General features: G+C 39.6%; 60 protein-coding genes and 3 pseudogenes (1 of these 63 only partly in view). 40 read left to right on the forward strand and 23 right to left on the reverse strand.

Annotation, left to right across the window (positions count from 1 at the left end):
• Nucleotides 1–755 (reverse strand): ParA family protein (locus LEP1GSC052_RS01995; protein WP_040912736.1); only part of this gene is annotated, 755 nt, incomplete at its 3' end.
• A 349-nt stretch (nucleotides 756–1,104) separates the two neighbouring features.
• A complete protein-coding gene (locus LEP1GSC052_RS02000; protein ID WP_156892087.1) occupies nucleotides 1,105–1,530 on the reverse strand; it encodes a hypothetical protein in 426 nt (141 codons plus the stop codon).
• Between the two features lie 758 nt (nucleotides 1,531–2,288).
• Here LEP1GSC052_RS02000 and LEP1GSC052_RS02005 point away from each other — a divergent pair.
• The 17 genes and pseudogenes from LEP1GSC052_RS02005 to LEP1GSC052_RS02080 all read left to right on the forward strand — a co-directional run bounded on the left by LEP1GSC052_RS02005 (nucleotide 2,289) and on the right by LEP1GSC052_RS02080 (nucleotide 15,953).
• On the forward strand, nucleotides 2,289–2,624 hold the full coding sequence (locus LEP1GSC052_RS02005; RefSeq protein WP_010572173.1) for a hypothetical protein: 336 nt from the start codon (nucleotides 2,289–2,291) through the stop codon (nucleotides 2,622–2,624).
• A 4-nt stretch (nucleotides 2,625–2,628) separates the two neighbouring features.
• Nucleotides 2,629–3,813 (forward strand): hypothetical protein, encoded by a 1,185-nt coding sequence (locus LEP1GSC052_RS02010; protein WP_010572174.1) that lies wholly within the window; start codon nucleotides 2,629–2,631, stop codon nucleotides 3,811–3,813.
• Entirely contained in the window at nucleotides 3,810–4,052 is a 243-nt protein-coding gene (locus LEP1GSC052_RS02015; RefSeq protein ID WP_010572175.1) for a hypothetical protein, read from the forward strand. Before LEP1GSC052_RS02010 ends, LEP1GSC052_RS02015 begins: the two co-directional genes overlap by 4 nt.
• Before the next feature lie 21 nt (nucleotides 4,053–4,073).
• Complete coding sequence (locus LEP1GSC052_RS02020; RefSeq protein WP_010572176.1) at nucleotides 4,074–4,340, forward strand: hypothetical protein; 267 nt, start codon at nucleotides 4,074–4,076, stop codon at nucleotides 4,338–4,340.
• Nucleotides 4,341–4,429: 89 nt separating this feature from the next.
• Nucleotides 4,430–5,371, forward strand: coding sequence for a DNA-methyltransferase (locus LEP1GSC052_RS02025; protein WP_010572177.1), 942 nt, complete (start codon nucleotides 4,430–4,432; stop codon nucleotides 5,369–5,371).
• A gap of 179 nt (nucleotides 5,372–5,550) precedes the next feature.
• A complete protein-coding gene (locus LEP1GSC052_RS02030; protein WP_010572178.1) occupies nucleotides 5,551–6,408 on the forward strand; it encodes a ParB N-terminal domain-containing protein in 858 nt (285 codons plus the stop codon).
• Entirely contained in the window at nucleotides 6,405–7,361 is a 957-nt protein-coding gene (locus tag LEP1GSC052_RS02035; RefSeq protein ID WP_010572179.1) for a DNA-methyltransferase, read from the forward strand. Before LEP1GSC052_RS02030 ends, LEP1GSC052_RS02035 begins: the two co-directional genes overlap by 4 nt.
• A 56-nt stretch (nucleotides 7,362–7,417) precedes the next feature.
• Nucleotides 7,418–8,023, forward strand: coding sequence for a hypothetical protein (locus LEP1GSC052_RS02040; protein ID WP_010572180.1), 606 nt, complete (start codon nucleotides 7,418–7,420; stop codon nucleotides 8,021–8,023).
• Nucleotides 7,980–9,416, forward strand: a complete 1,437-nt coding sequence (locus LEP1GSC052_RS02045) for a PBSX family phage terminase large subunit (protein ID WP_010572181.1) — start codon at nucleotides 7,980–7,982, stop codon at nucleotides 9,414–9,416. Before LEP1GSC052_RS02040 ends, LEP1GSC052_RS02045 begins: the two co-directional genes overlap by 44 nt.
• A 62-nt stretch (nucleotides 9,417–9,478) precedes the next feature.
• Nucleotides 9,479–9,946, forward strand: coding sequence for a hypothetical protein (locus LEP1GSC052_RS02050; RefSeq protein ID WP_010572182.1), 468 nt, complete (start codon nucleotides 9,479–9,481; stop codon nucleotides 9,944–9,946).
• Between the two features lie 19 nt (nucleotides 9,947–9,965).
• Nucleotides 9,966–10,937 (forward strand): annotated as a pseudogene (locus LEP1GSC052_RS21580) (hypothetical protein); the annotation flags it as partial.
• On the forward strand, nucleotides 10,920–11,489 hold the full coding sequence (locus LEP1GSC052_RS21585; RefSeq protein WP_244265268.1) for a hypothetical protein: 570 nt from the start codon (nucleotides 10,920–10,922) through the stop codon (nucleotides 11,487–11,489). The pseudogene LEP1GSC052_RS21580 and the gene LEP1GSC052_RS21585, both read left to right, overlap by 18 nt.
• Entirely contained in the window at nucleotides 11,465–11,716 is a 252-nt protein-coding gene (locus tag LEP1GSC052_RS02060; protein WP_020985515.1) for a cold-shock protein, read from the forward strand. The genes LEP1GSC052_RS21585 and LEP1GSC052_RS02060 overlap by 25 nt, the downstream gene beginning before the upstream one ends.
• On the forward strand, nucleotides 11,713–12,834 hold the full coding sequence (locus LEP1GSC052_RS02065; protein ID WP_040912739.1) for a hypothetical protein: 1,122 nt from the start codon (nucleotides 11,713–11,715) through the stop codon (nucleotides 12,832–12,834). The genes LEP1GSC052_RS02060 and LEP1GSC052_RS02065 overlap by 4 nt, the downstream gene beginning before the upstream one ends.
• A gap of 15 nt (nucleotides 12,835–12,849) precedes the next feature.
• On the forward strand, nucleotides 12,850–13,362 hold the full coding sequence (locus LEP1GSC052_RS02070) for a hypothetical protein (RefSeq protein WP_010572185.1): 513 nt from the start codon (nucleotides 12,850–12,852) through the stop codon (nucleotides 13,360–13,362).
• 7 nt (nucleotides 13,363–13,369) lie between these two features.
• Entirely contained in the window at nucleotides 13,370–15,685 is a 2,316-nt protein-coding gene (locus tag LEP1GSC052_RS02075) for a ParB N-terminal domain-containing protein (protein WP_020985513.1), read from the forward strand.
• Nucleotides 15,686–15,701: 16 nt separating this feature from the next.
• Nucleotides 15,702–15,953 (forward strand): hypothetical protein, encoded by a 252-nt coding sequence (locus LEP1GSC052_RS02080; protein WP_040912754.1) that lies wholly within the window; start codon nucleotides 15,702–15,704, stop codon nucleotides 15,951–15,953.
• Between the two features lie 567 nt (nucleotides 15,954–16,520).
• Here LEP1GSC052_RS02080 and LEP1GSC052_RS21590 read toward each other — a convergent pair.
• From LEP1GSC052_RS21590 to LEP1GSC052_RS02105, 4 genes are all read right to left on the reverse strand, one after another.
• A complete protein-coding gene (locus tag LEP1GSC052_RS21590) occupies nucleotides 16,521–16,694 on the reverse strand; it encodes a DUF6171 family protein (protein WP_244265265.1) in 174 nt (57 codons plus the stop codon).
• Between the two features lie 444 nt (nucleotides 16,695–17,138).
• Nucleotides 17,139–17,921 carry a hypothetical protein gene (locus LEP1GSC052_RS02095; RefSeq protein ID WP_010572191.1) on the reverse strand — a complete coding sequence of 261 codons (783 nt, stop codon included), beginning with the start codon at nucleotides 17,919–17,921 and terminating at the stop codon, nucleotides 17,139–17,141.
• Nucleotides 17,914–18,510 (reverse strand): hypothetical protein, encoded by a 597-nt coding sequence (locus LEP1GSC052_RS02100; RefSeq protein ID WP_010572192.1) that lies wholly within the window; start codon nucleotides 18,508–18,510, stop codon nucleotides 17,914–17,916. The genes LEP1GSC052_RS02095 and LEP1GSC052_RS02100 overlap by 8 nt, the downstream gene beginning before the upstream one ends.
• Before the next feature lies 1 nt (nucleotide 18,511).
• Complete coding sequence (locus LEP1GSC052_RS02105; protein WP_040912756.1) at nucleotides 18,512–19,702, reverse strand: baseplate J/gp47 family protein; 1,191 nt, start codon at nucleotides 19,700–19,702, stop codon at nucleotides 18,512–18,514.
• Nucleotides 19,703–19,771: 69 nt separating this feature from the next.
• On the opposite strand from LEP1GSC052_RS02105, the gene LEP1GSC052_RS02110 reads away from it, so the two are divergent.
• From LEP1GSC052_RS02110 to LEP1GSC052_RS21595, 3 genes are read left to right on the forward strand one after another with little or no spacing between them, the layout of a single operon-like run.
• Nucleotides 19,772–21,682, forward strand: a complete 1,911-nt coding sequence (locus LEP1GSC052_RS02110; RefSeq protein ID WP_020985517.1) for a hypothetical protein — start codon at nucleotides 19,772–19,774, stop codon at nucleotides 21,680–21,682.
• Entirely contained in the window at nucleotides 21,679–22,380 is a 702-nt protein-coding gene (locus tag LEP1GSC052_RS02115) for a bactofilin family protein (RefSeq protein ID WP_010572195.1), read from the forward strand. The genes LEP1GSC052_RS02110 and LEP1GSC052_RS02115 overlap by 4 nt, the downstream gene beginning before the upstream one ends.
• 22 nt (nucleotides 22,381–22,402) lie before the next feature.
• On the forward strand, nucleotides 22,403–23,971 hold the full coding sequence (locus LEP1GSC052_RS21595; protein ID WP_010572196.1) for a hypothetical protein: 1,569 nt from the start codon (nucleotides 22,403–22,405) through the stop codon (nucleotides 23,969–23,971).
• Here LEP1GSC052_RS21595 and LEP1GSC052_RS02125 read toward each other — a convergent pair.
• Nucleotides 23,953–24,243: a hypothetical protein gene (locus LEP1GSC052_RS02125; protein ID WP_010572197.1), complete on the reverse strand. Its 291-nt coding sequence runs from the start codon at nucleotides 24,241–24,243 to the stop codon at nucleotides 23,953–23,955. The two genes, LEP1GSC052_RS21595 and LEP1GSC052_RS02125, sit on opposite strands and share 19 nt — an antisense overlap.
• Before the next feature lie 150 nt (nucleotides 24,244–24,393).
• Here LEP1GSC052_RS02125 and LEP1GSC052_RS21165 point away from each other — a divergent pair, with 150 nt between their 5' ends.
• Both LEP1GSC052_RS21165 and LEP1GSC052_RS02140 read left to right on the forward strand, forming a co-directional pair.
• Entirely contained in the window at nucleotides 24,394–28,917 is a 4,524-nt protein-coding gene (locus tag LEP1GSC052_RS21165) for an LPD1 domain-containing protein (protein ID WP_020985502.1), read from the forward strand.
• Nucleotides 28,918–29,101: 184 nt separating this feature from the next.
• Nucleotides 29,102–29,491, forward strand: a complete 390-nt coding sequence (locus LEP1GSC052_RS02140) for a hypothetical protein (protein ID WP_010572117.1) — start codon at nucleotides 29,102–29,104, stop codon at nucleotides 29,489–29,491.
• Nucleotides 29,492–29,822: 331 nt separating this feature from the next.
• Here LEP1GSC052_RS02140 and LEP1GSC052_RS02150 read toward each other — a convergent pair whose 3' ends face one another.
• Complete coding sequence (locus LEP1GSC052_RS02150) at nucleotides 29,823–30,008, reverse strand: hypothetical protein (protein ID WP_156892089.1); 186 nt, start codon at nucleotides 30,006–30,008, stop codon at nucleotides 29,823–29,825.
• A 141-nt stretch (nucleotides 30,009–30,149) separates the two neighbouring features.
• Between LEP1GSC052_RS02150 and LEP1GSC052_RS02155 the strand changes: the two genes are divergently transcribed.
• From LEP1GSC052_RS02155 to LEP1GSC052_RS02215, 13 genes are all read left to right on the forward strand, one after another.
• Nucleotides 30,150–31,079, forward strand: a complete 930-nt coding sequence (locus LEP1GSC052_RS02155; RefSeq protein WP_010572120.1) for a hypothetical protein — start codon at nucleotides 30,150–30,152, stop codon at nucleotides 31,077–31,079.
• Nucleotides 31,076–31,897: a hypothetical protein gene (locus LEP1GSC052_RS02160; RefSeq protein ID WP_020985527.1), complete on the forward strand. Its 822-nt coding sequence runs from the start codon at nucleotides 31,076–31,078 to the stop codon at nucleotides 31,895–31,897. The genes LEP1GSC052_RS02155 and LEP1GSC052_RS02160 overlap by 4 nt, the downstream gene beginning before the upstream one ends.
• Nucleotides 31,878–33,326, forward strand: a complete 1,449-nt coding sequence (locus LEP1GSC052_RS02165; RefSeq protein ID WP_010572123.1) for a hypothetical protein — start codon at nucleotides 31,878–31,880, stop codon at nucleotides 33,324–33,326. Before LEP1GSC052_RS02160 ends, LEP1GSC052_RS02165 begins: the two co-directional genes overlap by 20 nt.
• A 60-nt stretch (nucleotides 33,327–33,386) precedes the next feature.
• A complete protein-coding gene (locus LEP1GSC052_RS02170; RefSeq protein WP_020985503.1) occupies nucleotides 33,387–34,130 on the forward strand; it encodes a hypothetical protein in 744 nt (247 codons plus the stop codon).
• Nucleotides 34,131–34,211: 81 nt separating this feature from the next.
• The gene (locus LEP1GSC052_RS02175) at nucleotides 34,212–34,988 is read left to right on the forward strand and encodes a hypothetical protein (RefSeq protein ID WP_010572126.1); all 777 of its coding nucleotides are present in this window, start codon (nucleotides 34,212–34,214) and stop codon (nucleotides 34,986–34,988) included.
• Entirely contained in the window at nucleotides 34,985–35,212 is a 228-nt protein-coding gene (locus LEP1GSC052_RS02180) for a hypothetical protein (protein ID WP_010572127.1), read from the forward strand. The genes LEP1GSC052_RS02175 and LEP1GSC052_RS02180 overlap by 4 nt, the downstream gene beginning before the upstream one ends.
• The gene (locus tag LEP1GSC052_RS02185) at nucleotides 35,193–37,001 is read left to right on the forward strand and encodes a hypothetical protein (protein WP_010572128.1); all 1,809 of its coding nucleotides are present in this window, start codon (nucleotides 35,193–35,195) and stop codon (nucleotides 36,999–37,001) included. The genes LEP1GSC052_RS02180 and LEP1GSC052_RS02185 overlap by 20 nt, the downstream gene beginning before the upstream one ends.
• A gap of 2 nt (nucleotides 37,002–37,003) precedes the next feature.
• Nucleotides 37,004–37,435: a hypothetical protein gene (locus LEP1GSC052_RS02190; RefSeq protein ID WP_010572129.1), complete on the forward strand. Its 432-nt coding sequence runs from the start codon at nucleotides 37,004–37,006 to the stop codon at nucleotides 37,433–37,435.
• 45 nt (nucleotides 37,436–37,480) lie between these two features.
• The gene (locus tag LEP1GSC052_RS02195; protein WP_020985505.1) at nucleotides 37,481–38,128 is read left to right on the forward strand and encodes a hypothetical protein; all 648 of its coding nucleotides are present in this window, start codon (nucleotides 37,481–37,483) and stop codon (nucleotides 38,126–38,128) included.
• 53 nt (nucleotides 38,129–38,181) lie between these two features.
• Complete coding sequence (locus LEP1GSC052_RS02200) at nucleotides 38,182–39,861, forward strand: hypothetical protein (RefSeq protein ID WP_010572131.1); 1,680 nt, start codon at nucleotides 38,182–38,184, stop codon at nucleotides 39,859–39,861.
• A gap of 179 nt (nucleotides 39,862–40,040) precedes the next feature.
• The gene (locus tag LEP1GSC052_RS02205; protein WP_156892090.1) at nucleotides 40,041–40,607 is read left to right on the forward strand and encodes a hypothetical protein; all 567 of its coding nucleotides are present in this window, start codon (nucleotides 40,041–40,043) and stop codon (nucleotides 40,605–40,607) included.
• Entirely contained in the window at nucleotides 40,592–41,068 is a 477-nt protein-coding gene (locus tag LEP1GSC052_RS02210) for a hypothetical protein (RefSeq protein ID WP_010572133.1), read from the forward strand. The genes LEP1GSC052_RS02205 and LEP1GSC052_RS02210 overlap by 16 nt, the downstream gene beginning before the upstream one ends.
• Before the next feature lie 9 nt (nucleotides 41,069–41,077).
• On the forward strand, nucleotides 41,078–41,509 hold the full coding sequence (locus LEP1GSC052_RS02215; RefSeq protein WP_010572134.1) for a hypothetical protein: 432 nt from the start codon (nucleotides 41,078–41,080) through the stop codon (nucleotides 41,507–41,509).
• 278 nt (nucleotides 41,510–41,787) lie between these two features.
• On the opposite strand, the gene LEP1GSC052_RS02220 is transcribed toward LEP1GSC052_RS02215, so the two are convergent.
• The 6 genes and pseudogenes from LEP1GSC052_RS02220 to LEP1GSC052_RS02250 form a co-directional block, all read right to left on the reverse strand.
• Nucleotides 41,788–42,846, reverse strand: coding sequence for a hypothetical protein (locus LEP1GSC052_RS02220; RefSeq protein WP_010572135.1), 1,059 nt, complete (start codon nucleotides 42,844–42,846; stop codon nucleotides 41,788–41,790).
• A gap of 26 nt (nucleotides 42,847–42,872) precedes the next feature.
• On the reverse strand, nucleotides 42,873–44,219 hold the full coding sequence (locus LEP1GSC052_RS20655; RefSeq protein WP_010572136.1) for a serine/threonine-protein kinase: 1,347 nt from the start codon (nucleotides 44,217–44,219) through the stop codon (nucleotides 42,873–42,875).
• A 558-nt stretch (nucleotides 44,220–44,777) separates the two neighbouring features.
• The gene (locus tag LEP1GSC052_RS02235; RefSeq protein ID WP_010572138.1) at nucleotides 44,778–45,035 is read right to left on the reverse strand and encodes a hypothetical protein; all 258 of its coding nucleotides are present in this window, start codon (nucleotides 45,033–45,035) and stop codon (nucleotides 44,778–44,780) included.
• Nucleotides 45,036–45,103: 68 nt separating this feature from the next.
• Nucleotides 45,104–45,286, reverse strand: a pseudogene (locus LEP1GSC052_RS02240) (hypothetical protein); the annotation flags it as partial.
• A 29-nt stretch (nucleotides 45,287–45,315) separates the two neighbouring features.
• Nucleotides 45,316–45,609, reverse strand: a pseudogene (locus LEP1GSC052_RS21600) (HigA family addiction module antitoxin).
• A gap of 24 nt (nucleotides 45,610–45,633) precedes the next feature.
• Nucleotides 45,634–45,921, reverse strand: coding sequence for a hypothetical protein (locus LEP1GSC052_RS02250; protein WP_010572140.1), 288 nt, complete (start codon nucleotides 45,919–45,921; stop codon nucleotides 45,634–45,636).
• A gap of 74 nt (nucleotides 45,922–45,995) precedes the next feature.
• On the opposite strand from LEP1GSC052_RS02250, the gene LEP1GSC052_RS02255 reads away from it, so the two are divergent.
• From LEP1GSC052_RS02255 to LEP1GSC052_RS02265, 3 genes are read left to right on the forward strand one after another with little or no spacing between them, the layout of a single operon-like run.
• Nucleotides 45,996–46,721, forward strand: a complete 726-nt coding sequence (locus tag LEP1GSC052_RS02255; protein ID WP_010572141.1) for an SOS response-associated peptidase — start codon at nucleotides 45,996–45,998, stop codon at nucleotides 46,719–46,721.
• A 57-nt stretch (nucleotides 46,722–46,778) separates the two neighbouring features.
• The gene (locus LEP1GSC052_RS02260; RefSeq protein WP_051185351.1) at nucleotides 46,779–47,195 is read left to right on the forward strand and encodes a LexA family protein; all 417 of its coding nucleotides are present in this window, start codon (nucleotides 46,779–46,781) and stop codon (nucleotides 47,193–47,195) included.
• Nucleotides 47,196–47,217: 22 nt separating this feature from the next.
• Entirely contained in the window at nucleotides 47,218–48,453 is a 1,236-nt protein-coding gene (locus LEP1GSC052_RS02265; protein ID WP_244265266.1) for a Y-family DNA polymerase, read from the forward strand.
• Here LEP1GSC052_RS02265 and LEP1GSC052_RS20660 read toward each other — a convergent pair.
• Nucleotides 48,450–49,409, reverse strand: coding sequence for a hypothetical protein (locus LEP1GSC052_RS20660; RefSeq protein ID WP_010572144.1), 960 nt, complete (start codon nucleotides 49,407–49,409; stop codon nucleotides 48,450–48,452). The two genes, LEP1GSC052_RS02265 and LEP1GSC052_RS20660, sit on opposite strands and share 4 nt — an antisense overlap.
• A gap of 654 nt (nucleotides 49,410–50,063) precedes the next feature.
• Here LEP1GSC052_RS20660 and LEP1GSC052_RS21170 point away from each other — a divergent pair.
• Entirely contained in the window at nucleotides 50,064–50,270 is a 207-nt protein-coding gene (locus tag LEP1GSC052_RS21170) for a hypothetical protein (protein ID WP_156892091.1), read from the forward strand.
• Between the two features lie 13 nt (nucleotides 50,271–50,283).
• Here LEP1GSC052_RS21170 and LEP1GSC052_RS02280 read toward each other — a convergent pair whose 3' ends face one another.
• The 7 genes from LEP1GSC052_RS02280 to LEP1GSC052_RS21605 form a co-directional block, all read right to left on the reverse strand.
• Nucleotides 50,284–50,583, reverse strand: coding sequence for a hypothetical protein (locus LEP1GSC052_RS02280; RefSeq protein WP_156892092.1), 300 nt, complete (start codon nucleotides 50,581–50,583; stop codon nucleotides 50,284–50,286).
• 118 nt (nucleotides 50,584–50,701) lie between these two features.
• The gene (locus LEP1GSC052_RS02285; protein WP_010572147.1) at nucleotides 50,702–51,040 is read right to left on the reverse strand and encodes a hypothetical protein; all 339 of its coding nucleotides are present in this window, start codon (nucleotides 51,038–51,040) and stop codon (nucleotides 50,702–50,704) included.
• Nucleotides 51,041–51,042: 2 nt separating this feature from the next.
• Entirely contained in the window at nucleotides 51,043–51,711 is a 669-nt protein-coding gene (locus tag LEP1GSC052_RS02290; RefSeq protein ID WP_010572148.1) for a hypothetical protein, read from the reverse strand.
• 37 nt (nucleotides 51,712–51,748) lie between these two features.
• Nucleotides 51,749–52,276 carry a hypothetical protein gene (locus LEP1GSC052_RS02295; protein ID WP_010572149.1) on the reverse strand — a complete coding sequence of 176 codons (528 nt, stop codon included), beginning with the start codon at nucleotides 52,274–52,276 and terminating at the stop codon, nucleotides 51,749–51,751.
• A 3-nt stretch (nucleotides 52,277–52,279) separates the two neighbouring features.
• Nucleotides 52,280–53,218 carry a hypothetical protein gene (locus LEP1GSC052_RS02300; RefSeq protein WP_010572150.1) on the reverse strand — a complete coding sequence of 313 codons (939 nt, stop codon included), beginning with the start codon at nucleotides 53,216–53,218 and terminating at the stop codon, nucleotides 52,280–52,282.
• Between the two features lie 80 nt (nucleotides 53,219–53,298).
• Nucleotides 53,299–53,760: a hypothetical protein gene (locus tag LEP1GSC052_RS02305; protein ID WP_010572151.1), complete on the reverse strand. Its 462-nt coding sequence runs from the start codon at nucleotides 53,758–53,760 to the stop codon at nucleotides 53,299–53,301.
• A gap of 1 nt (nucleotide 53,761) precedes the next feature.
• A complete protein-coding gene (locus LEP1GSC052_RS21605) occupies nucleotides 53,762–54,064 on the reverse strand; it encodes a hypothetical protein (RefSeq protein ID WP_010572152.1) in 303 nt (100 codons plus the stop codon).
• Between the two features lie 147 nt (nucleotides 54,065–54,211).
• On the opposite strand from LEP1GSC052_RS21605, the gene LEP1GSC052_RS02315 reads away from it, so the two are divergent.
• Nucleotides 54,212–55,840, forward strand: a complete 1,629-nt coding sequence (locus tag LEP1GSC052_RS02315; protein WP_020985511.1) for a phage portal protein — start codon at nucleotides 54,212–54,214, stop codon at nucleotides 55,838–55,840.
• A 46-nt stretch (nucleotides 55,841–55,886) separates the two neighbouring features.
• Here LEP1GSC052_RS02315 and LEP1GSC052_RS21610 read toward each other — a convergent pair whose 3' ends face one another.
• Nucleotides 55,887–57,435 carry the 3' portion of a Kelch repeat-containing protein gene (locus LEP1GSC052_RS21610; RefSeq protein WP_020985509.1) on the reverse strand. It continues 32 nt past the right edge of the window, so only the last 1,549 of its 1,581 coding nucleotides appear in the window; the start codon falls outside the window, past its right edge; its stop codon occupies nucleotides 55,887–55,889.

The raw sequence follows: 57,435 nt of genomic DNA on the forward strand, positions 1-57,435 counted from the left end.
TTTCCGTTCGTGTTTTCTGCCAATGGCTCGCCTGCTTCAGTTCTGTCCCTAATTGTTTTTGATAATGGTATGGAAGTTAAAATTCCGGGAGAAGGAACCAAGCTGTATAAGGAAGGAAATGATTTCTTAAGTTGACTAAGGAAATCGGGAACTCTGTAAAGTTGAGTGTGCACTTGCTCGGATTCTTTTGAATTGCCCCATTTTGTCGGAAGAAGATAAATTTTATTGATATTTGAACCTTCCTTAATCGTCTCATTAATAATTTTAAAAAAATCTTTTAAAGTATCGATAGACCATAGTTCGGGAATAACCGGAATTATTACCGTGTCTGCGGCCATTAGGGCGGTTACTGTTTCATAGGAGCCGGAGCCAGGCGTGTCGATTAGAATAATTTCATGTTCTAGTTCGCAAAGAATTTCTTTCAGTCGTAGAGTAATTTCTATTTCTTTTGAAGCTAAAGACTGATAGTTTCTTACGCTTGAGGAAGATACTATTATATCCACGCCAAATTTATTTCTTAGCGTTTCCGAAACGGTAGTTTCGTATTTTAATAAAGTTAAAATATTTGCTTTATCGAAAAAAGAATCCGGCTGACCGCGAAAGAACATTTTAGACAAATCTTTCTGTTGGTCAAAATCGACAGCACAAACCTTTGCTTTGCTGGCTAGGGCCATGGCTAAGTGACCAGTAGAGGTAGTCTTTGATACCCCGCCTTTTGGGTTTGCGATTACAATGATATTATGTCTTTTTCCCATGTATTTGAAATATAACACTGCATTTGGCAGGAAAGCGAAAAATTTTTGGAAGTTTAAAAACGTTGAACTTTTCTTAAAAACTTTAGCCGGCTAAAGTTTTGAGAGATCGAGTGCGATGCCAAAAAGTCCTAATGTTTAGTTTCCAAATTATATCCTGATCTATCCCTTAGAACCCATGCTCCTTGACCGCTCCGCCGGAAATAATTTATTCGGTCGTAGTAGAGTAGGGGAAATATGAATCGAATAGAATGCGATCAGGCGGTTTACGCCTTTATTGATAAAATGTACGAGGAAGCGAAAAAAGGGGAGCTGGATTTAGAAGCTGTAGCCAAGCAAGTTTCAAGGGATATTACGGATTATTTTTTTTCGATATTTGAGCCGCAAGCTCTATTGAGTTCCGAAGCCAGTTTACCCGATCGGAAGAAGGGTTTGAGTCCAAAAACTGAGATAGGGCTTCCTTTAGATTCTCATCTTCGAGCCTCTTAATGAACTGCGTATCTCTTTTCATTTCTATAATATTTTTTCCAGCCTTAATGAAAGGTTCGCCTTCGTTATGGTTCACCCAATTATCGTTGAAGCCTTCTTTTCTTAAAATGTCAGCTCGAACTTCGGGTAACAAGGTTTTTCCGTATTTGTATGATTGATACGTGCCCAGACTAATCTTTCCAAGCAATACACACATCGAATCCTCATCAAATCCAAGGACCATTTCAATAAACAAATATCGATTTTTTGGTACGGAGTAATCTATTTTTGGGTCGAGAGCAATATTCATATGGCCCATTACAAATTGTAGATATTACAAAATAAGGTCTTTACATTTTGTAAATAATACAAAATACGGTAAATATAACTTTTTCCTGTGTCAATAACAGGAAAAGTCGGGAATTTAAAAAATATTCCCAAATAGGATTTTGATCGTGAATATTTTTTGTAAATTGACTCGAACGCAACGCATCGACTTAGAAAAGCGAAGTGATTGCGGATTTGTAAAATTTGAACTTCCAACATTTTCGAAGTATCCTTTCCTGCGATACTACAGCCAAAAGCCATTCGCGCAACATATAAAAAATCTAATATACGAATTCTTTTCGAAGGCCGATTCGAGACTATCCAAGCTAAATTCAAATTATCTCCGTTATATCCCGAGGGGAGTATTATGGACCCGCTAGAAATTTACAGAATCCAACCAGGTGGAACCGATGAGTTACCGGGATTTGAAGTTTATAACCGATTTTCGAATGTAGTGGTATGTTCGGCAAAAGAGCGGGCGGCGTGTGCCGGTTGGATTATCGACCAACACATTAAATACGTGAGTCGGAATCAACCGCGAGAATATTCTAAAACTGCATAAAAAGCAAAAGGAAACTAAAACTAAAATGAACTTTTTTTATTTTACAGCATTCGCTTTCGGAATTCTCGGCTTCCTGATAATAATTTTCAGGCCATACTTCCGAAAAGAATCGAGTTCGGAAATAATTGAAAAAATAAACCAAGCGTATATAGAAAAGTAAAACGAAGGAAATTAGAAAGTTGGAAAATTCGCAGTCAACGTTAGAAAGAAAATCAGAAAAAACCAAGAAAGGGGAGGGCAGGAACGAAATCGAGAGACTTTTAAATAAGTACGGTTGGAGTGAGGAAGATCACTTTCACTTCGTATCAAAGAAAATTCCTCGGATAAAGGTATTCGTTCGAGAAAATTTCTTAGAGTTTTTAGATGACGACAAAGAATATTATTTCACGGACTCCGTGGAAGAGATTGAGTCGATTCTAAAATTTATCAATTACATGGCAGAAATCGGGATCGTTGGAGACGCAATACCGACACGGACTTACAAGTTCATGGCGCGTTTCATGTATCGAGACTGAAACCATGCAAACAATAGAGAGAGTTCCTAATAAAAAAGAAAACTACACTGTTTCATACAACGAGTTTATAAAAGATCATCGGCTAAGTTACAAAGCTAAAGGGCTTTTGATTACGAGACTGAGCCTGCCCGATAATTTTATCATTCGGGTCCGACACTTGGCAACCTTAACATCGGACGGTCCTAGTACAATAGCCTCGGGACTAAGAGAATTGGAACACTTCGGATACGCAGAGTTTGTCCGAGCACGCGACTCGAAAACGGGGCAACTGACACAGTATTGGATTTTTTTTGAAAGATCAAAAAAACCGGATGTTAAAAGTCTACCGGCCAAAAAGGGAAAAAAATCAAAACAAGAATCCGGTGAAGTGGAACTATTTAATGAAGCGGATCCAAATTCTTTTGAATCTCCTTCACTGGTTCCAGTCGCACCGGAATCGGAAATCCCGACTTCGGTAAATCACGAACTATTAAATACTAAAGAACAAATACAAAGTGAACAAGTATTAAGAAACAAAATCAATACTTCTAGAGAGAGTACAAAAGAGCCTCCGCCAATTTCCGAAATACCCAAAGATAGCGCACTCCCCGAAAGCTGGAAAGAAGCCTTCCAAAAAATCTATAAAGAAAATCACAACGGGTCATTAGGGGAATCCTCGATCGAAGAAAAGAGTATGAAGACTCTTTTTCAGATGACCTCCGGTGATTGGAAAGAGGTGGCAGAGAAGATCGCAATCTTAATCGAATTTAGGAACGGGTACGAACTTTTTTGGAGGCGTCAGGTTGTTAGCCCTGAGACAATTCTAAAATTCTGGTCTCGCCTTATTCGAGTAGAAGAAGTTAAAACTGAAAAACGAAACTATGATTCAAAAAAAAATATAAAAGTGCATAAAGTGAAAAATCCCGAACACAAAGATTACCATAAAGAAAGATACAAAGAAAAACTCGAAACCGAAAAACCAAAGACAGCTCACGATTGTTTTCTGATTTGGGCAAGTGAATATTTGCCTCCAGCGGCCTGCGAGTTTTACAAAACCAATAGAGAACCTTCCGACTACAAAGATTCAAAACGAATTATCTACGATAAATATTTTGCTGAGATTGCCCCGCCGCAGTTTAGAGCTGAGTCCGGTGTCAATGCTTGCGATATAAAGAGAGATTCGTTAAACAAAGAGGAAAAAATAGCATGAACGAAGAGATTTCTAAAGAAGAGATCGAGCATTTAAGAAAGAAAGTAGACGAGTTACGAGTTACCCTAACTCGACTTTCAGAACAAAATAGGTACGGAAAACAACCGCAACCAAAGTCAGGAAACTACTTTTTCTCTGACAAAGACGGAACTCTTTTAGAAATTAGCCATCGGGACGCTCTTCGCGTTATGGATGAAAGAAGAAGAAAGAGTAAACTTCTCGCTAGCGAAGTGGCCTGAAATTTATTCGAAGGAATTTGTATGTTGGAACAAGACAGAATAGAATTTCATATCTATAAACACTTCAAATCCTCTCCGGGACAAAAAAGTATTTGGGGAGCAACAGGTCAGTGTTTTAAGGGCAACGGCGGGGACGAGGAAGCGATAAAAGAAGCTGATAAGCTGAGTGCGTTCGCTTCGGAAGGAGTGGAATACTCTGTTCAAAGATATGTGTATTCAATTTCGAGAAAAAACAGACCTGCGAAAACAACAATTTGGAGAAACGGCATATTGCTCGCTTCGGTATGATTAGATTCCCCGGATGAATTTCTGATAATCTATTCAACCGGGGTTCCTTTTGAAATCCGATTCGAAGAAACGCGATACACTTTTCGAAAGTGAATCAAATCTTAATCGGTTGCGCTTACGAGAAGCTCCAAGAATTACCAAATAAATATTTTCATACAGTAGTTACCTCACCGCCTTACTACAAACTTCGAGATTACAATCATTCAAAACAGATCGGAACCGAGAGTTCGTATAAAGAATATATCCGAAAACTCGTTCTTGTCTTCCGAGAAGTCCATAGAGTATTGAGAGATGACGGAACACTTTGGATAGTTATAGGCGATACATATAACAATCAGGCAAAGAAAGAGAGATTGCCAGGAGAATTGAAGAGAAAGGATCTGATCGGAATCCCTTGGCGTCTTGCTTTCGCTTTGCAGGAAGACGGTTGGTATTTAAGACAAGATATTATTTGGAATAAACCGAACACAACGCCGCAGTCAGTAAAGGATCGTTGTACGACAGCTCACGAGTATATTTTTTTACTTTCCAAAAGCCCGAAATATTTCTACAACGCTGAGGCGATTTCAGAACCAACTCTTTCCCTGATCCCCGGCCACAAAAGTTTCAGGCCGCGAGCGGTTGAGATTTTTCAAAATGGTCGAACTGTCTTTCATGGTAAGAGAGGGCAAACTGCTCGAACGATACGAGAACGAAAAAATAAGCGATCGGTTTGGACGGTTACAACGAAACCCTCTAAAACCTCTCACTCCGCAACCTTTCCCAAAGATTTAATCGAAGATTGTATAAAGGCGGGAACTAGTAAATTCGGAGTTTGTTTTGAATGTGGCGAACCTTATCGAAAAGAAAATCAAAGTTCTTGCGAGCATAGTCTTAGTTCCGTTCCGGCAAGAGTTTTAGATCCTTTTTTCGGATCAGGTACGACCGGTGAGGTCGCTCTTGAATTAGGACCAGAATATACTGGAATTGAATTAAACGAAACGTACGCTAATGAAGCAGAAGAAAGGCTTAGTCAAAAATTACTCTATTAGGAAATTATCAAATATCGATTAAAAAAATTAAGGACTCCTCGATTTTTATCCCTTACTTTTTTCTTAAAATAAAATCCAAATTAAAGGACTCTTTTAATAGTAAAAAATATTTGTGAAGTGTGTTTGAAACAAATTCATCAAATTATTCTGAAACTCACCAAAACAAAGACGAAGTTACCTTGGAACGAATTAAAGTTTCCTTGGATAAGATTCAGTTTCACCCAAAGAATGGAAAAATATTCCGGCCACGAACGGAAGAGTTCATAAAGGGACTTGCGGAAAATATTAAACGAAATGGTCTTCACGAACCTATTTCAATACAAAGGATACCGGATACGGATCTTTTTCTTTGTTTGTCCGGCGAACACAGAATCAAAGCCGTTAAACTGCTTGGTTGGGAATCGATTAATGCTTATATAGTTTCACCGGAAGATCCGATTTCATATATCGCGGAACAAAATTTCCGAAAAGGTCAGTTTACCTATAAAGACAGGCTTTTGGCATACCGTGAATTTTGCCCTGAGTTTTTTACCGGATCAAAGATCGTTATTGCAAGGCTAAAAGAGATAAGCGATAAGACTGGAATTCTTGTATCGAGTCTCAAGGGTGACTTAAAGAAAATACGTAAAGGCTCAAACAAAGATGACTCGATAGAAATTTTACACGAGCTTTGGTCCAAAAAGAAAATCCGAAATTTAAGAATCAATTTGGCTGATCAGGGGAACGGAAGATTTCTTCTCAAAGTTCACGGTAAGAACTTAAACTATGAATGGCGCGGAGCCTTTAAAGAGGTCGTTAGTGAGTGCGCGAAGGCGGCACGGTCCAAGTATTTTGATAAGAACTTTAAATCTGAGAACGAAGAAATGGCTTCCCGGATCAAGGTTTTTAGAAAGGAGGCCGGACTAACTCAGTTTCAACTTGCACAGGGACTCGGATACTCGCAAAGCTATTTCGCCGAGCTCGAGGGCGGAAAATGGGAATGCTCCGAACAGCTTTTCGAACAGATTGCTCTTTTTTGTCAGGAGAGAATCACATGAACTTTGAAATTATATGCGGATCGGCTGACACGGTTCTAAAGGAAACAAGAGAAAGAAACCTTCTCTATCCTAAGTTTGATTGTCTTGTTACCTCCCCGCCGTATTTCCAAAAGAGGAAATACTTGGATGATTCTCACCCCTCGGTCAGTCTTGAGATCGGGAGAGAAAGACAAACAAAACAATATTTCTCTCACCTCGCGCTTGTCTTTCGTGAGGCCGCGAAACATCTAAAAGATTCAGCGACTGTCTTCGTAAATATTGGAGATTCGTTTCAGCACGGACAAGCGATTCGAATTCCTTCCGGTTTCGTTGACTTTATGAAAGAAGAAGGTTATCACTTCATTCAAGAAATAATATGGGCGAAATCGATTTCAACGGATGAGGGAAATTTTGGTTCGTGTAAACCGGAGTCAGTAAGGAGACGATTTACGAATTCACATGAGTATGTACTCTTTTTTGTGCGAGATTTGGACCTTTACTATTTTAACGCCGATTTAGTTTCCGTTCCAATATCCGGGATTCATCATGATCAAATCCATTCTTTCAAATCGATCCAAGAAACTTCGGCTAAAGAACATTCTTCTTTTGAATTTTATCCTGAAAAAAACTATGAAAGGTATCTCGCCGAAACTCCAACCTCGGTCAAAAACCGGATATTAGAAAATAAAATCAAGTCGGGAAACCTTACAGCCCGTAGGCGTTCTGTCTGGCAAATACCAACTCCGAATTCAAGAGGAAGACATACAGCGGTCGGTCCGGAAAGACTTTTTGAAATCTGTGTCCTTGCAGGTTGCCCGGAAGGTGGGGTCGTTTTAGATCCGTTCGCAGGAGAAGGAACAGTCGGAAAGACAGCTCTTAAAAATAAACGAAAATTTGTTGGTATCGATCTGGATGAACGTTCCTGCGAAGAGGCTAAAAATCATTTAGTCGGCGTTCTTAAACAAGCATCCTAACTTTTTTCAAGTCCTCACTACCCAGATACGGTGTTAAGACATAGAATTCCCATCCAATGAAAAAGAAATTAAAACCACCCCCGAAGAAAAAACAGGGTAGGGGAGGGAAGAAAACTTACGTTTCAAAAAGTGGATATGAGGTTCTTTCAGATAAAACAAAGGAAGAGATTCGTATCTATTTTCTTCGAGGCGTTTCAAGAGAAGAAATCTGTGAAAAGTTTGGTCTCACGTATAAGAAACTCGATAATTTGATTCAAGGAAATAACTGGAATGAGCACAGGAAGGAAATTTCAGGAAAATTAAGGAAGGAACTTGAGGGTAAGATTGTGACCGATCTTACTCAAACGCTGGCTAGGTTGAATGAAGAATCTGTAATCTTTTTAGATTTTTTAAAAAGTAGAATCCTCGATGAAGAGGTTTCTAACCTTGATCTTTCATTTCTTTTTAAATCCCGCAACACTGTAATCAAAGAACTTCTCCGATCACTTGGACAACCGGATACTATTCGAAACGAATCCGGTAACTCGGAAGAAAGAAGCCAGGTAAATATTCAAATCGTAACCGGAGTCGGTGAACGTCCCGGAGCGATTGAGAAGTTAATCGGCGGGAAACAGGTAGTTGTCGAAGAAATCTCTTCTAAAGATAGATCCGAAGAAAACTAACGCAACAAAAGTCCAACGAAATCAAGTCTTCTCCGAAAAACAATCCCTTGCCTTAGACGAGGATTGGTCTGCGCCTTATGTGCAGGAAATCTGCTACGACGGCGGCGCACGTAGTGGTAAAACTTACCTAATCATAAAAGCGATCATATCAAGGGCTTGGATTTCACCAAACTCTCGTCACTTGATCGCAAGATACAGACTCAATCATCTAAAAATCTCCGTATGGAAACAAACTCTGATTCCTTGCCTCAAGGAAATGGGATTCGTTGAGGACCGAGATTATACGATCAATGAGTCACTTCACATTCTGACATTTACAAACGGTTCCGAGATATACGGCGCGGGTCTTGATGATGCTGACCGCGTGGAAAAAATAATGGGGACGGAATTTTGTACGATCTTTATCAATGAAGCGACTCAAATTTCTTACGCCACTTACCAAAAGATCAAGACTCGTCTTTCACTCGTCCGCGAAGAACTTATAAACAAACTGATCGTAGACTGTAACCCGAGAAATCGTTTCCACTGGATCTTTAAGTATTTCGTTCTTAGGCAAGATCCTGAAACAAGTAACGCGTTATCCGCATCGAGACTGCAAAGGATGTCGAGGAGGTCTTGGACGCCTTTAGACAATCCGTTTCTTTCCAAAGAATACGTTCAAATGCTCGAAGAACTAACCGGAGCGGAAAGAGAGCGTCTCTTTCTCGGTCAGTGGATCGACGTTGAAGGACTTGTTTATCCCAAATTTGAAGAGGCCATTGTTGAGCCGTTTCCAATTCCTGAAACCTGGGACTGCGCCGGTGCTGTGGATTTCGGATATACAAACCCTTTCGTTTTTCTTTGGCTCTACTACGACAAATCAAACGAAACTTGGTATTTAGCGGATGAACACTATGAAAGAGAGCAAACCGTTCGCGCCCATTGTGAAGAGATAAAGAAAAACCGAAAACCGAATCTCTTTATAGTCGCGGATCACGACGCGGAGGACCGCGCGACTATGGCCGAGTGTGGCCTTCCGACAATGCCCGCAGACAAGGATATTTCAACGGGCATTCAAGCCCTTATGAAACTACTCTCTGCGAAACAAGGCGTTAAACTTCGGATCTTTCGAAGCTGTGTCCATACAATCGAAGAATTTTCTATTTACTCCTGGATACCTGCAAAAGACGGAAAGAATGCAAAAGAAATTCCCGCAAAAGACCATGATCACGCAATGGACTGTCTCAGATACTTCGCTCTTAAAATTCTCGGACGTAAAAATTCGATACTTACAAGAGACAAGGAAACTGTAAAAAAAGAAATCGAAGATAGACCCGTAAGGCTTTCTGACATTCAGAATCAAAGGCTTGCAAGACTCGGAATCCATCCTTCCTTTCAACATTCAAGAAATTAGGCTCTTCTCCGATTCAAACGTTTCCCCCAAGATAATTGTATAAACCGGTGAAGGAAAAAATTATGCAAACCGAAGAACAATTTCAAGAAAACGAAAATATCGAAAATGAAAACCCAGAATGTCAAACGGATACGGATCAGAGCGAAAAACGAAACAATAAAAGTGAAGAGAAAAACGACAACGAAACGGATACGTATTTATCAAATCTCATCCTAAAACTCGATAACGATAAAATTCAAAATCTCTTTGACAGCCTTGTTTCCTCGGTCGTAAACAAGCAGTCACGAGATACCGTTCTCCATCTACTTTTCACAAAAGGAATCCGCGTTCTAAGAGAATCAGGATTCCTCGAAAGTTCTTCCGAAAACGATACAAGTTTCGCACTTGAAATCGGGAAACTCCCGGAGACGGAAAGACAAATTCTTTTTGACAGCGTTTGTTCTTCGATCGGAGATCACAAAGGAAGAGAAACCGTACTTCACATTCTCTTTTGGAAAGCCTCTAAGCTCGTTCGAGAATTTCAAATTTAAAAAGTCACGGATTCTTAGAATGGAGAGAGAATCGAGATTTTCGGAATATCGAGTTGTAAGGGAACTTACATACGCTTGGCTTTTTTATTTTCTTTCTCTGCAATCGGCGATTCTCGGGAATAACCGAACGGGAAAATATTTCGAGATTCGAAAATCAGTTTGGTCGGACGCGATGGACTCGCTTCGAAAAAAATTCTTTGGCGAGCTTCTTGTAAGACCAACCTTTTTCCCAAAGACAATTCAGATTACTCCCGAACCTTCCAAAGATTATGCACCCCTTCGCAAACAATCAAAAATCGAATTTCCCGAGGGAGTCGTTTACCGCGAAGACTTAGACGAGAAGGATCAGGAAATCTTCGATTTTCTTGTTCAAGACTGGAACCGAATCTATACGCAAGAAAGGGAGAAGGCGACGATTCTCGGATACGTCGCTGAATACATGATCGGTGAAGGTGAAGACCCGGAAGAATTGAAACGTCTTACTTTACCGGAGTTTTCTGAAAGAGCAATCGCTCATAACTTACCCGGACTTGAAGACATTGAAGTTTTGCAGGAAGAGGTAGGGCTTACAAACGAACAGACCTACGCTCTTCTCTATGCTGAATCAAAAGGAGCCGAGTGGCTTGCGATATACGACAACAAAGGTGAACGAAAAGGAAAAGCGTTTGAACTCATAACAAACATGTATCGCCGCCAAATTGTTGAAGCATTAGCGAGAAACGCAACCGAAGAAGAAATCGAATCCATGATGATTTCCCCGGATGATACGGAAATAAAAGAGGCTCTCGGAATGTTTGAGGAAGGAATCTCCGAGGAAGAGAGATCCCTTCGAGAAAAAGATTACGAAGAACTTGTAACCGATCACTTAAACAGAGATATGGCGCGCTTTGCTTTTACGGAATGCGCGATCAATTTTAATAACGGAAAGCTCCTCATGCTCGCCAATGAAAGAGAAGAGGCGACTTACGTTCGTATGTCCGGCGGAAACTATGGGAGTCCACACAGCCATACAAACCCCGTAAGGTGCAATGAGTGTAAGAAATTTCGAAACGAAATCGCAAGAGTTTTCCCTTCAAAAGAACATTTAAAAGACAAGCGATATATGAAAAGTCTAGGACTGATCTATCTTGGACAAGATCAGTTCTATGGTGACTCGAAAACTACCATTGCAATATGGCCGGGAAAATCAAACGCAGAAAGAAAATACGGAGAATACTGGTTTTGTTGTCCCATGCACCCGAACTGTTCTTGTGAATACGAGGTCGTCGAGGTTGAAAACGAAGAAAGAGAAGAGAATGAAATAGATGAAATTTTTAGACAAGGAAGACTCAGAGACGCACAAGAAAGGTTAAGGACCGACGCAAGATACGAAGAGGAAGTAAAAGCAAACGAAGAAAGAATTCGCTTAGAGAGAAAATATGGTCCGATTCGAAAGAGTGATGTATATCTGAGTGGGATCTGGGAGGAACCCATGTGTAGCCACGAAGAGAACTCCGACTGGCTCTCAGAATATATTACTTGGAAACTAAATCGAAACTTTTAACCGGAACAATCAGACGTTACATTCCTTGGAACCAAAACCTGAATAAAGGCGGATACGGATTCATCGAAACAGAAAATCAAAGAAGTTATTTCTTCAATGCGAAATACTCGAATATTCGAGAAGAAGAAATTCAAAATGGAACGCCTGTCGAATTTGAAACAAGACGCGGCTTTGACAAAGTTAAAGGCGTCTATGAAACGCAAGCCACTCGGGTAAGAAGGATTTGAGGAAAAGCGGTCAGGGCGGTCAAACGCCCTTTTCTATTCCTACAAAACCAAACGTATTAACTCCGCTCACAAACGAGGAACTCCTCGATCGTCGGGGAGAGTCGGCACTTTGGTACAGGTTGTCACCTTGCCCATGTCCACAGGAGGAAAGGCTCCCGGATTGTAAGTATTGTTTCGATGGTTTAATTCGAACCTTTCAAGAAACTCTTACCATCCAAGAAGAATTTGCCTACAAAATTCAAGGCAAAAGAATCTATACACGATTCGCGCCGGTAACGGAAGTGGTCAGCGCAGTACTTCATTCCCAAGACAAACAAACTCCCTTAACAATTTCTCATAACGAAGAGGATTCCTTTGAGGTTTTGGAAAATCTCAAATACTGGAACGCAGTTCTACTAAAATACAAGGTAAGCCTCATTGAAGAAAAGTTCTTCGAGGTAAAGGGCAATAACGAATACGAACTTTTCCCGGAGTTAAATAAAGAAGCAATCGTCGGGGTCATAGAAGTCTTTAAGATCCCGGAAGACGGGTCACCGATCGAGGTTGAATACAGCGGACATACTTTAAATTCGATCGTTTTTCCAAAACGAGTCAGCGGGCTTTACAGAATCAAGGTTCGAACTTTTAATCCTGTAAAAGTCGCATACAAAACATTTCGAAACGATTCTGATTCAAGAAAACTTTTCGAACGAAGTCAAATCACGTTTCAAGAAGGCGAACTGATTGCAGTCATGGGAGGCGGCTATCGGATGGGAGAAGGCGATGTAATAACGCTTCTCGTCTCGACTCTCAGGCATTCCGAGTACATCGCATTTCAAAATACAACATACGACAGAGTGTCTTATTCTCCGATCTCTTCCGTTGATCAGATCCTATCCAAAGGAAAACATGGAATTAAAACACACAAGAAAGGAGAGGACTTTATCGTCTACGGAGATTCAAAAATCCAGTGGTTGTCCGATAAACCACGAACGGGTTACACAATAATCTACGATTATCATCCAACGTTTCGAGTAACGGGATTTGTGGAAGGTGGAAACGGTGAGGATAGAGAAAAGCCTCGCATTTTCAAAATGAAACCCCTCTCAAATTTTAACGGAAGAGGATCGTTAGAATAACTATCAGGAATAAAAATGGGATTCGTCTTAAACTACTTTTTAAAAGGAATGGTTAGAGAATTTTTTCTTACAAAAAAAATCAAGGCCGCTCTTCGCTATATCGAAAGAACCTACACTTTCCAATACGTTTCACACTATACCACAATCTTTTGGTATCGCGTGAGGCTTCTTCTCCTTTTTATTTCGTATCAAGTTCAGATGCAAATACTTGCTTTTTCAATGTGGCGGTTAAAGTTTTCAGTCAGGTCGGAAGCTCCCGGTCAGATTATGGTTCTCCACTACAATCCATATACTTGTAAAGATCCCGAAGAGATTGCGCGGAAAATGGCTCGGAGTGTAACGATTCCTTTTCACACTCTCCACAAACAAGATCCGATAGTTTTAATTCTTCCAAACGATCAGATTTTACAAACAGGGAGTATTCAAGGATTTCTTAGATCCTTAAACCGCGATCAAAGAATAGCCTTCCAGGATGAACTCTACAAGTATAGAGAAAATCAAAATGAAATAGAAATCATAGGATCATAATCCCCGTTTGTCGATTCTTCAAAAAGAAGAAATCACCTCCGAACTCGCTGAAACGATCCTCGACAAGATCCATTTAGCTATGACGAAGCAAAACCCACTCTGGCAGGAGTGGGCAATGGATGAGGAAACGGAGCCTTGGATGGAAGCTCAGTTAAACGAGCTCTCGAGAAAAGCTCTACTGTCTGTTTTTCGATCTTCAGATAAGGAGATTTCAAAAGACGGTTGCCTTGCACTTTCAAAGGAGTTTAAAAAACTCGGCGCGGGGTTTCTATCCGAATTCTTAAAAGGTAAAGCCGAGTTTGGAGAAGATGAGGAAGACGCTACAAAAGAGAAGTCTGTCAGTTTTGGGTCGATTTCGAACGTATTGAAATCGAATCCGACGCCTGCTCAGATAAAAGCGGGGAATTACAAAAAAAACCATATTCGAATCCAGGGTCTTGATATAGCGATCGAAAACAAAAAGGGAACGTATCGCACCGGTGAAGATAAAGACGGAAAAAGGTGGAAAACAAAGATCCGCAATGACTACGGATATATCAAAAGAACTGCGGGAGCGGACGGGGATCATGTAGACGTTTTCCTTGGTCCTGACACCGAATCCGAAATTGTATTCGTAATCAACCAAAAAAACAAAGATAACTCTTTCGACGAACACAAGGTTATGATCGGGTTTCACGACCTCAAAGCCGCAAAGCAAGCCTACATTTCCAATTATGAAAAAGGATGGAAGGGACTTGGAAGTGTCGTTTCCTTAACAGTCGAACAATTTAAAGAATGGTTGAAATCGGGATCTACAAAGAAGGAGTTAAAAAATCCTAAAATAGAATTTCTAAAATCAAAACTTTCTCAGATGAGTCTGAAAAGATTGGTTCAGACCACATTAGAAGGAAATACTTTACTCGAAATTTCAAAATCTTCTCTTTCAACGGATAACTTTCAAAAATCAATTCAAAGAGAATTCAAAGACAAAAGCCACAAAGAGATTTTGAAAGGTTCTCTGGATGTTGTAAAGGAATCGGTTCCGCGTCTTGAAAAAATTCTAAAAGCACTTATTGGACGACCGCCTTCACCGATGAATCATCCTTCGGTTTGGAGGGATGGGAAAACCCATGTCAAAACCGAAAAAGGTTGGCGGGTTCTTCCGAAAGGAAGAGAGAAAAAAGAAGAAGAACCGGTAAAAAAGAAAAGGGAGAAAAAAGTTCAGGAAACAAAAAAAGGAAATCCGGTTCCAACAAAACTTCCCTTTAACAAACTTCGAGTCATAAAGCAATACACCGCAAAAGAAAATTACGATCGAGATCAGATCAATTCCCTAAAAGAACTTATAAAACAAAACGGATATGATCCACAGTATCCGATGGCTGTTGACTTAAAAGATAACGAATGGACAGTCGTAGCCGGACATCATCGTTACGAGGCGATCAAAGAACTCGTTGAAGAAGGAAAACTACCGGATAGTTTTGAAATTCACGTAGTGCCAAAGTCATTTCAATCCGCAAATGACAGACTTGTCGCACAGGTAAGTGAGAATCATAGACGTGTTGTAAATCCTACCGACGAATCAAGCGCGTATGCTGAGATGATTGAAAACGGATGGGATTCCAAAAAGATCGCTGAAAAACTCGGGAAAAAGGTAGGAGAGATTGAGAAGCGTCTTGCTTTAAAAAATCTTAGCCCTGATCTTTTTAAACTCGTATCTAAAAAAGACCGATCTCTCCCGCTCGGAGTGGCTGAGGTTATCGGAATGTTTGCCAAAGACAAAAACGATAAACCGAATCATACAATTCAGATTAGAGCGTTTAAATGGTATGTGGAGAACAAGACTAAGTATCCCGGAAAAGGACCGGCTGTCGTTCAAAACTATATCAAAGAACTCCAAAGCGGGGAGTTTGATAATTTCGATTTTGATACTGTAGCGACAAACGTTCAAAAAGAAGCTCTGCGTTCCGTCGGATCAATGGAGAAAGCCGCGACAAATAGAAAAATGCTCGATACTATGCTTGACGGGATCCAAAAAACGTATAATCGGATTTTAGGGGATAACGTAAGCGCACTTTCTCAAGATTTCTCTAAAGAACTCGCGGCCTCGATTGCAGTAGCCGCAGACAAAGGAATAGGTTCTGCTTCCGTAATCGGAAGACTTGGAGCGATCATTCAGGATCTTAATATAATCAAGGATTCGATACAATCAAAACTGAAAGAGATAGAAGACGATTCGAATACCGGAATGCTTTTTGCAAAATCACATCTTTTTGACGTAGAGGAAGCGATTCTAAAATTGAATGAACTAAAAGAAGAATTTAAGCCTCCGATTGCCGTATAGAATTTTAGAATACGGAATGAACAACAGACCATTTCGTCATCACCCTGACGTATTAAGAATCCGCGCGCTTTTTACCGAAGGGTTATACTTCCAAGCCCTCACACAGAAATCCTTCGATGATCTTTTCGTAGCAATCGATTTTACGTTTGTGGAAAGAGACGCGCTTAAACTCGAAAGAGACGTTCTCTTAGAGTTTTTAAAAAAGCGCGATCTTTTAGGAGACTATGAGAGAGAGCTTCAACATCCCGAACTTTCTGATCTGGAATAAAAAAGAAATACAAAAGAAATTCCGAATAATCCAAAAATCCAAGAAACATAGTGACCGTTTTTCTCTCTTCCTTCAAAGGTCAGAGAGAGAATCGGAAACGCTGTGACCGAAAGCCAAGGGGAGAAATGATTTCTTAAAATCAAATTCCAACCGGACCGGTTAATAAGAACCGTTGAGGTAATTCTTGGGAAGGTAAGAGAGAAGAGAAGGGATTTCAGTTTCTTTTTTAGCTTCATTATTCTTTAACTCTTAAATTCTTCCGCTAATTTTTTGGCTTCACTCAAACTTTGAAAAACTTTAGAAGAAACGGATTCCACAACCGAGTTTACGTCTTGATTGGAATAGAAAGCGGAAATAGCTTTCTGAGAGAGATTGTGAAAGATAATATCCTGGCTATTCTCCGGGAAACTATCGCTTAATTCTTTCGCCTTTTGAAGAAGAGACCGGACCATTTTACTGGCTACACTTTCTTTAAGACCTAAGTTTGTTTCGATATTCGAAAACTGTTCGATGTTCTGATAAATAAGCTCTTGGTTCAATGTTTTTCCTCCACCACAACAACTCATATCAGGATTCTCTTTTCCATTTGCCTATCGGGCAAGATTCAGATTTAACTTTTGTTTTGAGTCGGACGAAACAGAAACAAACACTGCATTGCTCGGAGAAGATTCTTTTTACAAGGAAAGGACAAGAGAGACAAACCTCAAGACGCGATTCAGAAAAAGTTAAGGACTCTTTCATACCATTAGGACCACAGTCTTCCAGGAACCGAGTAGGTTGTTACGAGAGTCCACTGTAGAAATTCGTATTTAAAGACTCTGTATCGTGTATACCAATTTGGGATATGACACGTATTGCAGTTGTTTATACAACAAGTAGAGGTACAACAAGGAACAAAAGCTGTCCCTCCTACCCAACAAAGACCGACTGAAATAGTTTTGGAATATCCGGCGGGACACTTCGGACAATCAAACCAAGGACCGAGTTGAAAACATTCGTTTTGACCGCCGCACTGTCCACAGTCTGTGACCGGTGTACCGTTATCAATGTGAGCATCGACGACGTGCCAAAGATCCCCGACAGAATAAGAACCTTGCGGATAAACATCATATCTGTTTGAGCCGTAATTCCCCACCCAATGACCGCCCGCTCCGGGAACCGGAGAGATTGGACCAGTAGGCGGGGTTATGCGAAAGGGTGCCAGCTACCTCCCTCGTCAATACTCCAAAAGGAAAGGTTTCCTTGCGTTCGTACTCTCCATTTTGCGGATGTAAATCCGAGTGAGGGCGTGGTTCTTATAAACTCCTTTTCTTCGATAAAATCAAAAAGCCAGTTTATCGCGGACGCAAGAGAGTCGTTATCTTCGATCCCTGGATTTAACTCGACGTCTATTCCGATGAGAGCCGGGTCATATACGGGAAGAGTCCTTACAAGATTTGTGATCGGACCTGAAGAAGAATTTTTTTCATAAGAGAGAAGCTCAAATCTACCCGGAGTGGAAGAGGGTAGGGGAGCTGTCCCACTCCATTGTTCAAATAGATTTGTTCGATATGATTTTCTTGTCGGTCTTACCTGTGGTTGAAACCTTTCTGATTCAATATTCCAAACCTGTACCGCGGAGTTTTCTGTTAGAAGTGAATCAAGAGAGAATTCATAAATTCCACAAAGCGCACCTTGAGAGGGAGTAAGTGTTACCGATGGAAAAAGATAAACCGAATCAGGACGTATAACGAGCCCAGGTCCGACAAGAATAGAATGATTGTCAGGAGAACTAACCTCGAATCCGATCGCGGTATCCGTCTTTCTTCCGATTGTAGCAAGTATTGAGGTAAGAATTGCCGGAATTGCAGAGTTTTGCGGTTCCGCTCCAGAGAGTCTATTCAGATCGTTCGAGGAAAGTTTTTGAAACTGGTTGTGATAATAAATTTTAACTTCGTTGTTTTGTAACGGAATTTGAACCTCAGCCATTTGCCTCTCCTGCATACACAGCGGTTCCAGCGGCAAGAATGCGCGTTGCTTCGGTAAGTTGAAGGTTTGTAATTTTAGTCATATCATCCACAACGATATAACTTGCACCACGATCGGGGGTTATAATTCCTGAAACCGCTTTCGTTTCGGGACCGGGAAGTGTTAGACCTAAATCGCTTGCGGAATGATCGGTTGCAAAACCTAACTCATCACATCGAAGAACTGCGAACAAGGGCGCGGGGAAAATTTCTCCAAGTTTGGGAATTGTCGGCTCGTTAGAAAGTACGTATCCGATGATATAACCGACAAACTCTTCATCCGTCATTCCAACAGGTCTTTCGATACCTAAAAACTCAGCCCAGAGTTTTAAAAAGTAACCCTCGGCGTTTGAAAGCTCCGCGCACTTCGTAGCCAATTCTTGATAGCGTAAATGCCACTCGATCGCGTTAAAGAGCGCGCCCTTATTTAAGTCGTTTATATTCGTTACGGGACTTAGCTCGGGTCTTTCCGCATTTCCGAAAAGTTCTCTAAAGACCGGATCGGTTGAGTTTATCTGAGGTATGGATTCAAGAAGTTTATTCTCTGACATTTTAAGACGGCTCCACTCGTTCTAAGATACCTGAAACGGAACCGCCGGATGAACCTCCGGTTCTTGGAAGATATGTAGAGGGAACGACAATATCTAAGTTTTGAGGAAGTGGATTCGGAACCGGATCACTTGCAAGTTTTCCATAGAACTCATCGATTATGACCCGGTAAAAATCGGGATGCGCTTTGAGTAAGGTTCCTTCGACTTGTTTTAAAAGAACATCGAATCCTACGGGTAACGTGTTTAAATAAACCGTAATCTGATTTAAAGCGATGCTTAACGCGTCTTCGTCTTTTAACTGAGATTCTTTTTGTAATTGAAGTCGAAACTTCACTGTGATTCCAAAAACAGGAATTCTAAATACAGCCACTTGTGTCCCCGCCGCAGAGTATCCGGGATAATTTTCAGGATCTTTTAAGTCTCCCTCGATCACCTTTTGAACGAGATCTAAAAGACTTTGCGGAGGATTCGAGGTTCCGTCGCTTACATACAAATTGATCCAGCCAATTTCAAACGCACCCGAAAAGGGGTTGCAATTCGTAGTCAGTTGAACACCGGCTATTCCGGGGATTGAGGTGGCCGCTGTATAGATCCCGAGTTTAGTCGCGCGACCTAAAGAGATGATAAAGTTACGAAATCTTTTAAGTCTGCTTTCCTCACTTTCTAGATTGGTTCCACCAGCGAAGTCGGACGGATTCCAAATTCGAATATTCGGAGGAAGCTCTATATTTACCGTTCCGAGTCCTTCGAGTGTATTAATCGAAAGTCTTCGGATATTGTAATCGACTCCGGGTTTCGATGCCCGGATTTCAATTTCGCTAAAGGTATTCCCGACCGGAATCGTAACAGATGAGATTGATTCGAATTCAAGACCAAAAAGGTCCAGTTTGAAAACTGGAATCTGAATCGGTTCTGTGTGTCCGGTATGTTCGATACGAACGATTCCGACGGACACAAGACCGGGAAGTCTTTTGAATCCAAAAGCGTTATATACGCCTTCTTTAATCGCATAATAAAATCCGTTTAAGGTTCTTAGATCCCCTTCGGCGAGGACTGTTGCGATCGCGGCAATCCAGGTAGAAATTCTCGAACCCGGATTGAAATTTGATAACCTCGAACCGGAAGCAAGAAGGGAGTTCTGAATCGCGGTAAGGTATTCTAGAAAAATTTTTGGAACATACGGAGCGGCCACAAAAAGATCCGTATTCGAAAAATTGGAATCGGAGAACACCGATTAGAAAGTTTCCCCTACCCTATCATCGTGTTTTCAAGTGTCGTTGGAGGGGTAACGTCTGGTTTTAATTCTCTTACCGGAGGGGCGTTTAGCGGATCTCTTGCACCAACGTATGAACCTCAAAACGTTTTTTCTTTTGCATTCTATGAAAAAAAAACAAACGGATCGTATTCGATTTTTCAAAATCAAAACGAATACTTTTTTGTAAACGGTCCTCTCAATTACAATGAGAACTTTAAAAATAGAACTCTCGTTGAAAAAACTTTCGGGTCCGTGGTTGTAGTCGATTACGGACTCGATAACAGCGAGCTAAAACTTGAGGGTGAGTTTCATATTTATCATCTAGGACTTCCTGCAAAACCAAAGATGTCGATTCCCGGTGACTCGGGAGCGGGGTTTGTTCAATCCGCTTTTTCGGCTGGTAAGTCGATTCTAAAAAACAAAGTCGGAAGTTACTACGATAAAATCCGGAGTAGTTATCTAAGTCTTGGGGGAGGGGAGTTTAGATCCGGGTTACAAGAATTCAATGACTTTATGTTTTTCCTGCACTACTCGAGAAGCCTCGATGCAGTTGAATATTCTTCAAACGATTCCCAAGCACAAAAGATCACAAAACTTTTCTCTGAAAAAAGACTTACCTGGAAGACCCACGCGTTTGTTTTCCGAGACTATGATCGTAATCGCACAGTTGAGGTCATTATTCCTCAGAACGGGTTTACCGTTACACGTTCTGTAAGTGATACGAACACTTACAAGTATTCCCTAAACCTCGTCGTTGTTAAAGAACTGAATTCAAAAATCACGAGCCAGCTTGTAAGGAGTAATTTCAACGCGTTTCGAACAATCTCAGGTCTTATGAACGAGCTCGAGAATCTTGTAAATTTACCACTCAAGTTATCGGGGGCTTTACTCGGAGTTGCTCGCGGAATCCAGGTTTTTGCAAGTTCTACAAAAAGACTACTTTCTTCGTGGGACCGAATGAAAGACCAGTTTAACGCGCAAGGAAAACTTGCACGCGTTACGTTCGAATCTGCAAAATCCGATTTGGGAATATCAAAGAAAAAAAGAGGATTTCATGCCGAGGAAATATCCGACCTAATTGACGAAGCATACAAAAAGTCGCGAGCAAACGAAGCAGAATTCAGACAAAACATAGACCAATCAATAAATGATTGTTCCGCTCTTTTTGCACTCATTGGTCAGTTTGTTATCCCCGTAGACAATTCCGGTTCTTATGAAGCGATGAGTCTAAAGCCGGGTGCTGATTTTACAGCGTGGGTTGATAACGACGTATACAGATTTGCGATTACTGCCGATGAGATACTTCTTGAAACTCTCGCCGCACTCAATGAAGCAGGTATAGACAACGAATATACTATTCTTCATACCACCTCAAGCGATACCTGGGAAAAAATCGCGGATGAAAGACTTGGAGACGCGGGACTTGGACAAGCTCTAGCTTCTTACAACGGAAAAAGAGATTCTAAACTGGATCGTCTTGCGATTCGAATTCCGTATGGAACAAAAACGAATATTTTTACAAGTCTTCCTGAGAACCCTACACCGAAAGAACTGGAAATCGCTCTCGTTGGTTGTGATATTAAGCTTACACCAAATAGAGGAATTGAGGTTTCACCTACAGGTGATCTTGCTTTAGTCGAGGGAGACGATGCTCTTTTAAATGAGAAACTTGATCATATTGACATAGAGCAGGGTTCAATTCCCGGCGCGCCTGAGATAGGAAATCCGATTCCACCGGGAGAACTTCCCGATGAAATCCAAAGAAAGAATTATATCCCGCAAATTCTCAGACAAATAAAATCCGATCCAAGAATCACCGATGCGAAGTTTTTCGGTTCCGCGCAAGACGGTGATACACTTCACCTTCAATTTTATATAGAATCGGTAAGTGGCGGGAGTGCGATTATTTCCGTATGAGGTCAGGTTTTTCAAACGACGCATTCGATTTTCAAGAAAAACCTCAATCACCGGACGCACGTCTAACACCTGCGATTCTTGCAACCGTGACCGATGTTCTTCCGAGATTTCGTGCAAACGTTTTAACAACCTTCGGAGAACCTTACAAAAAGGTACGATATTCCGGTCCTTTTTTAAAACAAAACGGGAATGCACATGGCCGAGCCTTCGGATTAAAAAAAGACCAGCTTGTTCTTTTAGAATTTATCTCCGGTTCCTATCGCGCTCCTGTGATCACACAAATCTTTCCGTTTGCTGTCAAAGACTCCGATTTATCGAATCTTCAAAATTTCTGGTCCAAATATAGTTTTCTTGATCCCGAAAAAGATATAATTGATTTTCACGAGTCTGGATACTTTGTCCGGCAAACGACAAGCAAGATCGAAATCTATAACGAGAATCAAGAACTTGTTTTCTCACTCGACTTCGAAAATAAAAAAGCAAAACTGAAAATTGAAACTTTAGAAATAGAAGGTGAGACAACGTTTAAAGGGAATACGAATTTTCAAGGGGATCTAAAAATAGAAGGAGATACAGATCAAACAGGAAAACTTTCAGTCAGTGAAGACGTAGTGATCGCGGGCGTTGCCGTAAAAACCCACGGCCATACCTACTCACCCGGTCCTCTACCACCAACAAAAACAGGACCGCCGATTTAGAATTTTATTTAAAACTTTCGGTATGCCTACTCTTGGAAGTACCGAACAAAAAGAAATCAAATCGGTTCGAAGCTCGTTCTTTCTTCCTCCAAAAGCCTTCGCTCTTGAGATACGTCTTCCCGGAAAGAATTCAAAAATCTTTTTTCCAGTTGAGCATGTTTCAAGTATTAAATCCCATCGCTCCATTTCTGCCGGAAAGGGCGGAATCTTTTTATCTATTCCCTATCAAGAGTCTTACTTTGTTCAAACAAGCGGTGAAACCTCGCTTCCGCTTTCTCAAATCGAAGAAGGGGAAGAGATTCCTTTCCGTGAAGTATTTCCTATCCGAAGTATCGTATATTTGTATATCGATGTAGGAGAGAGAAAAGAAAAAAATCCTGTTTTTAGAAAACTAAACGTTGGGAAGGTCAAGAATGCTTCGCGCGAGTATTCTGCGGATGGAAAAAGTTTTGTAAACGTGAATATCTCACCGATTGAAACAATTCTTTCGGATACTGACTTTTTTATCGACTATCAAAGACAAGATGGTGAACCGGCGGCGCGCTCCGATGATTCTTACGCGGGTGTAATCACAAAGGCCGCGGGTGTTTTTTTACAAGGACAGCTTTCTGATTTAATTCGTAATTTTTGGGACGAGTTTTTTTGTAAATTGATGAATGTTTCGCGCTACGCGGACAAAAACATTCTTTCTCCGACTACCTCACAAGACTCGGATGCAATTCTTTCGATCCTTTTACCTGCGCGGGCTTATACGGAATTCTTTGCGTATGAATCGCAAGTACTATCTTCATTTTCAATCGGTTCTTATATTAATTTTTGGGAAATTTTAAGGTCGTATGTTTCGGAACCGCTCTACGAACTTTTTGTCGATCCTCTCGAAACCTTTGACCTTGAAGGAGTATACGGGAAAGGGGTAGCCTACGGAGAATGTGGATCTTCAAGCGTTGAAGAATACGAGGTAGGAAGTCAAGAAGCGAAGGTAATTTTTAGACCAACTCCGTTTTATATGTTTGGGTTGGACGGGTTGTATCGTGATCTTGAAAATTTCTCGATCGATTCATTTTACACCTTTGAGATAGACGATTTAAAAAATTTTCGAATCGAGGATTCCGAAGAATCCGTTATAGTCGGAGTTCACGTAATTCAAAACACATTTCAAAGTTTTGGTACAATTCTTTCAGAACCAAAATATGACGACAAGTTGCGAGCAATCTTCGGACCAAAACTTTTACACGTAAAAGTTGCGGGTCTTGTTTTTCGGGAAGAAAATCTCACCTCATCCAAAAAAGAAAATTACAAGGGTGAGCTTTCCAAAATCCGTGATTTGCTTTTTCAAATTTTTTGTAATCGTGAAGAGTTAAAGTTTTCTTCCGGTTCTTTTGAAACTGGATTTGTTCCTTTAAGACCCGGAATGCCTTACAAAATCGTAATCGATCCTTCCAAAAATTATCCAATTCCGATCGAGGATATACCGGAATTCGGATATATCACGGATGTAATCGATGAATTCTCTCCGGGTCAAGCAAAGGCTTCCACGAGTATAAATTTCAAGTGGAGTCCTACGAAAAGTGTCTATTTTGAAAGAACCTGATCGAGCGGTTTTACATCCGTAATTTCGAAAAACTCTGTAAGTGTATCACCATCGTTCGGACCCGTTCCAATAAACCAAACATCAGCGGGGAGGTCTGAAAAGGTTTCAGTCAGTCCATTGGATTTTTTTAAAAACCGAATCGGATATGAAATTGGTATTTCAAAATGGTCTGTTCTTTGAAGTGTTATTCCTTGAGCTTCACGCAGTCCCTTCGCGGAAATGAGCTGGCCGTTGTCTGCCTCGATTACTATATCACTCGCGTACTCTTTCATTCTAAAATCTCCTTTGTAAAAAATCGAAGTACTATAGTTATACAGCGTTTCTTTGTCAAGAAAATACGAATTAATTATCTTCTGTTTTCAACTTAATCTAACGAAAGACCCACCTCTCCGATTTTTAGTATCATACTAAACTTCTCCAAAATGATAGGCGTAAGAGAAGTCGTTCGAGAAACACTCCACATCCTAAAAGGAAAAAAACTCCAAGATAATGCTATATCCACTCACAAAAACTTGTCCGTTTGGAAAAAGTTTGCTGGACTTGAACATCCATGGAGACAGATAAAAGCACCTCCAAAGTCTCACATCCATCACGGAACATCCGAGAAAAAGGAACATACAACCTCTCACAGCTCTCAAAAAAATATTCATTCAACACATGGTAAGGAGGAATTCAAGTTAGAAGCCGAATCGGTAAAAAGGGAAAAAGAAACCGATCCGGGTCAGCCGCTTCTTTTCACAAATCTTCCAAAGATAAAAAACTCACCATATCCAAACAAAAGACCGGTATATGTTCCTGGAAAAATCAATGACCTCGGATCTTTGATTACAGAAATAAAAAACTCGCTTCTAAATTCCGGTCTTGAATCAAAAGCAAAAGAATTTTTGGAACTTGCTTACAAAGGTGAAAATGATCTTAATAAAATTCTAAATATCTGCTATCGTTTCGTTAGTATATCTTCGGATAACGTAAATAAAATTACACGTTCTCTCGTTTCTGAAAAAGTAAAGGAAACGAAAAGAACTCTTTCCGAAGCGATGCTCGGAAATGACAACGCATCCGGCGAACATGACGTTCAAGCGAGCACTCCTAAAATTCTTCAAAGTAGTTTTCTTCCTGAAATTATTAAGGAGCTTAACGAAGATGGTCTTTCCGTTTCTGACAAAAAATTTATTGAGAGGGTAAAGACCTCAATCGAAAGAAAACAAATTCCTCATACGATAAAAACGAAGATAAACGAGGAGTTAGCACGACTTGAAATCAAAGAACCTTCGATCGTTCTAAAAATTATAAAAACATATATCAGTGATTCTCTTCTTAAATATAACGAAAAAAATAATCCGAAACCGATCGATGACGATTCTCCAATTAAAAGAAGCGTAATTTCTTCCAAATTTAGACATCTCGCTGACAACATGGAAGAGGCGATTCAGCACAAAGAAAGCCCGCCTATATCCAGACAAAATAAAACGAGAAGAAGAATTGGCATTGCGGCTTCGATGTATGATCAATCTGTCAAATTACGAAAAATTCAAGCGGCACTTTATGGTCTTGCTAACGAGGTAGAGGACGGAAAACTTCCCGAGTATCTTAAAAGTATCAAAAGTAAAAATGATATTGAGGAAATTATTTCGACTTACAAACACCTAGATTACTATCGTCAGATTCCTAATTCTAAGGAATTGAATCCATTAGATTCAAAAGTTTCGGTTAGGTTTTATAAATTTCCGTTGGACTCCTTTTACGAGGATACGCAAAAAGAAATTCGAATTAGTTCAGATGGTAAGGTAAACAATCATTCCTTAGATTGGGCTTTGAAGAAAGGTCTGATAACAAAAGCAGAATATAAAACTATCCTCAAGCACACTTCAAAGGACAAGAATTCTCATTACGAATCTTTTCAAGTAAGTGATCTTGAAAATGCCGAAGAACTAAAACGGATATACGATTTAAAAGATAATCTTAAAGACAATTTGTATGTAAAGCCCGCAGAGAAAAAATCAAAGAATACAGTTCTAATCAATGGAACGAAATACGAGTTTTATTTTAAAGGAAAAAAGGATCGAAGTAATTATCAAAAAAGTATCATAAAGATTCTTCGCCTAGGTCTTGATACATACAAAAAGGTTGAAGACGCGGGAAAATATATACAAGCTCTTAGCGAAAATAACAAAGGTCGCGGACCGGATCCAAAAAAAAGAGAAATTCAAAAGTTAGAAGAAAACCTCGTCGGAGTAAAGATTCCAGGTTTTTTCCCGACCCCGAAACTACTCGCGCAGAGACTTGTAAAAGAAGCAGAAATTTCTTCAGGTATGGAGGTCTTAGAACCCTCAGCCGGAAAAGGAGATCTCTCCGAAGAAATTCAAAATTTAACGGGAATCAAACCTGACACGATCGAGTATTTTAGTTCTCTAAGAGAAATTCTACAAAAGAAAGATTTTAACCTCGTAGGAAGCGACTTTCTAGAATTCAAAGATAAACTCTATGACCGAATCATTATGAACCCTCCTTTTGAGAAGGGTCAGGATTTGGAACATGTTCAACACGCGTATTCACTCTTAAAACCAGGCGGCCGCCTTGTTAGTATCATGTCCGAGGGACCATTCTACCGAGAGGATTCTAAAGCAAAAAATTTTAGAAAATGGTTAGAGGACGTTGACGGGGAATCGGAACAACTTCCTTCCGGTTCATTTCTTGGACGCGATTCCTTTAGACAAACCGGTGTAAATACAAGGATCGTAATCATTGAAAAACCAAAAGCGAAAACAAATTCGAAAATTACCAATTTCGAAACAAAAATCACGGATGAGTCTTTTGATTCAAAATCTCTTTCCGAGGCAATGCGCGGAAACAAAAACGCGGAAGGAGAACATAGTACCGTAAAAAATCTAGAATCCGAGGTATACAATTCTCATCCAAATACGAATGATCAAGTTCTCGAATCAATAGATAAAGATGACCCTCCAAAGGATACGATTAAAAAAATTGATCTAACGGATGTCAAAACACTGCTCGATCATAAAGAAAAAAATAAAGAATTCAAAGATGTTAATGATCGCGTTCCCGGTTCGCGGAAAGAGATGGCCGCGATTGCGAAATTACTTAAATTATCCGATCTAAATAAGCTAGATTCCGCAACAGCGGAGCGCGTCGTTAAAAAAGATAGGGTACTTCCTCCGTTTGATTTTACGGAGTACAAGAATAAGGGAGAGGAGGGAGGCTTAGTTTTTTTAAAATCTAAGTTATACGACTCTATCGCTTCGAAACCTGCGGATTCGGATTATGCAAGAAAGGAATATGTCCTTAACTTAAAAGATATTCTCGATCCGATTCTTAACGCAAAATCTATAGCTGAAATTACACAGTATGCGAATTCATTTTCAAGACGAACTCTACACGATTATAAAATCATAGTTCGTTCCGAAATAGATAATTTTCAAAAGGAAATTCTTAGTTCAGATCGCACGAAAAGTTCTATGGACTCCATTTCTGAAAAATTTAAGAAAATAATAGGAGATATGGTTCCCGGAGCCGAATCGATCATTGAAAAAATTGTAGGCGGGGAGATTAAACAAAGTTTCGAAATCGACCGTGAATTATACTCCCTAATGAACAAATATTACTTTGTAAGTGATACAAATAAGGGGCTAAGAATGTTGCCCTCCGTTTACGGAGATCGATTTTTTAATCTCCTTATGTGTAGAACTGATCCATCGATAAGAGTTTGGCGCGAAGCATTGCAGTATAATCCTCTTAGTGAAGAAACGGCGGCTAAAAAATATAAAGACTACGTTGAAAAAAAGAAATTGCATTCAATTAACCAAAGTACCACTTTTTTAAAAATTTATCCGACGTTAAAAGAGTTTAAAATAAAAAATCCTCAATATAGCGATGAAGCCGCGAATAAAATATTCACGGAAAGAACAAGTATTAAAGAATCTATAACAAGGGAAGAATGGTCTAGGATTCCACTCAATAATGTTCGAGATTCGGATTGGTCATGGGCAGAGAAAAAAAAATCAGAGAAGAAAAATACTCCAAATAATAGTAATCTAAAACGCTTACCTTTAGGAATAATTTTAAGAGAGAACGGGAGAACAATTTCTCCTGGTGAAATTTCTTCAAAAGCACTTACGGAAGAATGGGGATTTAAGTCTGTCCAATTTGGTAATTATATGGATGATAAATCCTCTAAAGATCATTTAACACGGTTTGTTGCTTCATTAAAAGATTTAGAGGATGCACTTGAGATCGATATGAAAAGGGCGATCACTCAAGGAAATCTTAATATGGCTTTTGGTGCGCGAGGAAAGCCTGGTCAATCTGCGAGTTATAGTTCTTCCTTTAGAATCATTAATGTTACAAAGACAAAAGGGGATGGATCAGTAGCTCACGAATTTGGTCATTATTTCGATCATCTATGTACAGAAAACGATGCCAAGCGAGACAAAAGTCATTTTATCACTATAAACCCGAAAGGTGTTTTCTCAGATTCGATAAAAAAACTTTTTACAGTAATCAAAAATAATCCCGATGGAACAAAAACGAATTTCTATCAGAATGCTTTATCGACAGGAAGCAAAGAACTTGTACAGAGAGAAGAGCTATTCGCGCGTGGTTTTGAGGCTTATGTTGAGGATAAACTAGCGGAAAAAGGAATGATGAATACTTATTTAGTATCTCCAAATAGAATAACGGAAGGGATGCACCCGATATTAGCATTTCAAAATGAGATTAAATATCCGCAAGGGGAAGAGAGAACTCGAATTGTTAATGCGATCGACGATTTTGTAAATGTTTTTAAAAATAAATTTCATCTTTTAAAACCGCTCGATAAGACCGCTCCGAGAATTTCAAGCCAATTTGAAAACTATATAACTATCAGCGATATAGTTAAGGAAAAGAAAAAAAAGAATCCGATTTCTCTCTTTAAGGATGAGACTTGAGGATATGGACAATTATGAAATCCTAAAAGGACTTTTTCTTTATACGCTTTTATCGAGTCTACTTTTCTGGTGCTCACTCGGCATTTTTGCTCGTTTGGTTTATGACGCTTTTTATTTTTTTCGATCAATGTTTGTAGAAGACTCCGAGCAGAATGAATATTCACATAAAGATTCAAAAGTCTAAATGCCGACATTCCTCGGTCCTTATTCTTTCGATGATTTTCTTGAGGATTCCATTTTGAAAAACCTTTTTGTTTCCGAAACTGAAATCGATTTTTCAAACCCGCTCGGTAGCTACAACCTGGGCGATGTTTTGGCAATAAATTCTTTAGTCTCGCATTTATTCGTAAAGGTGATCGTTCCTTTTGACGGAAACCCTATTTTAACAATCGGGGATACTACGAGCGTTGATAAGTGGTTTGACACCGGCGGTTTGGATTTGTCTGAGGCAGGGGTATTCTTGGGGGTTGTTTTGGAGAAAATTTCTTCGATGACCCAGGCAAAAATATATTGGAATCCAAATCTTTGTTCGAAAGGCAAAGTAAACGTGTTTCTATTTTCGAGTGCAGTATAAAATTATTAAATTCTAAAATATAAACGAAAAACTTACGAATTCAACTGTTCTCGAATATAGTCCCGGCTATGACTTTGGAGAAAAATAAAGTTTATAAAATATTCTACATGGGTCTACCTATGCGCGGGTGGATTGGTGAAGACGGGAAATGGGTTCTTGAGGGATTTTTTTCGAGATTTTTTCGACTTCTGAAAGTTTCGGAAGAAGGATGGATGGTTATAGTCTACGATTGTAGTTATTTCATCGTTCTTTTTAAATTTCTACGTGGCGACTATACCGAAGAATAATTGTGAACCTGAAATTCAAATTCACAATTATATTATTCAATTTATTATTTTAATCGCGGTTCGCAAATTTGAATCAGCTCTTCTTCGATCGATTGGCCTAACATTTTAATTAGATCCGTTCTAAAAACGTTGTCCAAAACGATCTCGATATATTTTCGATTTTCAAGATTCTCGATTCTATAGATCCTCATTCCATTTCGAATCACTATATACACAATTAAATTATTCATTTTAAAATTTCCTTCGAGCATATCAGCCCTAATCTATATTTTGTAAATCTTCGGAAGAATTCTTAAAAAAATTCTTTCGACTGATCCGTTTTCGAATCATTTTAACCGCCGATTCCACTTTTTCGAATATGAGTAGTCTTCATGCAAGAGACTACGTTTTTACATCCATTCCAGATTTTAAAAGCAAGTCCTGAAGACAGGACCGGTGCGATTAAAATCTTGGTCAGAGCTTCTTCGGAGCGAGAGGACAAAGAAGGAGAGGTGATCCTTAAATCTGCGTACGCGGATCAGGATATGCGAAGTGAATTTACCTCTCAAGGTTACTTCGATTACAACCACCTTACCGATATAATCGATAAAGAAATCAGAGAACTCAAAAAAGAAGGAAAACTAACCGGTACGACACTCGTCGCGCTTCAAGACGCGAAAACAAAAGCGATTATAGGCGCACCGGAACAGATCGGATTTAAAGACGATTTTCCTTCTCATCTTGGAATCAAAAACGACGGCGTATATATCCAAGGCCGCCTTTTTCCAGGAAACAGTTTCGCCGAGGAAATCAAAAAAGGTTTACAGGCAGGTTTCAACGGTTGGGGAGCTTCGGTAAGCGGATTTGCAAGAAGAGAAGACTATCAAGGAAATAAAATTCGAAAAATCCAACTTAAAAAATGTGCCTTAGCTCCCTTGCAAGAGGTTATTAATCCGGACACCTCTGTTCAACTTCTTAAAGGTGCAGTTTATCTTCGTGATTTAGAAAAATCCGAACTCGTTGGAGTTTTGACCTCACCTGGACCAACCACACTCCAAGAAAACCTAGAGTTAGATAGGATTTCTCGCATAGAAAGAAAACTCGCCTTTCTTACAAAACTTTTTCAATCCGATCCGATCGCGCAGGACCGCTTTGTCGAATTAATTTTTAACGATATTGAGGATCGTATAGTACATCAGGGAATGGAGTGTCGCTCTTCTTTGATCAGATCCATTCTTTTATCGGAATACAGCATTGAAGGAGAAGACTTAGAAAATCTAACCGACGCTCTTTTTCTAAAATTAAACGGAGAAAGATTATGATTTCCGATGCGATAGATAGACTTCGATCGCGCTTGACTACTAAGCCGATAAAGAAGTCTGAAACTCCGGGTACTCCGGATTTACAAACATTAGCGTCAAAGGTTACGACTCTTCTTGATTCTGGAAGCGTTCTTCCTGAAACGGATAGTGTAAAAGAATGGGCGGTTGCACATGGTGTCCCGGATTCTGATGCCGGATCGTTTGCGGAAGACGTGATAAACGCGTATTTCGATGAAGCAGACGATGAAGACGAAGAGATAAATAAATCTGAACTCGGTTCAGATGATGACGACGAAGAAACGGATGAGAAGGAAGAAAAGGAAATAAAGAAAAAAGACAAGGAAAAAAAGAAGAAGGAGGAGGAGACCGAGGAAGAAGAGAAAGAAAAAGAAATTGAAAAAGCAAAACTCGCAATCTTTCAAGAATTTAAAAGCACGTTAGAAATTCTAAAATCCGGTCAGGAAACACTTGCGGCCGCAATCGAGCACCTCCTCGATCGATCCGAAGAAACAGAAGAACTCTCTTCTTCAGTTCAAAGACTAAAATCCGAAATCGGATCTTTATCCGAGAAACCGAATTCTGAAAAAAATCCTGTAACGAAAGTAAATCAAAACGGCAAATCCAGTTTGGGTTCCGGTGTTATAGCTGGAACTGATCGAGAAAGAGTAAGTAATCAAATAATCAAAGGCATTGAACTAGGAAAATGTCAGCTCGAAGACGTGGCGTACTTCGAGTCTACTTGGAAACTGTCTGATCGCGCTCAAGCATTTTTTAACGAATATAAGGAAGTGCTAAAGAGTGGGTCCACACACATTTGAACAACTTGTAGAAATTAAAAAAGCGTTTGAAGCAAACACCGCTCAAAACGGAGCTTCTCCTTTTATCGACTTCAGCTCATCGGGTGCGGTTCTCTCGATGCAATCTCTCGACAAAGTGTTTGTTGCGACCGTTTCCACAGACAAAGACTTTAAGTTTTTAAAAGAAACTCCTAGACGAAATATCAATCAGGTCATCGCGGAATACAACAGAAACAAATCGCACGGTGGCGGTTGGTACAATTCTTCGTACATTGGTCAGTCGGACGAACCGACTTATCGTGACGCGGTATTTGAACGTCTTTACAACGAAGTCAACTATATCGCCGAGGGGTTTAGCTATAACAAAGTAGTCGATACTGTCAATAACTCACAAGACCCAGAACTTGCTCAGTCAAACGCCGCTCTCAAGCGAGGAATGGAATCCCAGATGAGACGGATTTGGTTTGGAAAAAAGGATCTAAACAAACTCGAACAAGATGGATTTGAAACTCAAATTAAAGCGTTAGGTAACGACTTCTATACGGATTGTCGCGGGTCTCTTCCGGCGGTCGATCAAATGAAGTATTATTCTTCGCAAATCAGAACAAGACATTTCGGTCTTGTCAATTATGCGAAAATGCACCCCGCAACAAAAGCCCTGTATGACCAAACGTATGATCGTTCGGGAAATGGGATCGTTATTCAAAACAACAACCAGACGCCGGGTTCGACAACGATGTCAAACGTCGTCAGTGGAGTCGCAGATTCAAACTCAAAAGACGGAGTTATTGTTTTTGACGATGACATTTGGATGGATCGTCACGAGTGGGGAGTTCCGCTCAGACGAGATCAAAACGGACATTGGGTAGAAGGTCCAACCTCGGATACACATTCTCCGGCGATGCCGTCGTTTAACGTATCTACTTTGAATTCGGTTCCGGGTTCTTTATTCACAGGCTCCTATGTTGGTGATTACAAGTACAGAGTATGTGCAGGGGATCTAAAGAATTGGTCTAAGGCAAGTTCCGCTCAAAGTATCTCAATCCCTTTAAACGGAGCTTCAGAACTTACGATCACTCCCGGAACGGGCGGGGTTCCTGAGACACGTTATGCCATCTTCAGAGAAACCGGACCGAACTCGGGAATCATCCGCTACATGCGGGAAGTTAAGAAAAACACTGCGGGTCCGACGACGATCGTTCAAGACCTTAACGAAGATTTACCCGGTACGACGATTATGGTTATGGGGGATTTTAATAGTAAATCCTCTTCCGACGATACAAGAACTCTGATACTTTCCGAGCTTCTCGGATATACGAAAACTTTGTTTCCGTATGGTGCAGGCGGGGTGGTTCGTTCCCGACTTGGAATCGTAGAAAACTATAGCGTTCTACAGATCCTTGCCGAAGAAAAGTTCCGGGTTTTTACGAACGTTCCTGTCAGAATCTAAATCAATTCCTCAATATTCAAATTTTCTAATTAAAAGGGGCGTTCGCCCCTTTCTTTCTATATGAACTTTGATCAGTTATACAAGAAAGGAAAGTTCCCGGATACCGAAAGAGTACTTTATCAAATCGCAACAGCGGCGAGAGAGTCCCTAGTCACAAACACATTAGCCGCAAAACCGAGCTGGTGGGGTCGGATGGCGATGTCAAACAAGGCCGGAGGCGGCGGAGGTATATTACTTCGTAGGATTCCGGGCGGGTTCCAAGTCTATCATCCGAATAAAGGAAAATACAATTATCTTGCGGTTCTTGAAAAGGGTAGGGGACGTTATGACATGAGACCTTCTTTACTTGGAGGGAGCCGCGCCCGTATGGGTGAGAACGGTCCGTATGTAATCGTTCCAATAAAAAAAAACGAGGACGGAACTCCTGTAAGTCCCGAAAACAATTTAATCAATTCCGCTATTATAAAGATCGGAACTTTTCGAGAAGAGAATGCTCATGGACAGACGGTCACACGAAATAAATACAAGTACCGAATTGATGCCGGAATGGCTGGACGGGGGAATGCGTTTGTCGCCGAACAAAAATATAGAAACGGGAACGTTCAACGTTCTTACTTAAAGTTTGTCGTGGTCAATGAAAAGAGTACAAAATTCTTTCAACCTGTAATCCCCGCTCAAAAAATCTTCGGACGAGTTAGAGAGGATGTAGATAAGGCTTTAAAATCGAAGATCCTTCGAAGAGCAGTAGCCTCGGACACAAAAAATCTAATTCAGGAACTTTTACAGAAAAGGAAAAAGAAATGATCCATACATTTTTTCTAAATCGTTTTGGATACTTGTTAAGAAAAATTCCGATTTGAAAAGATAGTTTAATCTTTCTTTTCAATGGATCAAAGCCTTCGAGAAGAAAGTGTTCGTCGTGAGGATGGAAGAGATAAGGGTGCAATTCTTCTAACCTATCCCGCTCCGCCGGAGGATGCGGTCGTAAATTTTTTTCGAGATTGTCTTCCTTTAACCGGGATTTCAAATAGAAATTTGGACGTCCCCGTTGTTCACGGACACCCACTCTATCAAGAGGGGATTTCAACGAAAGGTCCGAACTCGAAATTTCCGAAAGTAGGAATCGAGTGCTCTTCGGAAAGACACACTCAATTTCTGGGAATGAATGATCTTCATTTTGAGAACTCCGAATCGTTTTTGAAATACTTAGAAGACATTTCTCAGTTACCTGAAAGTCAGAGACTTTCTACAAAAGCATTCTTAGACGAGTTTTCTAGAAGTAAAATTATTCAACAGGTTCAGTTAAACGTTGAATCCGATGTAATCATCACAGGATTCTCAACCGGAAACGCCGGAAGAAATACAAATAAATTTTTGTATGACGCTTGTCTTGCTGTAACTCTTCTTCTAGCAAACGATCTTCCAATACTTTATCCAGGACTTAACGTTTTCTTACCCGAGGACACCGAACCAAATCTTACAACTACCGATTTTTCAGAACCTTTTTGGGGTTTTGAGATTAAGGTCAGACTAGTTCAAACTAAATCGATTTTTCGATTAAAACCCGTGTGGTTATTTCCCGATACGAAGTCTTTCGATGTATTCCTAAAGAAAAGCCGAACTCGATTCGAGAGCTTTGATTTAGGTGAAACGAATCATTGAAAGACGATGAACTTCAATTTCAAAAATTAAAAGCGGATCCAAAAAATCTTTCAAAACCGAATACAGGTTTATCCGCTGACGAGTTTCTTTTGCAAAAAGAAAGGGAACTCGGTAAAGCCATTTCTCCCCGCTTCCGGGAGCAGTTTAAAAAGGAGCTAAAAGCAATCGCTAACAGACCTCACGAAGAGGTTTGGAGGGGGTTGTTTGGGGACAAGAGACGTTGAATTTCTTGGTAGAGGTTTTATTCAGCCGGGAACGCGCGGCGCGTTTCGAACAAAAGCACAATCAGCGGGAATTTCTCCCGATCTAAATACGCTCATTCTGATCGGTCCGGCGGACAACGGATACGATACAAACGATTCTAGTTTAGAATCTTCTAAACGAATCCTTGAGTTTGGTGGAGCCGACGAGGCTCGTTCCATTCTCTACTCCGGAGATTTAGCGGATGCGGTGATCAGCGCATTTTCTCCTTCGAAGGATTCTAGGTTTTCTTCGGGTCCGCAAACGATTAAAGCGTTAAACATTTCGCCTAACGTTCGCGCGTCGTTTACAGCAAACACGACCCTTACGGGTACAACAGTAGTTGTACAAGGTGTTATTCCCGGACCTCGGGGAAATCAAATCAGGTTCCGCGTCACAAGCGGAGGAACAATTCTCCAAGTAGGGGACGGCGATGGAATTCAAACCTCAACACCACTTGAGTCGAATGATCTTCGGATTCGCTATGTCGGGGATGCCGGGAACGCAACAATTTCTTTTGATGGTTCAGAACTTCGAATCACTCTTTCCGGTACGGCTTCGACAGATGGTTCTGCGGACTTAATCGTTCCGGTAAAGGATTACGCAACACTTCAAGAGATCGTAGGTTTTGTTTCAAGTAGAACCGGATACGAAATTTCTCTTTTATCTGCGCCGGACAAGAAAACTTCGACCCTGGATCATATTCTTTTAACCGAGAATGTCGATGTCAAATCGAACTCGGTTACTCTCAAGTCCCTCCTTTACCAACAGGAACAATTCTTTTTAGGAAACAGTCTCGCGGAGATAAAATCGGGTGCGGTCAGAAAACCTCTCTCCGACATGGCCGCCTTTGCGTATTTGTCGGGTGGAAGCACAGGAGTCGTAACTCCGCAAGCCTATCTCAATGCGATCGATACCGTATTTGATACTGAGATTTGTAAGGGCTTTTATGTAAACGTTTGTACCTCTCTTACAAGTGTTGTTCTGTATCTCGCGGACAAGCTGGCGAGCGCAAACTCTCCCGAGGGTGCGGACGAAAGATTCGGCGGAGCCGGACTTGATTTAACAAAATCCTTTGATCAAAGAATCGATGATATTAAGGGAACGAACTCCGAGTTTCTTGTTTTAGGATTCTCACCTGTCACTCGTTACGCTTCCGATCGCGTTACTTTAAAAACGTATCCGGGTTGGATGACGTCTGTTTTACACAACGCAATCAAAGCAAGTTCGAACGTACGCGAAACCGTAACCTACAAAGACCTCAACCTTGTAGATGCGCCGGAGAAACTCACCAAAACACAAATTAAAAAAGTCCTTCGAGCAGGTGGTCTTGTTATTACGAGAAAACCGAACGCTGGACCTTTCAAAATTGAATTCGCAGTCACAGCGTATCAAAGCCAAAACTTAATTAAGAATCAAGCCTCAACAATTTGTACGGCACTTGCCCTTGTAAAAGATTTCCGGGAATGGCTTGATTCCACCTTTATCGGTGAGGTTCCGACCGATCCTTCAGCTCTCGGCTCCAATCTTACGGACGCGGACATACGTACCGCCGTTATACAACGTTTTCGTAATGTGTACATTGGTCAGTATGGTTGGCTTACTCGAAACATATATACGGGTGAACCGGCGTTTCGAGAGGACTTCGATATACGACGCGACGGAGACGTAATCTATTTCGTTTTCCCTGACGGCAAGATCGTAACCCCGATCAACTATATGTTTTTCCTGATCAATCTCGATGTCGTGCGCGGCGTGAGTAACGGGGGTTGATCATGGCAAAATCGGCTAGACCAAATCCAGCGGTACTTACGGGGAATGACGCCATTGTCAAAATAAACGGAATGGCCGTGGGCTTTATGAAGAGCCTACGTGTGAATATTAACAACCACCAAGAAAGAATTCAAGCAATAGGAACAAGAAAACCGAAAGGTTTAAAATCGTTAGACTGGCAGGGAACGGCTTCGGGTGAGTTTCATATTTTAAAGACCGCGATCGAGGGAGTCGTTCAAATCGACACGTTTCACGACGAACACGCAGACGATCTTTACGACATTTTAGTAATCGACAAAATTTCAGGAAAACGTGTCGGGCTTTTAACGGGTGCGGTAAATACGGAGGGGTTCGGAATTTCTAATAACGAACTCTCAGGCCGTGAGATAGAATTCGAACTTGTTGATTGGGAACCGATGGAGGCGTTTAACTAACCTTTCAATTCTCCGATTCTCGTGTATTCGGTTTAATCTCTTTTTATGAGAATCCTTGATCCGAATACACGAGTTACTTTATCCGCGAAATACGAAGGAGAATCGTATCAGTTTGAAGCCGAAATTGCTGATCCTTCCTTAGAGATCGACATTGACATTGCGATCGCAAAACGTTTGAACGGTGCCTATCTCGAATCAATACGAAATTATACGTATGGATATATCCGTGCAACGACTACACTCAATCTTGTTATCAAAGAAATTCCAGAGAACTTTCCGATCCAAGATTTAGATAACTTCGAAAGAATCCGGGACAAGGAATTCGTGATTCATCTTTTTAAAGAATACGAAAAGAAAGAGAACTGGTTTAGATCAGAGTTAAAAAAAAATCGGGACACTCGACGCTCTTTCAAACGAGGAGAATCTTTACGACCTTCTTCTAATGACGAAGTTTCAAATCTTCCCCAGGGGAGTGAAGCACCTCGGGAACTTCTACCCGGAACAGAAACGATTTCTAATCGAAGCGATTTCGAGGGTGGACATTCAGAAACTTCTAAAGAGAATCAATCTTCTTTCCCAAAGAAAGCAGGTGATGAAAACCGAACCAGACCAATTCCTAACGGATTTATCCCCGACAATCAAAACTATCCTGGAAACGGAAGCCGGGTATTCAAAAGAGATGCTAACGCATGAAGCAAACCTCAAAAAACAGGAAATTCTTAAACTTATCGATTCCGAGTTAAAGAATGTCTAGCGAACACATAGATATTTCGGTCCGGGCAAATCCAGATTTCAAAGGTGTTGATAAGGAAATTGAGCGGGTCGCGCGAAAAGCAAAAAAAGACGTAAAGGTTCCGAGTTCTCCCGGAGGCGGAGAAGGTAGCGGAAAAGGTGGGTCTTGGTATCCTAAGAATTTCAAAAAACGTTTTAAAGAATCTGCCTCCAAATACGGAAACGGAAGTGCAATCGCAAACAAGATCGGTGCAGACGGCTCGGATCTTGACGAGACCGGTCACGGAGGTTTCTACAACGCATTAGATAAAAAGATTTCAGCGGCTAAGGATCTTCTTTCTAAGAAGAAAAAGAAAAAAGGATCTGGAGAGGAAGAAGAATCAAGCGATGGTTCCACCTCTGGCTTAACAAATCTTAGCGGTGCTAAGCAATTCTCAATTCAAAAAGCAGAACTTAAAATCCAATCCGCAAATCTGGACAAGGGAGGTCTTGGGAATCTTCCGGGTACCGGTGGAGGCGGGAACGGTACCGACGGCGGATCGGTAAAAGGTCAGACTCTTTCCTCAGCGGCGGGATCACTTCCTTTTGTCGGCGCGCTCTTCGCGGTAGCGGGTGGAGTTTTAAAAACAATCTCTGCGATCGGCGAGCAGTATCACGCCGCAATGCAATCGCAAGCCTCTACGATTGGAGCGACCGGCCGCTATCTCGGAGGAGGTGGCGGATATTTTTCAAACGCAGAGCTCGCGCAAGCAAACGTTATGCGCGGTCGCGTCACCGGTAATTCCGTTTATGGAAAAGGAAACCAAATCGATTCCGAAACAATTCAATTCGCCTCCTCACAAGGGAAGGGGTTATCTGAGGTTGTACGCGAGCTCGAGACGATCCGAAAAGAATCAAAGAATGCTAATTTAGGATATTTGCGGGGAGGCGCAAATGCTACAGGTTTCGGCGAACTTCGTCAATCTGAGTATATTTCAAAACTTGCAAGTATTTCGGAAAATCTTCGTGCGAAAGGCTACTCCGGTGATATTTCCGATTATGCTAAATTCTCTGCGGGAATCGGGAGGGGAGACGGATCCAGAATGGACCCGACTCGGAAAATGGCTCTCGCGGAACAACTTTCTGATCAAGGTAGGAACGGAGCGTTCGGAGGAGGAATCTTCGGCTCTCTGTCTATGGCGGAATCCTTTAAGGCAAACGGAGGTGACGTTTTCAAAGCGATCCGAGATTCCGAAAAGAACCCTGGAAAGTACATGTCTTCCGCACTTTCAGGTCTTGACGGCAACATGCGCGGAATTATTCAAAAAATGTCCGGCGGAAGTTTTTCGGAAATGTCGGATCTAAAATTCGGTTACAAGGATTTTGGTTCGGATAACTCTGCGATCAAAGCCGGTTACAACAAAGGTCTTGAGCTGGATAACCTGAAAAAAGAGACGTTTGCGTCGGATGTCGGCGCGGACGCGGCTCAGGTCGGTTACGATCTAAATAAGGGAATGTTAGACCTTTTCAAAGAAAATCAGAAGGCTATGAGTTCTTTGACTCAGGTGGTTGGGGGGATAGAGAAGGCTCTGCTTCCGGTAGTTTCAACGGGGATTTCCGCGATTGTGAGCGATGTTCAAAAAATTACGGGGGATTTAATGAAATTGGCGTCGATTTTTTCGAATCCGAGCGGACTGTTGATTCGGTCCAAATAAAAGACAATGTCTTTAATTTTCGATTTTAGGAGAATTTCAAAAATAATTTTTTTATGATGTTTCATTTTTTAATTTTTTTCTTGAAACAATATATAAAAAGACTAAAAAACGCAAGATTTCAACCTGAATTTAGCGATAAATTCAGTAGCCCGTAAAGGGTTAATTGGAAATATGTGCTTGTGGAACCAAATAGAATACAATTATTATTAAATGGTGCCTGGAACCCAAGGATTTTCACTCCCCCCTGGGTTCAGCGATTTCTATTTGAATCGAATGACCCATTTGATGTCCTTTTTAATATAGATGCTATAGAATTCGGGTTCTCGCAAAAATTTATTTCAATCTATCCTTCAAGCTCAACAATCAAGATCGTATGCAACAATCTTAAAGTTGAAACGATGGAATATGCGAAAAAAGTAGCGGATAGAATTCTTCAGAATTTACAGCATACACCAGTTGATTCTGCAGTCATTGAATTATCATTTGAATTAAAGGAAGTTAATGCTTCGATAGAGACCATACAATCGCTAAAAGAAATCAAAGTGGCTGGGTATGGTATTTCGGCCTTTAAATTTATAAAGATCGAACCAAATATTTTAAATAAAGAAATGTTTATTTCATTAGATAATAGCAATATCCATATTCAATTTTTGAACAAATTTAATAGAGATTCTTTTTTAGAAAATTCAATAACCGAAACTGTAACAAAAAACAAAGAGGAGGTTGTAAGATGGGTGTCAGTATAGATGAAATCTTTAGTTTTCCGAGTGTAACTTCAATTCCGAAAGAAATCCCGACTAAAAGAGTAACCATAGATACAAACGAAAAAGGGAATATAGTTAAATTCGAAATAAACGAATCAGATTATTCTAATATGCTTGCGTTACTAAATAACAAGTTAGGAGACATGGCTTATCTAGACTCGATTAAGACCTTGGCAATTAAGAACTTAATTAAGAAAACAAATTTTCTTAAATTGATGAGTGAAGTGGATCGAAATATAATTTCAGATGAAGAATTTGAAAATGAGATCCAAGAAAATGAAGAGAAGTATTTCATAGACTTGAACAAAAAAATTTCTGAACGGGATATTCATATCATTGGAAAGATTATTAGGGATTTAGCGATGGACTTAGATTCGGATCTCGTTGAAGAAATGTTTTCTTTAACCCCTGAAAATTATGGCGTTCTAATTAAAGACGTTTAGGAAATTTGATTGGCAACTTATACAACTCAATATGTTTCAATCGAATGTGATTCAGCATCGATAACGGCGAGAAAATGGATACCAGAGTCGGTTGTGAAAATAGAAAATAAAGGAAGATTTTTTAAATATAAAACTGATCGAAATTGTTGGGCAGAAAATCAGAAAGAACTTAATCCCAAAAAAGCGAAAATATGTCCACATTCCAAATTGGAATTAGGAGAAAGATTAGCTGGAGATAGTTTTCAAATTTTAATTGAAGGGCTAAAAAAATTAGATTTTGATGTCGTTAATAATTCTGCGAAACACAAAGCCTCAAGTACAACGACAAATAGATATACATTCATTCAAATAGTCTATCCGTTTAAGTTTATTGAACAACAGCTAATTAAGCAAAGCGAAATTCCGTCTTTTTCATTAGTCAAATTTGATTCTTCCCTATAATCATTGATAACGTCGTGAATCTTCCGAATATTTTAAACAAAATGATAGGATAGTGTTGTTGTCCTTAAATTTGCGCGGCTCTCTACATTAAATGAAATCGAAAAAAACAGAGTGTCATGTCATTCACTTCCGATAATGCCATTTATGTCTCATATAATGCGCATACGTTTTTGAGTGTACTGGCACATCGGTAACACTCTAGACCGGAGTCAGGAGTTAAATCGAACTAAGGCAATTAGATGCAATAATCCCAATAATTTTCTGAATGAGCAATATAATTAATACAAATGTTTTTCAATAAATTCCATTGCATCGACTTCAAAGTATTTTATCTTCGTATTGTAGAATATATTTTCAATTCTTGATTTCATCGAATCGTCAATAAATTTATTCACAATGTGAATTTCTTTTTCTTGTTCAAAAATTCCTTTACTACCGCCTTCTCTCATCATTCGTTCAAATAATAAATCCGAATCTGGAAAAGAATATCCAATTACATATATTTTCGTGCTTATCTTCATGCGCGACGTTGCTCTAAACCAAATATCATGAATAATATTTGAATCTAACTTTTTTCCAAATACTGGTGGGATAATAAAGGGAGCGTAAGGCCACGTCATACCAACCCCCTCGTTGTTAAACGTAACTTGTGTCGCCTCTAGCCATGTTTCACTTCCTCGGGTAATTGGTAAATTTAGGTAACATTCATTAGATTTCCATGGTGCTTGATGAATTGGTACTGCCCAATTCAACGAACCATGCAACTTGAATAATTTTAAATCTGATTCAATATAGTAATTTGATCCTTTAATGCTATTTTCTAAATTTCTAACTATATGCGGAATAGGGTCTAATATTGGGCCATATCCCGCCCCTGGAGTCCAAGCGCCGCTCTTAAATAGTAAATTATCCATGATTAAATCATAATTTGTAGAAATTATTGTTGCTTTATGCTTAACAATATAATTTAGCAATTTTTTTAGAATTTCTGATCTATGATGAGATCCATTTGAAATAGCTTGGATTATTTTCCGATTCACTATTATGGATGAAATTAATCCAATTAAATGATCGTAAAGTATTGAATAAATAGCTATGTTTTCTCCATTCAAAGAAAAAGGAGAATTCTGAAGAAATGTGGCTACCTTTTCAAAATTTACATTTTCCCAGGAATCACCAAAATATTTATTGATATAATCAACGAGTAAAGTTCCGTAAAGGTCGTCAGGAATTAAATTATTCTTTTTAGCTTCATATAACAAAGAATTTGCTAGCGGGAATGACGAGTCAATTGAATGACTAAATCCTGCGCCCAAAATAAATGTTGAAACGTTCATTTTAATCCGAATTTTATCGAAGATTATTAATTACTATTTTTTTCCAAATGCTCTTTATGAGATTTGTAGTTTAAATCTTCTAATAGCCCACCGATTTGTTGAGCAATTTCATCACTGCAAAATTCATTAATTAAAATTCCTTGGAAGACTTCCCTTAAGTCATGGTAAAACCATTTTTCCTGAAGCTCACTTTCTCTATGATTCCTTTCCCATAATGCAAAAATTAGATTACTTACAATTAAAAGTGCATTTTTTTCTAATTCTTTAATTACATTCGCTACAGCTTCTCTAACTTGAATATCTCCGATCCAATTATCTGTCATCTTCTTCTCGAAACCAAAACGTAATGATTCCTTATAATAATATTCAAAGTCCGGTTCATCGTTAATTGACAATGGAACTATCGTACATAACATAGAGGAAAGAGCTTGATTTAAATGTTGCTTGTTTACATCAACAAGGTCTTTAATGCGAGCTTTAATTAATCTTTTTTGTCCAACTGGTAAAGAATTAAATCCTTGAACTGTAATGCTAGATAGGTTAGTTTGAATTTCTGCAAGCGATCCAGATGATAACACATCAGAAAGTGTGGATTTCGGACGTTGCGACTCGGTTAATTTTTTTAGAAACTCTTCCACAGACTTTATTCTAGTATCTTTTGGATTTAAACATTCTTTAATTAACGCATCCAGTGTAACAGGTATGCTTTCATTTGCGGCAGATAGATTGTTATAATCGCCTACCCTGGGCCTATGTCCTGATAAGCATTCGTATAATATAACGCCTAATGAATAAATATCGCTCCTCTCGTCAACCTCGCCCCCGTTTTCTTGCTCCGGACTCATATACCCAGGTGTACCAATTGCCGAATCACCAGTAACTCTGGAATAATCTGCTTTATTCAAAGATAATCCAAAGTCAACAATGTAACAAGATTCGAGATCATCAGTGATTATAATATTTGCTGGCTTCAAATCACGATGAATTATTTGATGTTTATGCGCATAAGAAATAGCAAGGCAAATGAATTTAAAATATTTTGTCGCTTCTTGCAAAGTTAAATATCCTCTTTGCTGAATATAGGATTTTAAGCTTGTTCCATTTATCCATTGAAAATAAATTTTGAAATCCTTTTCATTTGGCATAAATGAAATATCATAAATCGCGGGTATATTTGGATGAGTTAATTTTGCTAAATTTTTAGCCTCTCTCCTAAATCTTTCAATGTCCTCATTGCTCGGGGAGTCTTTGAATAATGGGTCTAATGTTTTTATAGCTACTTCTCTGGACAGTTCTATATCCTCTGCCTTGTCAATTTTACCAAACCCGCCTTCTCCAGCAGTATCTTGAAGAATTAAAAATCTATCTTTCATTTGTTTCCTCGTATTTATTCCATTTTATTTATTTTCTATCTGCCTACACACAAAATTGTTCCTCCGTCTTCATAATTCATTTACGATTGGAATCGAATTGCTTCGAATCCAATTGAGACCAAGGATTATAGATTTAAGTTTGTGAATAAACGTTAAGGATCATGCGCATCTAAACCTAATTCGAGCCTAAGACAAATAAGACCTCTTTGCCTATTTGTTCTGATAAGTTTTGCATAATTTCGCAAACTTTTTTGTATTAAATTCGAATACCTTCTTCCGCCATTTCCCTTCCTTTTCTCTTACGCTGATTTGCGCACAATTCAATCGGCGTGTTGAAAAAACACATTCACTTTTTTGAAATTTCCCTGAAAAAGAGAGATTCAGGATTCTTATATTATGATTTTTAGAATGAAAGGCGAGCGCCATTAGATTTTTGAGATCGTCGTTTTGTAGCCACACAAAACCTGCGCGAAGCCGAAGAAACTTTGTCTCTTGGGGCCGATTCGCGTCCCTTTTCTACTTCCGATAATATGTAATTCTGTCCCGACGTACGCTCACCTATTCTGTATGCTCTGGCGCATCGGTATCTACTACTTCTGTTTTAGCTTTGAATTTGGCAATAACTGAATTAATATGGTTCTGCGATTCCCTTGTAAAAATTCCATCTTTGCAAACCCTACAAAAATAACCGTCTAACCCTAATACTTTAATAGAGTCATAGCCCTTAACTGAATAATTTTCTGCAAGGTCAGAACTAAAAACCGTACTTACTTCTATACCGCAAGATGGACAATTAATCCAATTTCTATCTTTCATAAATCGTCAGCTAATTTGGATGAAATAGTTTCTTTGTTTTGACTTACGGCTTTGCTTTTAATATCATATTTTTTACATAATAGTATATAATCATTTACTGATTCCTTAAATGCCTTTTCCAATTGAGTAACCGATTTCCCTTCAAATGAAATCAAATCTTCTATTCCTTCAATTTTTCCAAAATATATTTCATCGATTGAATTAAATTGGACGGAACCTATAAAGCCTTTGTATTCAATGACTTCTTTCATATTATACTATCCTTATGACTTCGGCACTTCTAAGCGTTAATAAGATCTTTATGATTTCTAATCCCTTTTAGTTCCGTTAAATTCTTTTGGCGCTCTTCTCTGATTTCATATTCGTTTGGAATGCCCATCCAAAACTCTATTGAATTTCCAAAAAATATTAAAACAGAATTGGCTGTAATTCCCCGCTTCCCTTAAATTATCTCACTAACTCGCGTTGGGTATATCTTTGTTTCTTTCGCTAGTCGATATGCAGAGATTTTTAATGGAAGTATAAACTCTTCATTTAAAATTTCACCAGGATGAACATTGGGATTATTTTTCACTTTAGTATTATCTTAAAATATTATTCAAAAAACATAAACTATATTATTTTCAATTAGCTGTATGTCTTTTATTAAAGTTGCGCGCGACCCAAACTCGATTTTTCTATTAAGGATTTCCTCAATGAAAATCCTTGCACCCATAAAGGAGCTAAAATCTTTCGACTCTTCCCGGAATTCTGCAAGTACTATAATGTCCTCATCACCTTCCCCAAAATCTAACTTAGCTATCCCTAATTTTTCGATTCCAATTTTTTTCAAGTCGGCTTCGCATCTTCGAATCATTTCAAGATCTTGCTCTAAATTCGCTGACATAATTAGCCTCTTTTCTTATAATTTCCTTCATTTTATGATTTTAATTTCAAACAGAAATTAAATAATTATTATAGATGTGTGCCCGATTTGCTCAATCGAATAAGTGGTCGAAAACTAAATCTTTCCAATTTGTTAAAAATTTGGAAGAGCCGAAGAGTCGCTATAACATTGTCTATTCCGAGAAAGCTACGATCATTTTGAAACCAGGCAAAGATTACTTTGTCGAAGATGGAGTTTTTTCTTTACTACCGAATCGAGCTAAAACGTATAAAGAAGCGATCAGCTATACTCATGGAAATGCGAAAACTGAAACAATTTTTGAATTGCCGACTTTTAAAGATCCTATTATAAATTCCCGCTGTATAATTCCTTTTGATGCCCTTTTCGAATCAAACGGAGAACCGAAACATAAGCAACCTTATGCGATTCGAAAGTTTAACGACGAACCTCTTGGAGTCGCTGGTATAAGTAATCGTTTTGTCGATCGAGAAACCGGAAAATCATATCAGTCATTTGCAATTATCACGGTTGTCGCCAATTCACTCGTCGCTAAATATCACCCTAAACTTCGAATGCCCGTATTTTTAGAAGATGACCAATTCGAAAAATGGCTAGATCCTTCGATGCGAGCAGAAAGAGACATAGATAATTTTCTAAAAACTTACCCTTCTGAAAAAATGCACGCCTACCCTGTCTCTACGAAAATCTTGGCTACCAAAGAAAACCGCATGGTTTCCGAAAATTGCCTTATGCCAATCCCGGAGCCGCCGGAGCCAAAAATTCAAATGTCCCTTTTCTAAAATGCTTGCCCTCTTTTTATAATAGCATATTATTTGTTTAGTAAACAAATGATAGCCATGTTGGACAAGATAATTTTTCAAAAACAAATCCCCCTTCTAAGAACCCGAGCACGCGCCGGATTCCCTTCGCCTGCCGAGGATTATTTCCTGAAACGCCTAGATCCGCGAGAATTGTTAGAGATAAATCCCGAAACCACATTTTACGGTCAAGTTTCCGGGACGACTTGGGAGGGTCACAAAATCTTTGACAAAGATATTCTAGCGATCGATCGCTCGATTACTCCCGGTCACGGCCTGATCGCCGCTGTCACCTATGAAGACCAGTTCACGTTAAAGAAAATCGTAAAGATTAAAGATTCTTTATACCTTCTTGCAGAAAACGAACAAGGAGAGCCGATCCCGATTATTCCTTCGAGTGAAGTGCGGCTCTGGGGGATTGCTACAAGTGTCACTAGGAAGCTCCTCAAACGTTAAACGTCTATTCGCGCTCGTTGACGTGAATAATTTTTACGTCTCTTGCGAGAGAGTTTTTGAACCGCGCTTAAATCATAAAGCGGTCGTTGTACTTTCTAATAATGACGGATGCGCCGTCTCACGCAGTGCGGAAGCGAAAGCTTTAGGCATTAATATGAGTATGCCAATTTTCAAAGCTAAAGATTTGGTGGATTCAGGCCGCCTCATCGCGCTTTCAAGCAACTACGCACTCTATGGAGACATGAGCCATAGATTTCGTAGTGTTCTTGAAGATCTCTGTCCCGAAGTGGAACAATATTCAATCGATGAATGCTTTTTAGAACTTACGGGATTCATAAAAGAAGATGAATGTGTTTCTTTCGGTAAAGAGCTAAGAGAAAAAATCGACCAATACCTCGGACTACCCGTTTGTGTTGGTATTGGAGAAACGAAAACTTTAGCCAAGGTCGCTAATCGAATGGCTAAGACAAGACCTTCCCTACAAGGCGTTTGCTTTTTAGACGAGCGATCGCGGGAAGAAAGTCTCAAAAGTATAAGTCCGTCGGAAATTTGGGGCGTCGGACCCGCCTACTCGTCCCTTTTGGATAAATGCGGCGTCAAAAATGCGTTAGAGTTATGCCGACTCCCGGATCACTGGATAAGAAACCAAATGACCGTCGTTGGTCTACGACTTGTTTATGAACTACGGGGTGTGTGTTGCTATGATCTGGAATTAGCTCCACCTCCAAAAAAGGAAATCATCGTCGCCCGCGCGTTTGGCGGATACGTTTCCGATTTAGAAAGTGTGATCGAAGCAACCACAACGTATCTTTCTCGCGCCGTTGAAAAACTTTGGAATGAGGATAGATATGCTCAAGTAATCACAGTTTCATTAAGGACAGACCCATTTAAAACTAATCAGCCGCAAGACAACGATTCTATCCGTATGGAAATCCCGGTCGCAACGAAGGATCTTTTCGAACTTCAAAATTATTGCATCGCGGGAATAAAAACGATCTTCAAAAAAGGTTTTGGCTACAAAAAAAGCGGTGTAATGCTTTCCGAATTCACAACGGAATCAAAACAGAACGACTTATTCTATCAAGGAAGATCCAACGAACTTACGCAGGTAATTATTGAAATTAATAAGAAGTTCAAAACAGGAAAGATCAGAACGGGCGCGACCGGGTTCGGGCCGCGCGCATGGAGAATGAAACAAGATCGCGCGACAAAATGTCCTACCCATTATTGGAAAGACATTATTACTTTTATGGTTTAAAAGCAATTATTACTTAAACGAATATCCAAGAACAGAAAACCTTCTTGATTCAATGAACCAATTTTAAGGAATTCACCTGATTCTGTTGACCAAAATTTCTCACCATAATCATTACGATTGCCACAACGAAGAAAACCTAACTTAGAACTACTTACAAATAGGTTACAATTTTCTCTTTGAGAGATTCTCTTTTCGATCAAATCATAATTCTCTATAGGAAGATCCTTAAAATGAAATTTTGTTAAATCCTTTTGCAAATAGAAAACAGAATCACCTTCTCTTCCAACCATTAAACCTGTGCAGTGAACCAAATCAATTAATGAAAAATATACTTTAGGAGAATTAAACAAATGAATAGATTCATCTTTAGGATCTTTCAAAATAACAAAGCCATATTTATCTCTAGGAATATTATCATATATACGATCAGTTCCTGTTTGAATCATTGCAATTCCGTAACCGCTAAATTGAGAAAATAGAGATATTAATTTTCTGCGCTCTTTATCATGAAGAAGGTTGTATCTGCTTTCATTATCCCGAATTTTGTCTTCCTTTTCCAATAATACGGTATCATAGATTTTCTTGATTCGATTCGAAGTGTCAAAATCTAACTTTTTATTTTTATTTGAATATTCTAATTTTTTATTTTCACCAATAGTCTTATACACATGGGCTAAAAAATCCGTAAAGACATTTGGGATGATGTAAATAACAGAATAACCGACTGCGGTCACAAGGGGAATCACCCAATGAATAGAATATATTTCATAAATTGTATTAAATTCGTTATAAGTCAGCTTATGGAAAAAGAGAATGTAGAATAAATCCCAATTCGATAATACAAAGGAAAGGAATAACGAAAAATAAAAGGGACTGCCTAAGCGTTCATTCGCAGAAGCTTTAACTTGTTCCCAAAGAGTGTTTTCAGTCTTTTTAACTAATTCTTCATTTTCCATTCCGCTAATTTTTAAAATCTTTTCTTCATAACAAACTTTTTTTATTACTTCAGTATAAAATAATGGAATATCTTTGGAAATTAATTTAAGATGCCATTATGCGAAACAGATCAAGACTGAACCCGCCAACGCTTGAAACTCTAAACGAAAATCTCTCCGCCCTCGGGCGCACTCCAATTACCAAAAAAGAATTCGAGCTATCTCTAAAGACTTTTTCTAAAAATGGGAAATTCATTTTTCAATCGTTTTACGCTTACTATGACGCAATAAAAAAATACGGTATTGAACTTTTCTCTATGAAGCTATATTGTACTTCATGCAATACCTTTCATTCATTTCAAGAATTCCAATATTCCAAATCCATCGATGGATTTTATAAAACCTGCAAAAAGTCAGGACGGAACGAATACCAGGGATATAGACGATTCGCCGAACGCAACGTAGACAGAGACGGAAAAAAACCAGAAATATTATACTACCGCACCAAAAAGAATAAATATCCAAAAGTGAACGGGGCATTAAATCCATTCCGAGAAAAAGCGATCGCTCTTAATGTGAAAATTTTTGGAAACACTACACTTAAAAGAATGAAAAAGTGTAACGGCGGATGTAAGAAGAGTAAGCCATTAGCTCACTTTACAAGATATAAAAGCAGTGGAAAACACTATTTATCAGACGTATGCTTTGACTGTACGGCAAAAAGGCAAAGGGAAAGAAGAAAATTCAGTTAAACAAGAAATATTGCGAATACCTACTGAAAATCAAAATTTTCTTAAATCCAAAATTCGCTTTAAACCGGGGAAGAAAATTTCCGAAACAACGGAAAAACGTATTCAAAAATCCAAAAGGCTTTCTAAATAATTTCAAAGCAAGTTCACCCATGAACCTGCAAGTAAAATTTGAACCCATAATAAACAAGAAGGAGAAGCCCGACAAAAAGCCAACCGATCCGACCGAGCCAGCTTTGCATAACAATCTTGTAATACTTCCAACGAAGATTGGTATAATCCTTTTTTAGATCCGAATAAGAACCTTTTAGCTCCAAAAATTCTAACTTCAAAGATTTCATGGAAGAAAGTTCGAGTTCTTCAGATTTTACTCTTTCTTCCTCTTCTTCTGTTCGATTTTCTTTTGATTTCAATATTTGCAAATCATTAGACTTATTCTGAATCACAGTCTCCAACTTCTTCTCGAACCGCTCGAACTTGGTGACAGTTGAACATTGTATAAGAGACACTAAGATAAAAACAACTGCAAAGGATTTAAAGAAATGAAATAGTATCGTTTTCAACTTAATTACCTCCTCTCGCCTTCGAGATAAAGTCACCGACAGCGCGGAGTATTTCCCCTGTCTTAAACCAGCTCATAAGTGTTATGCCGGAACCGAAAAAAAGTCCGTACACGCTAATTCCGCCGTATCCTTCGGAAAGTTTCGCTTCGGGGTAGTGATGGAGTGTAATTATCCCTATGATGAGAAAAAACAGGCCGAGAAAAAAGGCTCTGTTAGAAGATCGAAAAATATCTTTTTCAACAACAAGGGTGTTTTGTAATTCAGTTTCGAGTTTCTTTGCTTCTTCTGAAAGAGGGTCAAGTTTTAAGATTTCGTTTGCATTGAGTTTCTTTTTTCTCAAGGCTATCCTTCTAAGATTTTTTTCGCTGAATCCTGGTTGAATATTGCGTAACAAAATCCTTGGAACTGCGGGTTTCGTTTCCTTGCTTGTTTCTCTGCACCTTGAAAAATCGAAATGAGTTCAAGCCACTCTGATTCTTCCCAAGTAGAATGCGTTACTGTGCAACCGAGAGAACTCACACCTACGTAATTTTTACTCATCCCTTGAGCATGAATGTTAAACCCTCTATTGTCGAAGTATAAGGGATCGCTTCCGTTCCATACATGATTGTTGTTTTGGTCGCGGCGAAAATAACGCTTGGATGCTTGAACAAGAGCTAAATGATTTTTGTGAGATCCGATCTTAACAAGTCCAAGACCCTCCTCAACCCTAGCCTCTCCGCCCCCCACTCCATATTTTAGTAAGGTCTCATCCGAAACCTTACCTGGGTCCATAGTAACGATACGACTTCCCCAAGACTTCGCACCGGGATAGATATTAAAAAGAAGATCGTTAAAGCGATCGAAGGAGTCTTCGTTGAAGATAACTTTATTTTTGGAAATAGAAATTCCACGAACACCGATCAAGGTATGTTCGTTTTCAAAATCTAGCTTGAATGAATCTTTATTAGAGTTAGAATATTTCTTCTTCGTTTCATCGATAAGTTTAAGAATGAATTCTGAATATTCCATCGAGTAAGAATGGAATAAAAATCAAAATCGGAGAATATTAATGAGACTTTGCTTTGCTCAAATCAGAGTAATCATTCAAATAGAATTCCACACGTCCGGCGTTTGTTTTAGCCCGATGTTTTTGTAATCTAAGATAAAGTTTCACTGCGTCGGGGGAATCGGTCGGGAACTTAACAACTAATCGAATTCCGTTAAATTCTGAAACATGATCCGTGAATTTTTGGAAAGCAATCCCTACGGCCGAACTGATATTTCCATAGTGTGCAAATTCGATCTTAATCGACTCGTGCGAATTCTCTTTAGCGTGATTGTAAAGGGAAACTAAATCTTCGAATAAAATTTCAGAAGAAGTTAGGGAAAGATTTCGATCAAGGAAAACATCCAGTCTTTTGATCTCACGGACTAAAGAAAAATATGGACCATAATTCAGATCCTTTAAAGAAGGCGCGGGTTTCTCCTTTGTACGAAAAAGCCACTTTATCGCTTGGAGAAAAATTAAAAGAAGCGTACTAAAAAATCCAAAAATTGTTTGAATTTCTTTTTCCTTTATATCAAAATCAGTCATACATTAACCTAACGCTCCAAAAGAAACTCCGGAGTACCGAAGTTTCCCAGTTTTCCACCATTCTTTTAGTTCCCCAGTAAATTGTTTGATCCGAGCCCCGAAAAAGGAATTCTCAGCGCTAAGACTTAATGACATACTCTCAGAAATTACACCAACGTTTGTAGAATAACTTGAAAGCCCGCCTACAATCCCTTCCGCATACGAAGAAAGAATACAAATCATAAAGTATTTTAGACATTGTTCTTTGAGCTCCCGAGGAACCCGTGAAGCATGATCGTACCCGGTGCTGTAGTCTACCTGGAAAGCTCCGGGAAGATTCGCGGATTGATTCATTGCACGCCAACCTTGGATTCCTGTAACGGGTGGACCTAAACTACCAAAAGGAGCTCGTGTAAATACCGCTTGAAGAAGACCGGCTCTATGTTTGATCGTCGCTCTGTCTGTTAGCTCTAAAATCGTTGAGCCAGAATACGGATATGTAAGAACCCATCTATGAACCCGACAAAGATTTTTGTTTCTTAGTTTTAAAAAGAAATTTGTGGATTTCGAAGAATCATAATCGTAAGTATCATCCCATTCAGCGTAAGTTTCAATCTGACCTTGAACCGGATCCAAATCAAACCGACCTTTTTGTCCGGCGATAGGTCTGCTTCTCCAAAGTCTAGGATAGATGTCCCAACTAATTTCTTGAGCAAACGCCTTAACCGCCTGATCAACCCAATTCTTTATTTGGTAATCCTCAAGCTGTGAGCCGCGAGTCGTCATAAGCGGCTCGTTACCATAAAATAGGAGTCTTCGAATTTCGTCGGGATGAATGAATGTTCCCCAAGAAGGAAGCGGAGAATTTGCCTTTTCTAACTCAGGGTAAATTCTCTGAGAAAGATCGTGATACTCGTAGTCTTCGGCGTTTAAGTTTAGGTCGCCACCAAAGCCTATACTCAAGATTTCTCCGAAAGAAAATTGAAATGATATGGAAAATGTTTCGCGCGATATAACACACGAACAAAGTATCTATCTTATTTTCATCGGAGAAGAGAAGACTTAGCAAATTCTAAGTGTTCGATCGGAAGAGAATAGGTTTTACCGGATGCAAGTTCACAAACTACGGATTTACCGTCTGATGCAACTTCTCGAACTTTTGCGAGCATTCCTCCAACATTGGCGCGGCCTTTCGCGTATACGCGCATGATCATGCCTGCTTTCGGGAGTTTCGGACCCGAACCATAGGTCTTACGTTGTTCGCGTATTGCCGTCTCAAAGGACTTGTGTCGAACAGTCATTTCTTCTATGAGTTTTTTTTCCTTTTCAGAATGTGTATTCGTATGCTGGATTCGGTTACGTTCGCTCTTTGCCGTCTCGACTTTTTTCTCACGAGGAGTTAAAACGTCACCTCCGGTTTTCGTGTTCCGGTAAGCCATATAATCTTTACTCTTACCGTGAACCAGAACCTTCTTTTTTACAACCGATGAATTGGCACCGAACATTTTAGAATGAAACCTTTGTAGCGTTTATCCAAAAACCAGATACTTCGCTTACACCCGTAAAAGAAAACTCGGACGCGCACAGTGGAATAAAAAATTGAAAATCTCCAGTCCCCTTCCTGTCGTAATCTGACATTTCGGAGTCCGCATTATTCCCCTTGGCGTGAATTGTCCAAGGACCGCTTGCGTGAACATGTGTTAGAAAATACTGTCTATCGGGTGAGTTTAAAATAACGCTACCGGAAAGCGTGAATTGATTTTGAAATCGAAGCCGATGGAAATCTCCAAATGTAAGACTTTTTCTCATATCTTCAAACATATTCTAAGAGAGAGAATATCGGCCAGAAGGTAACTGTACTCTCATACCGATTTCAAATTTCTTAAAACTGTATTTTTAACGCGGAATAATTCGGAAAAAATCAACCGATCAAGAATTTAATATTATTTTTATCGAATGGACAACGCAGGTCGTGGAAGACCGCGAGGCAAGGATTACGAAAAAAACCTCGCTAAACGTAATCGTATCGAACATTCAAAAGAGATTCAGCATAAATCGAGTAAGGTAAATGAAAAACTTATTAGCCTTGCTAAGTCTTGGTTCAATCAAGTAAACACCGCTGAAGTCGCAGGACGACAGCCCGTTTATACCTACGACCAGATGCAACAGATGAGGGATGGAATCAATCTTCGTCCTTCCTGGCGGATTCCTATTTCTAACCTTCGAAGTGCAAGTTACGGCACCTCCCTTATCTCAGCGATTCAAACAGTACGAGTCGAAGATTTGAATCGATTCGCTCGTATCAATTCAAAATCGGGTCTTTGGTTTCGAATGGAAGATGAGGATCTAGAGATAACCGACGAGATCAGTTCGAGAATGAAATTTTGCGGACGCTGGTTTGACAAGATGGGCGACCTTACACCTGGTTGGGCAAACAGAGATCATCTAGTTTCCGTTTTTGAGATGATGCTCAGAGATACTCTGACAATAGATTCAGTCGCATTTTTTTTAGTTTTTAATTCTTTTGGAAAGCTAATTGAGATGAGGTATCTCGATCCCGGAACGATCTTCACTGTCGATCCGACAAAAGGTTACAGAGGTGACTTATCCATCGCCTTCGTTCAGATCATCGATGACAATGTTGTCGAGACATTTAGTGCAAACGAAATTCTATTTCTTCACAAAAACCATCTTTCTGATGTGAATATGCGCGGCTTCGGCTTCTCCCCTCTTGAGGCGGCAATGCTAGATTTAGTTGGAGTAATCCGGTCTTTAAAATTCAATAGGGACACCTTTTCGAGACAACACCCTCCGGGATACCTCTCTCTCCAAGGAGATATTTCTCAGGACGGACTTGAATCGCTACAATTGCAATGGCAAGAGATGATCTCAGGACTCGACGATTCGCACCGTATCCCCATTGTTGCCACCTCTGCCGGTGAGGTGAAGTGGACTCCGCTCAATATTGCGAATGAAATGGTTTTCAAGGATTTACTTCAATGGAGCGTCTCACTTGTGCTTATGGCACATGGTATGGATCAAGCAGAGTTAGGATTACGACTCATCGGTTCACAATCCCTGTCTGAAGCAAACCAATCCGAAAAAAGCAAAATGAGTCTTACAAGAGCCAAGCTCTCTCTCCTAAATTATTTCGAATCTGTATTTTCGAAATTAAAAAGTTTTAGAGACGATGATTTTAGCGGAATTGTGTGTGAGTTTACCGGAAAAGATCCAGAGGATGAAAAGGACAAACTTCAAAAATACAAAGACGAGGTTGCAAATTGGAAACTCCTAGATGAGATACGGATCGAACAAGATCAGCCTACAATCGGTGAGACCTTATCAGATCTCTACGGAGTATCTGCCGACGATTATAAACTCGCAGGAGCGGTAATTCTCAATCCGGTATTTCAACAAAATTTACAAATGCTTAAACAAGAAACTTCTTCTTCGGATAACGGACAATATTCTGAATCGGAATTCAACGAAGATGACGAAGATTTAAACTTTTCTGAAAATGAAGAAAACAAAGAAGAAAATGAATATGATTTTTCGGAAGAAAAGGATAAGGATCTAGTATTTTAATACATCATGTTCAAGTTCAAATATATTTAATGTACGAAAATCTAAATTAAAATTTGTTTAGATATGCAGAAAGCAACAATGGAATAGGAAAATTCGAATTTGCTACCCTAGTAGTTCCAAGTCCGTTAGCTACCGTTGCTGAGGTTGGTACACAAAATACTCGTCCGTCAAATAGCAATACTCCTCCTGAATAAGCGTAACCTCCTGGATAAGTTCCTGCCGGGGTTATCAAGGTATCAGTGACAGGATCATAAATTCTTGCAGTAGTTGACGATGTTGGAACACAAAACACACGTCCATCTGGAAGCAAAACTCCACCCGAAAACGAACTACTTCCAGGATACGTTCCGCTTGGAGTCGATAATGAATCCGTAGTAGGATCATAAATCTTTGCAGTTGTGGCGTTATACGGAACACAAAAAACTCGTCCGTCAGAAAGTAAAACCCCTCCCATATAAGCCAAGTTTCCAGGATAGGTTCCTGCGGGAGTCGTCAATGTATCGTTAGTTGGGTTATAAATTCTTGCGGTAGTTGAAGAATGTGGAACACAAAATACACGTCCATCCGCAAGAAGAACAGCTCCCGCGAACGACATATTTCCGGGATAAATTCCAGAAGGTGTAGTTAATGAATCATTGGTTGGATTATAAATCCTTGCAGACGTGGAAGAAAATGGAACGCAAAAAACTCGACCGTCTCGAAGTATTAAACCACTCCAAAACGCGCTTGTTCCGGGATAAATGCCTGTCGGCGTACTAATCGAATCAGAAACTGGATTATAAATTCTTGCTGAAGTTGAAGAATATGGAATGCAAAAGACTCGACCATCTGATAACAAAACCCCACCGATAAACGCACCACCTCCAGGAAAAGAAACGGAAGGCGTTGAAACTAAATTTGATAACGGATCAAAGATTCGAGCTGTAGTAATATTGGAAGGAACACAAAATACACGACCATCAGGTAAAAGAACTCCGCCAAAAAATGCGTTACTTCCTGGATAAGAACCGCCGAACGAGATTTTCCATCCGAGATCGGAATCTGCGAGAGCTATAGTTTTTTGAATTACAGGTAAAATCTTACCTGACCAATCTCCTGAGAATTTAGGAATCTTGATACTCGTACTACCTGAGTTCCAAGTAGATCGCTCTGAATCGGTGACAAAACGATTCATTGAATCCTGAGTAATCTCGGAAGCAGGAATTACCCCAGTCCCTCTTTTTAAAGCTAGTGCAGAATCCGTCTCATTCTTCGTATAATAGCTTGTATTATGGTCGTGTGTTGAGGGAGTAAAAGACGAAGGTTTGTTTTGAATTGAATTCCAATTAGGATTTAATGCGCCATTCCAAGAGGTTCGTTCTGAATCTGTGATAAGCCTATGAGCCGAATCTTGAGATATTTCAGAAGCAACAATTTGAGGTCTCTGATTCGAAACAAGAATTCCGTCAGAACCAAGAGTGGCAATTCCCGAAACCGCGCCCTTTTCACTTGAATTTAATTTTGTATTTAATTGATTCTGTAGTGAACTAAAATTTGAAGTTCGAGCATTAGTTTCTTCTAATATTTTTGAATCTATGTAATTCCGAAGTTGATTG

Source organism: Leptospira kmetyi serovar Malaysia str. Bejo-Iso9 (assembly GCF_000243735.2).
In the GTDB taxonomy this organism is placed as follows: domain Bacteria; phylum Spirochaetota; class Leptospiria; order Leptospirales; family Leptospiraceae; genus Leptospira; species Leptospira kmetyi.

Bases quoted from the DNA above. Each gene is read 5' to 3' on its own strand.
- LEP1GSC052_RS21590 (WP_244265265.1), bottom strand. From the start codon at position 16,694: ATGAAAGAGTCCTTAACTTTTTCTGAATCGCGTCTTGAGGTTTGTCTC.
- LEP1GSC052_RS02010 (WP_010572174.1), top strand. From the start codon at position 2,629: ATGCAAACAATAGAGAGAGTTCCTAATAAAAAAGAAAACTACACTGTT.
- LEP1GSC052_RS02255 (WP_010572141.1), top strand. From the start codon at position 45,996: ATGTGTGCCCGATTTGCTCAATCGAATAAGTGGTCGAAAACTAAATCT.
- LEP1GSC052_RS02210 (WP_010572133.1), top strand. From the start codon at position 40,592: ATGGGTGTCAGTATAGATGAAATCTTTAGTTTTCCGAGTGTAACTTCA.
- LEP1GSC052_RS02140 (WP_010572117.1), top strand. From the start codon at position 29,102: ATGCCGACATTCCTCGGTCCTTATTCTTTCGATGATTTTCTTGAGGAT.
- LEP1GSC052_RS02290 (WP_010572148.1), bottom strand. From the start codon at position 51,711: ATGGAATATTCAGAATTCATTCTTAAACTTATCGATGAAACGAAGAAG.
- LEP1GSC052_RS21585 (WP_244265268.1), top strand. From the start codon at position 10,920: ATGTCCGGCGGAAACTATGGGAGTCCACACAGCCATACAAACCCCGTA.
- LEP1GSC052_RS02315 (WP_020985511.1), top strand. From the start codon at position 54,212: ATGGACAACGCAGGTCGTGGAAGACCGCGAGGCAAGGATTACGAAAAA.
- LEP1GSC052_RS02040 (WP_010572180.1), top strand. From the start codon at position 7,418: ATGAAAAAGAAATTAAAACCACCCCCGAAGAAAAAACAGGGTAGGGGA.
- LEP1GSC052_RS02160 (WP_020985527.1), top strand. From the start codon at position 31,076: ATGATTTCCGATGCGATAGATAGACTTCGATCGCGCTTGACTACTAAG.
- LEP1GSC052_RS02080 (WP_040912754.1), top strand. From the start codon at position 15,702: ATGAACAACAGACCATTTCGTCATCACCCTGACGTATTAAGAATCCGC.
- LEP1GSC052_RS20660 (WP_010572144.1), bottom strand. From the start codon at position 49,409: ATGGAAAATGAAGAATTAGTTAAAAAGACTGAAAACACTCTTTGGGAA.
- LEP1GSC052_RS02115 (WP_010572195.1), top strand. From the start codon at position 21,679: ATGAGGTCAGGTTTTTCAAACGACGCATTCGATTTTCAAGAAAAACCT.
- LEP1GSC052_RS02250 (WP_010572140.1), bottom strand. From the start codon at position 45,921: ATGTCAGCGAATTTAGAGCAAGATCTTGAAATGATTCGAAGATGCGAA.
- LEP1GSC052_RS02200 (WP_010572131.1), top strand. From the start codon at position 38,182: ATGTCTAGCGAACACATAGATATTTCGGTCCGGGCAAATCCAGATTTC.
- LEP1GSC052_RS02015 (WP_010572175.1), top strand. From the start codon at position 3,810: ATGAACGAAGAGATTTCTAAAGAAGAGATCGAGCATTTAAGAAAGAAA.
- LEP1GSC052_RS02020 (WP_010572176.1), top strand. From the start codon at position 4,074: ATGTTGGAACAAGACAGAATAGAATTTCATATCTATAAACACTTCAAA.
- LEP1GSC052_RS20655 (WP_010572136.1), bottom strand. From the start codon at position 44,219: ATGAAAGATAGATTTTTAATTCTTCAAGATACTGCTGGAGAAGGCGGG.
- LEP1GSC052_RS02295 (WP_010572149.1), bottom strand. From the start codon at position 52,276: ATGACTGATTTTGATATAAAGGAAAAAGAAATTCAAACAATTTTTGGA.
- LEP1GSC052_RS02220 (WP_010572135.1), bottom strand. From the start codon at position 42,846: ATGAACGTTTCAACATTTATTTTGGGCGCAGGATTTAGTCATTCAATT.
- LEP1GSC052_RS02170 (WP_020985503.1), top strand. From the start codon at position 33,387: ATGAACTTTGATCAGTTATACAAGAAAGGAAAGTTCCCGGATACCGAA.
- LEP1GSC052_RS02155 (WP_010572120.1), top strand. From the start codon at position 30,150: ATGCAAGAGACTACGTTTTTACATCCATTCCAGATTTTAAAAGCAAGT.
- LEP1GSC052_RS02095 (WP_010572191.1), bottom strand. From the start codon at position 17,921: ATGGCTGAGGTTCAAATTCCGTTACAAAACAACGAAGTTAAAATTTAT.
- LEP1GSC052_RS02305 (WP_010572151.1), bottom strand. From the start codon at position 53,760: ATGTTCGGTGCCAATTCATCGGTTGTAAAAAAGAAGGTTCTGGTTCAC.
- LEP1GSC052_RS02125 (WP_010572197.1), bottom strand. From the start codon at position 24,243: ATGAAAGAGTACGCGAGTGATATAGTAATCGAGGCAGACAACGGCCAG.
- LEP1GSC052_RS21595 (WP_010572196.1), top strand. From the start codon at position 22,403: ATGCCTACTCTTGGAAGTACCGAACAAAAAGAAATCAAATCGGTTCGA.
- LEP1GSC052_RS02235 (WP_010572138.1), bottom strand. From the start codon at position 45,035: ATGAAAGATAGAAATTGGATTAATTGTCCATCTTGCGGTATAGAAGTA.
- LEP1GSC052_RS02190 (WP_010572129.1), top strand. From the start codon at position 37,004: ATGGCAAAATCGGCTAGACCAAATCCAGCGGTACTTACGGGGAATGAC.
- LEP1GSC052_RS02070 (WP_010572185.1), top strand. From the start codon at position 12,850: ATGGGATTCGTCTTAAACTACTTTTTAAAAGGAATGGTTAGAGAATTT.
- LEP1GSC052_RS02175 (WP_010572126.1), top strand. From the start codon at position 34,212: ATGGATCAAAGCCTTCGAGAAGAAAGTGTTCGTCGTGAGGATGGAAGA.
- LEP1GSC052_RS02195 (WP_020985505.1), top strand. From the start codon at position 37,481: ATGAGAATCCTTGATCCGAATACACGAGTTACTTTATCCGCGAAATAC.
- LEP1GSC052_RS02050 (WP_010572182.1), top strand. From the start codon at position 9,479: ATGCAAACCGAAGAACAATTTCAAGAAAACGAAAATATCGAAAATGAA.
- LEP1GSC052_RS02100 (WP_010572192.1), bottom strand. From the start codon at position 18,510: ATGTCAGAGAATAAACTTCTTGAATCCATACCTCAGATAAACTCAACC.
- LEP1GSC052_RS21605 (WP_010572152.1), bottom strand. From the start codon at position 54,064: ATGAGAAAAAGTCTTACATTTGGAGATTTCCATCGGCTTCGATTTCAA.
- LEP1GSC052_RS02150 (WP_156892089.1), bottom strand. From the start codon at position 30,008: ATGAATAATTTAATTGTGTATATAGTGATTCGAAATGGAATGAGGATC.
- LEP1GSC052_RS02035 (WP_010572179.1), top strand. From the start codon at position 6,405: ATGAACTTTGAAATTATATGCGGATCGGCTGACACGGTTCTAAAGGAA.
- LEP1GSC052_RS21165 (WP_020985502.1), top strand. From the start codon at position 24,394: ATGATAGGCGTAAGAGAAGTCGTTCGAGAAACACTCCACATCCTAAAA.
- LEP1GSC052_RS02000 (WP_156892087.1), bottom strand. From the start codon at position 1,530: ATGAATATTGCTCTCGACCCAAAAATAGATTACTCCGTACCAAAAAAT.
- LEP1GSC052_RS02260 (WP_051185351.1), top strand. From the start codon at position 46,779: ATGTTGGACAAGATAATTTTTCAAAAACAAATCCCCCTTCTAAGAACC.